The following is a 54,514-nucleotide window of genomic DNA, read 5'->3' on the forward strand; positions in this document are numbered from 1 at the left end:
TGGCGCTGGACTAAACAAAGGCCCCCTTTTAGGGGGCTCACACAAAGCCACCTTCTTTAGAAGGTGGTAATTTACTTTAATGGCTACCAAGCGAAGAGGAACGTATGGGGTTTGGAATATTCCCGATTATTTTTCACTCAGCGCTTGCAACCTAAAGTGTGATCTGTATAATGCAGCGCACTGGTTAAGCCAGTTGTGAACCAATGAGCAGTGAGGAGCGAGCAAATCTAAGGATTTGCGAGGTAATGTATACTCAGCTTATGTTCGCGGTTAATACAATTAGCTATCTTTTCTTCGGAAAAACTATCCTCAAAGGTGACTTTGGCATATAGGGATAGTTAATCGAAAATTAACTGACAATGCGTCCTAATCTTGGATGCTACGGTTTCACATAAATCAATCGGCATTCTCTCGTCTTGACGAGTTTGAGTGGCGATATTGTTTGTGTAATTTATTAAATTTGGAGCTCTGTCTCATGCAGAACCAACGTATCCGTATCCGCCTAAAAGCTTTCGATTACAAACTAATCGATGCTTCTACAGCGGAAATCGTTGAAACAGCTAAGCGCACTGGCGCACAGGTTCGTGGTCCAATCCCACTGCCAACTCGTAAAGAGCGTTTCACAGTTCTTATCTCTCCACACGTTAACAAGAAAGCACGTGACCAGTACGAAATCCGTACTCACAAGCGTCTAATCGACATCGTTGAGCCAACAGACAAGACTGTTGATGCTCTAATGCGTCTAGACCTTGCTGCGGGCGTTGACGTTCAAATTAGCCTAGGTTAAGGGAGATTAGAAGTATGATTGGTCTAATCGGTCGTAAAGTGGGCATGACCCGCGTATTTACTGAAGAAGGCGTTTCTATCCCAGTAACAGTTGTTGAGGTTGAAGCTAACCGTGTTTCTCAAGTGAAAACTCTTGAAACTGACGGCTACGCAGCAATCCAGGTTACAGCTGGTTCTAAGAAAGCTAACCGTGTAAACAAAGCTGAAGCAGGTCACTTTGCTAAAGCTGGCGTTGAAGCTGGTCGCGGTCTTTGGGAATTCCGTTTAGAAAACGGCGAAGAGTTCGAAGTTGGTTCAGAACTAACTGTTGAACTATTCAACGAAACTAAGAAAGTAGACGTTACTGGTACATCTAAGGGTAAAGGTTTCCAAGGCGCTGTTAAGCGTTGGAACTTCCGTACTCAAGATATGACTCACGGTAACTCATTGTCTCACCGTGCTCCTGGTTCTATCGGTCAATGTCAGACTCCAGGTCGCGTATTTAAAGGCAAGAAAATGGCAGGTCACATGGGTGCTGAGCGTGTAACGACTCAAAACCTAGAGATCGTACGTGTTGACGCTGAGCGCAACCTGCTTCTTATTAAAGGTGCAGTCCCAGGCGCAACTGGCGGCAACGTGATCGTTAAACCAGCTGTTAAAGCATAACGTCTCAGGAGTAAGTAATGGAACTAATGGTTAAAGGTGCCGATGCACTAACTGTTTCCGAAACTACTTTCGGACGTGAGTTTAACGAAGCTCTTGTACACCAAGTAGTTGTTGCGTACGCAGCAGGTGCTCGTCAAGGTACTCGTGCTCAAAAAACACGTTCAGAAGTTTCTGGCGGTGGCGCTAAGCCATGGCGTCAAAAAGGTACTGGCCGTGCGCGTGCTGGTACAATCCGTAGCCCAATCTGGCGTACAGGTGGTGTTACTTTTGCTGCGAAACCACAAGATCACAGCCAAAAAGTAAACAAAAAAATGTACCGTGGTGCTATGAAGAGCATTCTTTCTGAGCTTGTTCGTCAAGAGCGTCTAATCGTTGTTGATAACTTCTCAGTTGAAGCACCAAAGACTAAAGAGCTAGTTGCTAAGCTTAAAGAGCTTGAGCTAACTGACGCTCTAATCGTGACTAGCGAAGTAGATGAGAATCTATTCCTAGCTGCTCGTAACCTATACAAAGTTGACGCACGTGATGTTGCTGGTATCGATCCAGTATCTCTAATCGCGTTTGACAAAGTTGTAATGACTGCAGAAGCAGTTAAGCAAGTAGAGGAAATGCTAGCATGATCACTGAAGAGCGTATCCTAAAAGTTCTACGTGCACCGCACATCTCTGAAAAAGCAACTATGGCAGCTGAGAAAGCGAACACTATCGTTTTCAAAGTAGCTAAAGATGCGACTAAAAAAGAGATCAAAGCAGCTGTAGAAAAGCTATTTGAAGTTGAAGTTAAGTCTGTAAATACTCTTATCACTAAGGGTAAGACCAAACGTCAAGGTCTACGCCAAGGTCGCCGCAGCGACGTTAAGAAAGCGTACGTTACTTTGAAAGAAGGTCAAGATCTTGACTTCGTTGGCGGCGCGGAATAACAGGAGTAGTTAAAAATGGCTATTGTTAAATGTAAGCCGACTTCCCCTGGTCGTCGTCACGTTGTTAAAGTTGTTAACGCTGACCTACACAAGGGCAAGCCATACGCACCTCTTCTAGAGAAAAACTCTAAGAACGGTGGTCGTAACAACAAGGGTCGTATCACAGTACGTCACATCGGCGGTGGTCACAAGCATCACTACCGTGTAGTTGACTTCAAACGTACTAAAGATGGTATTCCAGCGACAGTTGAGCGTCTTGAATACGATCCAAACCGTAGCGCAAACATTGCTCTAGTTCTTTACAAAGACGGTGAGCGTCGCTACATCCTAGCACCTAAAGGTGTTGTAGCTGGTGATGTTATTCAGTCTGGTGTTGATGCACCAATCAAAGCTGGTAACACTCTACCAATGCGTAATATCCCAGTAGGTTCAACTGTACATAACGTTGAACTTAAGCCTGGTAAAGGTGGTCAGCTAGCTCGTTCGGCTGGTGCTTACGCTCAAATCGTTGCTCGCGACGGTGCGTACGTAACTATCCGTCTACGTTCTGGCGAGATGCGCAAAGTTCTTTCTGAAGGCCGTGCAACAATCGGTGAAGTTGGTAACTCTGAGCACATGCTACGTGAACTTGGTAAAGCAGGTGCATCACGTCATCGCGGTATCCGTCCAACGGTTCGTGGTGTTGTAATGAACCCGATTGACCACCCACATGGTGGTGGTGAAGGCCGTACTTCTGGTGGTCGTCACCCAGTATCTCCTTGGGGTATGCCTACTAAAGGCTTCAAGACTCGTAAGAACAAACGCACTGACAAGTACATCGTACGTCGTCGTAACAAGTAATCTATATAAAGAGGAATCGCCATGCCACGTTCTCTCAAGAAAGGTCCTTTTATTGACCTACACTTGCTGAAGAAGGTAGAGAAAGCGGTGGAAAGCGGAGACAAAAAGCCTATTAAGACTTGGTCCCGTCGTTCAATGATCATCCCTACGATGATCGGTTTGACCATCGCTGTCCATAATGGTCGTCAGCACGTACCAGTATTTGTAACTGATGAAATGATCGGTCACAAACTGGGTGAATTCGCACCAACACGCACTTACCGCGGTCACGCTGCGGATAAGAAAGCTAAGAAGCGCTAAGGAGTAGATAATGGAAGCAATTGCTAAACATAACTTTGCTCGCATTTCGCCTCAGAAAGCTCGCTTAGTTGCGGATCTAATCCGTGGTAAATCTGTTGACCAAGCTCTAGAAATCCTAACGTTCAGCAACAAAAAAGCTGCTGCACTAGTTAAGAAAGTTCTAGAGTCTGCTATCGCTAACGCGGAGCACAACGAAGGTGCAGATATTGACGATCTGAATGTCGCAAAAATCTTTGTAGATGAAGGCCCAACCATGAAGCGTATTATGCCTCGTGCTAAAGGTCGTGCGGATCGTATCTTGAAGCGTTCAAGCCACATCACTGTTGTTGTAGCAGATCGCTAGAGACTAGGAGAGTAAGCAATGGGTCAAAAAGTACATCCAAATGGTATTCGTCTAGGCATCGTTAAGCCTTGGAATGCTACATGGTTTGCTAACACCAAAGATTTCGCTGACAACCTAGACGGCGACTTCAAGGTACGTCAGTTCCTTACAAGTGAACTGAAAAAAGCGTCTCTATCACGTATCGTTATCGAGCGTCCTGCTAAGAGCATCCGTGTGACTATTCACACTGCTCGTCCAGGCGTTGTTATCGGTAAGAAAGGTGAAGACGTTGAGAAGCTACGCGCAGCTGTAGCTAAAATTGCAGGTGTACCAGCGCAAATTAACATCGCTGAAGTACGTAAGCCTGAACTAGATGCGCAACTTGTTGGTGACAGCATCGCGTCTCAGCTAGAGCGTCGTGTTATGTTCCGTCGTGCTATGAAGCGCGCAGTACAAAACGCTATGCGCCTAGGCGCTAAAGGTATCAAAGTGGAAGTAAGCGGTCGTCTAGGCGGCGCTGAAATCGCACGTTCAGAGTGGTACCGTGAAGGCCGTGTGCCTCTACACACTCTACGTGCTGACATTGATTACGCAACTTCTTCGGCTCACACTCAATACGGTGTGATCGGCATTAAAACTTGGATCTTCAAAGGTGAAATCCTAGGTGGTATGCCAGCAGCTAACGCTGTAGAGCCTAAAGGCGACAAGCCTAAGAAGCAGCGTAAAGGCCGTAAGTAAGGAGTCGACAGATGCTACAACCTAAACGTACTAAGTTCCGTAAGGTTCAGACTGGTCGTAACCGTGGTCTAGCTAAAGGTACTGATGTAAGCTTCGGCGAATTCGGTCTTAAAGCTGTTGGCCGTGGTCGTCTAACTGCTCGTCAAATCGAAGCGGCACGTCGTGCAATGACACGTCACGTTAAGCGTCAAGGTAAAATCTGGATCCGTGTGTTCCCAGACAAACCAATCACAGAAAAACCACTTGAAGTTCGTCAAGGTAAGGGTAAAGGTAACGTTGAGTACTGGGTAGCCCAAATCCAACCTGGTAAGGTTATGTACGAAATGGGTGGTGTACCTGAAGAATTGGCACGTGAAGCGTTCCGTCTTGCGGCACGTAAACTGCCTTTCAAAACTACATTTGTAACTAAGCAGGTGATGTGATGAAAGCACAAGATCTACGCGAGAAAAGCGTTGAAGAGCTTAACGCTGAGCTAATGAATTTGCTACGCGAACAGTTCAACTTGCGCATGCAAGCTGCGACTGGTCAACTACAGCAAACTCATACTCTGAAAGCTGTACGCCGTGATATCGCACGTGTGAAAACTGTTTTGACTGAGAAGGCAGGCGCATAATGAGCGAAGTAAAACGTACTCAACAAGGTCGTGTTGTTAGCGACAAGATGGACAAGTCTATCACTGTTGCTATCGAACGTTTCGTAAAACACCCAATCTACGGTAAATACGTAAAACGTACGACTAAAGTACACGCACATGACGAGAACAACGAGTGTGGCCTAGGCGACACAGTTGAAATCGCAGAGTGTCGTCCACTGTCTAAGACTAAGTCTTGGACTTTGGTAAAAGTTCTAGAAAAGGCGAAGATTTAATCTCGTTAATTCTATGAAACTAAAGCGGCTCCAAAATATTTTTGGAGCCGTTTATTTTTTGACTACCCAATCACAAAAAAGGGTGGTACAATTCGCGTCCCTTTTAAAGAGGCAGCCCGACCCGTGATGGGTCTAGTTATTAATATTTAGCGGAGCACTAACATGATCCAAATGCAAAGTATGCTGGACGCAGCTGATAACTCAGGCGCACGCAGCGTAATGTGTATTAAGGTTCTGGGTGGCTCTCACCGCCGTTATGCACATATCGGTGACGTCATCAAAGTTACTGTGAAGGAAGCAATCCCTCGCGGTAAAGTTAAAAAAGGTGATGTTCTGAAGGCGGTGGTAGTGCGCACCCGTAAAGGCGTACGTCGTCCTGACGGTTCTGTCATTCGCTTCGACCGAAATGCTTGCGTATTGCTAAACGACAATACTGAGCAACCAATCGGTACACGTATCTTTGGTCCTGTGACACGCGAACTTCGTGGCGATAAGTTCATGAAGATCGTTTCACTGGCTCCAGAAGTTCTGTAAGGAGCACGTAGAAATGGCAGCTAAAATCCGTCGTAATGACGAAGTAATCGTTCTTGCTGGTAAAGACAAAGGCAAGAAAGGTAAAGTAACTAAGGTTCTAGCAACTGGTAAAGTTATCGTTGAAGGTATCAACCTAGTTAAGAAACATCAGAAACCTGTTCCAGCTATGGGTATCCAAGGCGGTATCGTAGAGCAAGAAGCAGCTATCGACGTTTCTAACGTGGCTATCTTTAACGCAGCTACTGGTAAAGCTGACCGTATCGGTTTCCGTTTTGAAGACGGCAAAAAAGTTCGTTTCTTCAAGTCTAACGGCGAAACCGTTTCTAACTAATAGAAGTAATTTGGAGTTCTACTATGGCGAAACTGCATGATTACTACAAGTCGTCTGTAGTCGCTGAACTGACCAAACAGTTCGGTTACACAAGCGTCATGCAAGTCCCTAGAATCGAGAAAATCACCCTAAACATGGGTGTTGGTGAAGCAATCAACGATAAGAAACTGCTAGAAAATGCAGCGTCTGATATGGCAACGATCTCTGGTCAAAAGCCACTTATCACAAAAGCGCGCAAATCTGTTGCAGGTTTCAAAATCCGTGAAGGCTACCCTATCGGTTGTAAAGTAACCTTGCGTGGCGAACGTATGTGGGATTTTCTTGAGCGTTTAATTAACATCGCTCTTCCACGTGTACGTGACTTCCGTGGTGTTAGCGCTAAGTCTTTTGACGGTCGCGGTAACTACAGCATGGGCGTTCGCGAGCAAATCATCTTCCCGGAAATCGACTTTGATAAAGTTGATCGAGTACGCGGTCTAGACATCACTATTACGACGTCTGCTGGTACTGATGAGGAAGGCCGTGCTCTGCTGGCTGCCTTTAACTTCCCATTCCGTAAGTAAGGTGAAGGGTTACTGTTATGGCTAAAAATTCAATGAAAGCACGTGAAGCAAAACGTGCGAAGCTAGTAGCTAAGTTCGCTGAAAAGCGTGCAGCGCTAAAAGCTATCATCAGCGATGTAAACGCATCTGAAGAAGATCGTTGGAACGCAGTTCTTACACTGCAATCTCTTCCACGTGATTCAAGTGCATCACGTCAGCGCAACCGTTGCAACCAAACTGGTCGTCCACACGGTTACCTACGTAAGTTCGGTCTAAGCCGTATTAAGGTTCGTGAAGCTTGCATGAAAGGCGAGATTCCGGGTCTTCGTAAGGCTAGCTGGTAATTGCCACTTAATCATTTGGAGTAAATCATATGAGCATGCAAGATCCGATTTCGGATATGCTGACCCGCGTTCGTAACGGTCAGGCAGCAAACAAAGTTGCTGTAAAAATGCCTTCTTCAAAGCTTAAAGTTGCAATTGCTGCACTACTAAAAGCTGAAGGTTACATCGTTGACTTCGCTGTTGAAGGCGAAGCAAAACCTGAGCTAGAAGTTACACTTAAGTACTTCCAAGCTAAACCAGTAATCGAGCAACTTAAACGTGTTTCTCGTCCAGGTCTACGTGTTTACAAGAAGAAAGATGAACTTCCTTCTGTAATGGGTGGTCTTGGTATTGCTATCGTTTCTACTTCCAAGGGTCTTATGTCAGACCGCGCTGCACGTAAAGCAGGTCTTGGTGGTGAAATCATCGCTTACGTAGCTTAATAAGGAGTAGACTATGTCTCGTGTTGCAAAAGCACCTGTCGCTATTCCAGCTGGCGTAGAGGTGAAACTAAACGGCCAAGAAATCACTGTAAAAGGTGCGAAAGGCGAACTAACTCGCGTTCTTAACAACGCAGTTGTAATCGCTCAGGAAGAAAATAACCTGACTTTCGGTCCTAAAGAAGGTGTTGCTAACGCATGGGCTCAAGCAGGTACTGCTCGCGCTCTAGTTAACAACATGGTTGTTGGTGTTACTGAAGGCTTTACTAAGAAGCTAACTCTTAAAGGTGTAGGTTACCGTGCTGCTATCAAAGGCAACGCTGTAGGTCTAACACTAGGCTTCTCACACCCAGTTGAGCACGAGTTGCCAGCGGGTATTAAAGCTGAATGTCCAAGCCAAACTGAAATCGTGATCACTGGTGCTGACAAGCAACTAGTTGGTCAAGTTGCGGCTGACATTCGTTCTTACCGTGAGCCTGAGCCATACAAAGGCAAAGGTGTTCGTTACGCAGATGAAAATGTGCGTACTAAAGAAGCTAAGAAGAAGTAAGGTAACACTATGGATAAGAAAGCATCTCGCATCCGTCGTGCTACACGTGCACGTCGTAAGATTGCAGAACTGGGTGCGACTCGCCTAGTTGTACACCGTACTCCTCGTCACGTGTACGCACAGGTTATCGCGGCTAACGGCTCTGAGGTTATCGCAGCAGCTTCTACTGTAGAAAAAGCGATCCGTGAGCAAGTGAAATACACTGGTAACGTTGATGCAGCTAAAGCAGTGGGTAAAGCTATTGCTGAGCGCGCTCTAGAGAAGGGCGTAACTGCAGTTGCATTTGATCGTTCTGGTTTCCAATACCACGGTCGAGTAGCGGCGCTAGCAGAATCTGCTCGCGAAGCTGGTCTGAAATTCTAAGGTAGGGTTGGAAGATGGCTAAAGAACAACAAGTTCAAGCGAATGATTTGCAAGAAAAGCTAATCGCAGTTAACCGTGTTTCTAAAACGGTTAAAGGTGGTCGAATCATGAGCTTCACTGCACTAACAGTAGTTGGTGACGGTAACGGTCGTGTAGGTTTCGGTTACGGCAAAGCTCGTGAAGTACCTGCAGCGATTCAAAAAGCAATGGAAAAAGCGCGTCGTAACATGACTACGATCGCTCTAAACGAAGGCACTCTTCACCACCCAGTGAAAGGTCGCCATTCGGGCTCTAAAGTTTACATGCAGCCTGCTGCAGAAGGTACTGGTGTTATCGCAGGTGGTGCGATGCGTGCAGTACTAGAAGTTGCTGGTGTACACAACGTACTATCTAAAGCGTACGGTTCTACGAACCCTATCAACATCGTTCGTGCAACGATCGATGCACTAGGTAGCATGAAGTCACCAGAAATGGTTGCTGCTAAACGTGGTCTAACTGTTGAATCTATTTCGGAGTAAGAACACCATGGCAACTATTAAAGTAACTCAAACTAAAAGCTCAATTGGTCGTCTGCCAAAGCACAAAGCTACTTTGCGCGGTCTAGGTCTTCGTAAAATCAACCACACAGTAGAACTTGAAGATACTCCGTGTATTCGCGGTATGATCAACAAGGTTTACTACATGGTTAAAGTTGAGGAGTAATCAGAATGCGTTTGAATACTCTAGCACCGGCTGCTGGCGCGAAAACTTCTGCGAAGCGAGTAGGTCGTGGTATCGGTTCAGGCCTAGGTAAAACTGGTGGCCGTGGTCACAAAGGTCAAAAATCACGTTCTGGCGGCAGTGTTCGTCCAGGTTTCGAAGGCGGTCAGATGCCTCTGAAACAACGTCTACCAAAATTCGGTTTCACTTCTCGTAAGAGCCTAGTGTCTGCTGAAGTTCGTCTAGCTGAGCTAGCGAAAGTTTCTGGTGACGTAGTTGATCTAAACAGTCTTAAAGCTGCTAACATCATCACTAAGAACATCGAATTTGTAAAAGTTGTTCTTTCTGGTGAAATCAACAAAGCAGTGACTGTTAAAGGTCTACGTGTGACTAAAGGCGCTAAAGCTGCAATCGAAGCTGCAGGCGGTAAAATCGAGGAATAATCTCGAGGAACGAGGTACAGATGGCTAAGAAACCAGGACAAGATTTTCGTAGTGCTCAGAGCGGCTTAAGTGAACTAAAGTCGCGCTTGTTATTCGTAATTGGTGCACTTTTAGTATTCCGAGCCGGCTCTTTTGTGCCGATTCCTGGTATTGACGCTGCTGTACTTGCCGATTTGTTCGAACAGCAAAAAGGTACCATCGTTGAAATGTTTAACATGTTCTCCGGTGGTGCTCTTGAGCGTGCATCTATATTAGCATTGGGCATCATGCCGTATATTTCGGCATCTATTGTTGTCCAATTGCTAACTGTAGTTCATCCAGCGTTAGCTGAACTCAAAAAAGAGGGTGAAGCAGGCCGTCGTAAGATAAGCCAATACACACGCTACGGCACGCTTGTACTTGCAACCTTCCAAGCTATAGGTATTGCAACTGGCCTACCAAACATGGTCGACAATCTGGTTGTTATCAACCAAACCATGTTTACGCTAATTGCTACCGTAAGTTTAGTAACCGGTACCATGTTCTTGATGTGGTTAGGTGAACAAATTACAGAGCGCGGAATTGGTAACGGTATTTCGATACTGATTTTTGCAGGTATTGTTGCTGGATTGCCTTCTGCAATCGGTCAAACAATCGAGCAAGCGCGTCAAGGTGAATTGCATGTACTTCTTCTGTTGCTAATCGCGGTATTAGCTTTTGCAGTAATTTACTTCGTTGTTTTCATGGAACGTGGTCAACGCCGAATCGTCGTTAACTATGCGAAACGTCAACAAGGTCGTAAAGTATTTGCTGCGCAAAGCTCGCATTTGCCTCTTAAAATTAACATGGCAGGTGTAATTCCAGCGATTTTTGCATCAAGTATTATCTTGTTCCCAGGAACATTGGCTCAGTGGTTTGGTCAAAACGGTGAGAGCAGCGCGTTCGGTTGGTTAACTGACGTGTCTTTGGCTCTTAGCCCAGGTCAACCGTTGTATGTAATGCTTTATGCAGCAGCAATTATCTTCTTCTGTTTCTTCTACACGGCGTTGGTTTTCAACCCGCGTGAAACAGCAGATAACTTGAAGAAGTCTGGTGCATTCGTACCCGGTATCCGCCCAGGTGAGCAGACAGCGAAATACATTGATAAAGTAATGACACGTTTAACCCTTGCTGGTGCACTGTACATTACCTTTATCTGTCTGATTCCCGAGTTCATGATGGTCGCGTGGAACGTACGTTTCTACTTCGGCGGTACATCGCTACTAATCGTAGTTGTTGTAATTATGGACTTTATGGCACAGGTACAGACTCATCTGATGTCTCAACAGTATGATTCTGTGTTGAAGAAAGCGAATCTGAAAGGCTACGGCCGTTAATCCGGCGGTAGACTCAGTTTCATTTACGGAGTTTAGCAATGAAAGTTCGTGCTTCCGTTAAAAAAATCTGCCGTAACTGTAAAGTAATCAAGCGTAACGGTGTCGTTCGCGTGATTTGCAGTGAGCCAAAGCACAAACAGCGCCAAGGCTAATTAGCAGAAATTTTTACTTGAAAATGAAGGTTGGGTCGAGTATATTCCTCGGCCTACCTTTTGCGTGCAAAAGAAGTAGTATTCCGCAGCGTATCCATAACGGGCTTTGCTGCGGCTAATTCTTTTATAGAAACACTTAGGAGTGAATAATGGCCCGTATAGCAGGCATTAACATTCCTGATCAGAAACATGCAGTAATCGCTCTAACAGCGATCTACGGCATCGGTAAAACTCGCTCTCAAGCTATCCTAGCTGAAGTGGGTATTGCTGAAAATGTTAAGATCAGTGAACTAACTGAAGAGCAGATCGATCAACTGCGTGATGGTGTAGCTAAGTACACTGTAGAAGGTGATCTACGTCGTGAAGTATCTATGAACATCAAGCGTCTTATGGACCTTGGCTGTTACCGTGGTCTTCGTCATCGTCGCAGTCTACCACTACGTGGACAGCGTACTAAAACCAACGCTCGCACCCGTAAGGGTCCGCGTAAGCCGATCAAGAAATAATCGGGAAGGTAGAGTACAATGGCTAAACAACCAACTCGCGCTCGTAAGCGCGTACGCAAGCAAGTTGCAGATGGCGTTGCGCACATCCATGCTTCTTTCAATAACACAATCGTAACCATTACTGACCGTCAAGGTAACGCTCTTGCATGGGCTACTGCAGGTGGTTCTGGTTTCCGTGGTTCTCGTAAGTCTACTCCGTTCGCTGCACAGGTTGCTGCTGAGCGTTGTGCTGAAATGGCTAAAGAATACGGCCTAAAGAACTTGGAAGTTATGGTTAAGGGTCCTGGTCCAGGTCGCGAATCTACTGTTCGTGCACTAAACGCCGCTGGTTTCCGCATCACAAACATCGTTGATGCTACACCAATCCCTCATAACGGTTGTCGTCCACCTAAGAAACGTCGCGTATAACGTTTCTAGGACAATTGGAGAAGAATCATGGCAAGATATTTGGGTCCTAAGCTGAAGCTTAGCCGTCGTGAAGGCACTGACTTATTCCTTAAGTCTGGTGTTCGCGCGATCGATACCAAGTGTAAAATTGATAACGCACCAGGTGTACACGGCGCTCGTCGCGGTCGTCTATCTGAGTATGGCGTTCAGCTTCGTGAGAAGCAAAAAGTACGTCGTATGTACGGCGTTCTAGAAAAACAATTCCGTAACTACTACAAAGAAGCTGCTCGCCTAAAAGGCAACACTGGTGAAAACCTACTTCAGCTTCTTGAAGGTCGTCTTGATAACGTAGTTTACCGCATGGGCTTTGGCGCAACTCGCGCAGAAGCACGTCAGCTAGTTAGCCACAAAGCTATCCTAGTAAACGGTAAAGTTGTAAACGTTCCTTCTTTCAAAGTAGCGGCTAATGACGTTGTTTCTATTCGCGAGAAAGCTAAACAGCAAGCTCGTATCAAAGCAGCTCTAGAAGTTGCTGAACAACGTGAAAAACCAACTTGGATTGAAGTAGATGGTGGCAAGATGGAAGGTACATTCAAGCGTATGCCTGAGCGTTCTGATCTATCAGCTGACATCAACGAACAATTGATCGTCGAGCTTTACTCTAAGTAAGGTTTAAACTAAAGAGAGGACACAATGCAGGGTTCTGTAACAGAATTTCTTAAGCCACGTCTAGTTGACATCGAACAAATCAGCTCGACTCACGCAAAAGTAACTCTTGAGCCATTAGAGCGTGGCTTTGGTCATACTCTGGGTAATGCACTTCGCCGCATCCTTCTATCTTCTATGCCAGGTTGTGCTGTAACAGAAGTAGAAATTGAAGGCGTACTTCATGAGTACAGCACGAAAGAAGGCGTTCAAGAAGATATTCTTGAAATTCTTCTAAACCTTAAAGGTTTGGCTGTGCGCGTTGCCGAAGGCAAAGATGAAGTGTTCATTACTTTGAACAAATCAGGCTCGGGCCCTGTGGTTGCAGGTGACATCACCCATGATGGTGATGTAGAGATCGCTAACCCTGAACACGTAATTTGTCACCTAACGGATGACAACGCTGAGATCGCAATGCGTATCAAAGTTGAACGTGGTCGTGGTTATGTTCCAGCTTCTGCGCGTATCCATAACGAAGAAGACGAGCGTCCTATCGGTCGCCTACTAGTAGATGCTACTTACAGCCCAGTAGACAAAATTGCCTACGCTGTAGAGGCAGCTCGTGTAGAACAGCGTACTGATCTAGACAAGCTTGTTATCGATATGGAAACAAACGGTACTCTAGAACCTGAGGAAGCAATCCGTCGTGCAGCTACAATCCTAGCTGAACAATTGGATGCATTCGTAGATCTTCGTGATGTACGAGTTCCTGAGGAGAAGGAAGAGAAGCCAGAATTCGATCCGATCCTACTGCGTCCTGTAGACGATCTTGAACTAACAGTTCGCTCTGCTAACTGTTTGAAAGCAGAAGCGATTCACTACATCGGTGATCTAGTACAACGTACTGAGGTTGAGCTACTTAAAACGCCTAACCTTGGTAAAAAATCTCTTACTGAGATTAAAGACGTACTTGCGTCACGTGGTCTGTCTCTGGGCATGCGCCTAGAAAACTGGCCACCTGCATCAATCGCTGAAGATTAATCGATACTAGTTAGAAGGATTAGGTCATGCGCCATCGTAAGAGTGGTCGTCAACTCAACCGCAACAGCTCACATCGCAAAGCGATGTTCAGCAACATGGCTAGCTCTCTAGTACGTCATGAAGTTATCAAGACTACTTTGCCAAAAGCAAAAGAGCTACGTCGCGTAGTTGAGCCTTTGATTACACTAGCTAAGACTGACAGTGTTGCTAACCGTCGTCTAGCATTTGCACGTACTCGTGACAACGAAGTAGTTGCAAAACTATTTAACGAACTAGGTCCACGTTTTGCTGCTCGTCAGGGCGGTTACACTCGTATCCTAAAAGCTGGCTTCCGTGCTGGTGATAAAGCTCCAATGGCTTACATTGAGCTTGTAGATCGCCCAGCTGCTGAAGAAGCTGCTGAGTAATCAGTTCGTAAGAACGAGAAAGCCGAGCATTAGCTCGGCTTTTTTGTATCTGTAATTCAGTAAACCTTTATATCCAGCCTGCATTTATTTCAACCCATGCAGACTGGCAATTTAAAAAGTGATTATCACTTGCGCTTATTTACTAGTATTCCACAACCCGCCCAACGAACTTAGAAGCCCTTCGCTAGCGCCTTGCTTGTTCAAGTAATCCAAGATTACTGGAGCAAACTGACTGATCATAGATGGGTCTAAACCTAACGTATCGAATGCACTCTTTACTGCACTGATATTCTCAATATTTCCTAGTAAGCTTTGTGCTCCTTGCAAGTTTGAAAGTCCAGGAATCAAAGACTGTAATTCACTACTATTTTCTTGCGAAAGCTGGCTTTGAGCCAAAGCGAGTAGCGCACCACTGCCTCCGGCTGCTTGCTCAGTGGATACTGGTAATTGGCTAGTTAGCATGTCTGTTAATGGAGATGACTCGGTGTTCAAGCTGCTGCCGACCATGTCCATCAGACCACTTTCTTTACTTTTTTGAGTGACTGAATCTAAGAATGCGTGCGCACTACCAATGTTGATTGATAGGAGTGCTAGAGTTAGGAGTGTTTTACGCATAGTACCTCCAAAGGTTGAGCGTTTTTTAAAAGTGATTTTATTTTTAAAGGCTATCAGAGTGAAAGGTTCAGAGGTGAGAAAGTCTATTCAGTTTAGACAAAAAAACGGCGCTAGTGCGCCGTTTTATTTAATCATAATTGAAAATGGTTTCAATTAGATAATATCTAATAGTTCTACTTCGAAAACTAAAGCTGCAAATGGAGGGATAGCCGCACCAGCGCCACGCTCACCGTACGCAAGATCTTGTGGTACGTATAGCTTCCACTTAGAGCCAACAGGCATTAGTTGTAGTGCCTCTACCCAACCTTTGATCACACCTGTAACAGGGAATTCAGCAGGTTGACCGCGAGATACAGAGCTATCGAATACAGTACCGTCAGTTAGCTCACCGTGGTAGTGAACGCGAACTGAGCTTTCTGCTGTAGGAACTGCACCAGTACCTTCAGAAATGATTTCGTACTGAAGACCAGAGTCTAGAACGTTAACTTCAGGTCGTAGAGCGTTGTCTTTTAGGAACGCTTCGCCTTCTGCTGCCGCAATTTTTGCTGCTTCTTGGCGAGCTGTTTCTGCACGAGTGTGAAGTTCTTGTAGTGCTTTGTTGATTTCATCAATTTCGATTGATGGCATGTCACCAGTTAGTGCTGTTGCAATACCTGCTGCGATAGCATCAACGCTAAGACCTTCAAGACCAGAGCCTGCAAGTTGCTGACCCATTTGCAGACCAATGCCGTAGCTTGCTTTTTGTTCTGCAGTTTCAAATTTAATTTCAGACATGAATGTCGCTCTTATTAGGAGTGATAAAGTAACAGGATATCAGTTTCGAGCTTAGGTTTAAATGATTGCGACTGAATGCTTAATTGAGGCGGCCAGGTTGTGACTTATCTCTTACTCCAAGTGAAATTTCTGCTAATTTAATCCCAATTCCATTTTAGTTTGGTGAAAAACATATACTCTCCGCGTCGGTATTTTTATACTGGCCGTAGAAGTATTAAGGGACTCATTACAATGAATCGTCGCAGAAAGAAAAAGCAGCAAGTCGACTATGTCGAATTGGTTAAACAAAAATTCGCTGCTATCGACTGGAAGCAGCCGTTCAACAAAGAGCAATGGTTGGAGCGTATACAGCCTGTTAAGCAGTTTTGGTTGCGTCTGCCTAAATTTCATCAGCGTGCTTTGATGGTCTTGGTGCCATTGATTCTGGTACTCCTTGTTATTCCTTTGCCGAATAAAACAGACCAGCCAGTTGAGCAGACTGAGGTCGATCATCAACGCGTAGCGATTGAGCTGAACGCGCAGAGTTTAAGTCAGCAGAGAACCTCTCAGAACTCTGGACCGAAATCTGAAGACTGGAAAGAGTACACGGTTAAAAATGGTGATACATTAGCGCAGGTTTTCAGAAGTAATCAGCTCTCTATGGCGGATCTTAGCGCTCTAGTCAAAATAGAAGGCAGTGATAAGCCGCTAAGCCAAATAAAGCAGGGACAATTGATTCGCTTTAAGCTTAGTGACGAAGGTGAGTTAGATATGCTACAGCTGGAAAAAAGCGGGCGGTCCGTTATGTTTTTCCGTTTATCGGATGGGACCTTTGGACGTAACAAGTAAACGCTTCAAATGAAAAGACGCGAAGATATCGCGTCTTTTTAGTTAGTTTTTCATAGCGATTAGTTTTCATAGTAACCAATCGAGTTGAAGCTTATAGCGCTACGGATTCTTTCCGCATATCCACATGAGGGATACCATCTTCAAGATAGCACTCTGAGATAACCTTGAATCCATGACTCGCATAAAACTGGATGAGATGCTCTTGAGCTCCTATATCAATCGTCTGTCCTGGCCACAATATTTCACACTGTGTTAATGCCTCTTCCAGCAACTTATGTCCCAGACCATCACCACGCGCAGTTTGTTTGGTGACGACTCGACCAATACTCACATTGTCATACGTAGTGCCTGCGGGCAGTAATCTTGCGCAAGCAACCAGTTCATCACCGTGATAGCCTATTAGATGATAAACGCCTTCCAGCGTGTCCTTACCATCAAGTTCAGGGTAAGGGCAGGTTTGTTCAACAACGAATACATCCACACGCAATTTCATCATTTCATACAGCTGCGTGGTTGTTAGCTGAGCAAAGGGCAAAGTAATCCAAGTGAGCATGTTGTTATCCGTAATGAGAATAGAGTGACTGACTTTACTTTGTTTTGAGCTCATACTCATTAACAAAGGTTAATTAGCACTGGTTTTCCCACCAAATCTGGTGATAATGTGCCCTCTTTCCATCTCACCTGAGGATATCCCCGTGAGCAAACAAACATTCGATCAAGTTGGGCTTAACCCAGCGTTACTCGCCACACTTGATTCCCTGAACTATACCCACATGACGCCAATTCAAGCTTTGAGCTTGCCTGCAATCCTAAAACATCGTGATGTCATCGGGCAGGGTAAAACGGGCTCAGGTAAAACCGCTGCATTTGGTTTAGGGGTTTTATCGAACCTCAACGTCAAACGCTTTCGTGTCCAGTCATTAGTATTGTGTCCAACACGTGAGCTTGCAGATCAAGTAGCGAAGGAAATTCGTACTTTAGGTCGCGGCATTCATAATATTAAAGTGCTTACTCTCTGCGGTGGGATGCCTATGGGGCCACAAATTGGTTCGTTAGAGCATGGTGCGCATATCCTAGTTGGTACTCCTGGTCGTATTTTGGATCACCTTGAAAAAGGCCGAATTGATCTTAGCGAACTGAATACCTTGGTGCTAGATGAAGCTGATCGCATGTTGGACATGGGTTTCCAAGACGCATTAGATGCAATCATCGATGCAGCGCCAAAGCAGCGTCAAACTCTACTTTTCAGTGCTACTTTTCCAGAAAAAATTGAGCAAATTGCGCAGCGTATAATGCAGACACCGGAAGTGATTAAGGTGGAATCGACGCATGATACTTCAAGCATTGCGCAGTACTTCTATAAAGTTGAAGGCTCGGAAGCGCGTGATGAAGCATTGGCGAATTTGCTGCTGACTCACCAACCAGAGTCCGCGGTGGTTTTTTGTAATACCAAAAAAGAAGTGCAAAGTGTCGCAGATGAGTTGCATCACAAAGGATTCAGCGTTATCGATATCCATGGGGACTTAGAGCAGCGTGAACGCGACCAAGCATTGGTGCAGTTTGCTAACAAGAGTGTGTCTATCCTTGTTGCAACAGACGTTGCGGCGCGTGGTTTGGACGTTGATAATCTTGATGCTGTCTTTAACTTTGAGCTATCGCGCGATCCTGAGGTTCATGTGCACCGTATTGGTCGTACAGGTCGTGCGGGTAGTAAAGGTTTAGCGTTCAGCTTTTTTGGTGAGAAAGACGGTTTACGTGTAGCTCGTATTGAAGAATACCTAGAGATGGACGTGGTACCAGCAACATTGCCTGCCAAATCAAATCAGCAGCCATACCAAGCGAAAATGGTTACGATTAATATTGATGGCGGTAAGAAACAGAAAGTACGACCGGGTGATATCTTAGGTTGTTTGACAGGAAAAAATGGTATTCCAGGCTCTCAAGTCGGAAAGATCCACCTATTCCCTGTGCGCGCTTATGTTGCCGTCGAAAAATCTGTGGCTAAAAAGGCTCTACAAACCATTAGTAACGGCAAGATGAAAGGGCGCCAGTTCCGGGCGCGAATTCTTAAATAGCTCAAATAGCAGAGAAAAAGCTCTTCGTTTGAAGAGCTTTTTTCTTTTTTGAGTTTATTTGAGAGTGTGATCTTTGGTTAAGCGTGCTTTGATTCGACTCAAACTGATTGGCGTAATGCCCAGGTAGGCCGCAATTTGACTATCGGTAATACGTTGCTTTAAATCTGGGTAATGAGCGCAAAATAATTGATATCGTTCCTCTGGAGAGTAGAGCAACATAAAGCGTTCTTTATTCTCTTTATTAACCAGTTGGTTTTCGAGTAGCTTTAAGTAAATGGCGTGCTTTTCTGCTCGCCAGTGATGCAACGTTTCAATTGGCAAGCAAAATAGCTGACAAGCGCTCAGCGTTTCCAATAAGTAAGGCGAAGGTTGGTCCTTTATTATGCTCTCAAACCCGATAACCCAGTCCTTCTCCCAATAAAATTCTTTACTGAATTCTTTGCCGTGCTCAGTGAGATAGCTTGCGTGACATAACCCCTCAATGATGAAGTAAAGGTGTGAGCTCAACTCTCCTTGGTGATTAAGAATGTGGCGTGTAGGCAGTTCGAGCAACTCACCATTTTCAATAAGTTGGTTTGCTTCTGTCTCTAAAAAGCCATGATTGACTAAGTCTGAAAAAAGATCGCTGTGCATGTGATAACTCGGAAACGGTTTTCTTTATTTTAACGGGTTTTATTGATAACAAAAAAGCGGCTCATGAGAGCCGCTTAGTGTTGCTGTCAAATCAACCTTATTTATTCAGATCGATTTGATAAATTGCGAAACCAATGTCGTCTGTTGACACGCGTTTCATTGGGTATTGTCCTTTCTCTTTGATGAACTGCGCCGCTTTATCGCTAGGGGAGGTTTCGAAACGAATATCTAGCTTGTTATCGGACTTAATCGGTGCGAAAGACCAGTTGTTGTCAGCGCTTGGTGTCACTTCTCCTTTTTCTTCACTCACGCGAGAAATATAAGTGGCGACGACAGAGCGGTTTTCATCTGGTGCGTCAAACGCAATGAAATCTGGGCCTGTACCAGGGAAAGTATTGCTATAAGCACGGTAGTTATTGGTTGCGATGATGAAATCTTGCTTCGGATTGAAAGGCTTACCGTTGAACGTCAGGTTCACAATACGCTGAGAATCTGGATTAATCACTTTACAATCCGCATCGTACTTCGGCGGTTGGGTAACGTCGATTTGGTAGTTAACCCCATCAATAACATCGAAGTTGTAAGTACGGAAATTATCCCAATCAATCAAAGATTGCGGTTTAGGATTGTTGATGTCGATGTGGTTGAATTGACCCGCACTGCACTCTAGCCATTCGCGAACTTCTTTACCTTTCACTTTCATCGCAACCAAGGTGTTTGGGTATAAGTAAAGATCGGCCGCATTACGAAAGGTGAGCTGACCGGATTCTACTTCTGTAAAGTTATTCGGATCGTTCTTACGACCGCCGACTTTAAATGGTGCTGCCGCACTCAGTACTGGAATGTCAGAAAGGTCTGGGTCGCCTTGAATAAAGCGTTCTACGTAGTCTTTCTGAGCAAGGTTAACGATTTGAATGGTGGGGTCGTCCTGCACTAATGCCAAGAAGCTGTACATGACATCATTTGCTTTGCCGATTGGTTGGTTTACAAATTCACGAGTGCCTTTGTGATCTTCTTCTAACGCTTTCACAATATCTTCATCGGCTTTAGCTAATGACTTCTTATTTACTTTATCGAAGATAGGGCGTGCTTCTGCTTGGCCTTCGATGACTTGCCATCTGCCGTCTTTCTCTTTCAGCATCAAATCCATCACACCTACGTGACTTCCCCAGCGACCCGGCATCACGGACGTTACACCATTGATGGTCCCTTTATCTATATCAACACCAGGTAGGTTTGCGAAGTCTTTCCCTGGGAAGACTGCGTGAGAGTGGCCAAAAGCAATTGCATCAATACCTTCAACTTCTGTGAGGTAGTAAACAGAGTTTTCAGCGCCTAGCTTGTATGGATCAGTAGAAATGCCCGAGTGTGGAATCGCCACAATCACGTCTGCGCCTTCTTTCTTCATTTGAGGAATCAGTTTCTCTGCTGTTTCCTTAATGTCTTTAGCAAAGACTTTGCCTTCTAAGTTCTTCTTATCCCACACCATAATTTGTGGTGGTACAAAGCCGATGTAACCCACTTTTATTTGATGCGCTTCGCCGTTTGTGTCTGTAAATGTGTGAGTTTTGATGAGGTAAGGCTTGAAGTAATGCTCACCGGTTTGTTTATCAAATACGTTTGCATTGATGTAAGGGAAGTTTGCCCCCTTCAACGTCGTTTGTAGGAAATCTAAGCCATAGTTGAACTCATGATTGCCAATGTTGCCCACATCGTAGTCTAGCTTGTTCATCGCTTTGTAGACTGGGTGCACGTCGCCGGGATTAATCCCCTTTGCCGCCATGTAATCGCCCATTGGGCTGCCCTGAATTAAATCGCCGTTATCTACTAGTACCGTGTTTTCTGCCTCAGACTTAGCCTGTTTCACTATTGTCGCAGCGCGACTTAAACCGATTTGCTGTGATGGTTGGTCTTTGTAGTAATCGTAATCCATCACGTTGGTGTGAATGTCGGTAGTTTCGATAATACGAAGCTTGATGGTATCGGCCATTGCTGGGCCTGCAAGCGTTAGCATGCCACTTAATACTGCGAGGGAAATAGGATGAACTGCCACTTTCATTTGGTGCTCCAATTCAATGATAAGGGGAAATCGTACTACGTAATGTATCAAACACAGATGCAACTCGATGATAAAGATACAGAAAACTGTGAACATTAATCAGTTTACTGAACCTTATTCATATTAACCGCCGACTTTTTCACGCTTTTGAATGAGACCAAACAAAAACTTCTTAGCAGATTTTTGAATAAAAAATGAAATTTTAGAATTTCAGGTAATATAAACGCCCCGCCATAATGCTTGCATAACGATATCAATGGACGATGAGCAAGCACATGGCAACGAACGATTCAGTCACTTCTTTTCCTAAACCAAAGCCCCGGTTAGTTTCTGACAACCCAGTCGCTGGTGTTACTCGTTTTGCAAAGCAATCGCTACAGCCTGGTGAAGTCGCCTTAGTAGGTGCAGGACCAGGCGATCCTGAACTTCTGACGGTGAAAGCACTGAACTGCTTGCAGCAAGCTGATGTGGTTTTGTACGACTACTTGGTGTCTGAAGAAATCATGGCATTGATTCCAAGCGATACGATTTTGGTGTGCGTTGGGAAGCGAGCTGGGCATCACAGTGTGCCGCAGGAGAAGACGAATCAGCTTTTGGTGGATTTTGCCAAGCAGGGCTACAAAGTAGTGCGCATTAAAGGTGGGGATCCGTTTGTATTCGGTCGTGGTGGTGAAGAGTTAGAAGTGCTTGCTGATGCCGGCGTTCGTTTTCAAGTTGTCCCTGGCATTACCGCAGCAGCTGGCGCAACCGCTTATGCTGGTATTCCACTGACTCATCGTGATTATGCGCAATCGGCCATCTTTGTGACTGGCCACTTGAAAGAAGAAAGTGATGAGATGGATTGGTCCACTTTGGCGCGTGGGAATCAGACTTTAGTGATCTACATGGGGCTGATGAAATCACACTATATTCAGAATCAACTCATTAAGCATGGTCGTTCAGCGTCGACTCCGATTGCCATTATTGAGCGTGGCACGCAGATTCAACAAAAAGTATTTACGGGAGAACTCTCCCAACTCTCTGATTTATCGAAGGAAGCACAGTCGCCATCTTTGATTGTTGTCGGAGAGGTAGTGCGACTGTCTCAAAAGTTAGACTGGTTTTTGTCTAGTACTGAATTCAACAAAAGTGCTATTGCCAACTCCATATAATTTCAGACCAAAGATTAGAGACGTAATGCGCCTTCAAGCTTAAAAAGGAAATACAAAACATGGACCAACAACGTTTAACTCACCTTAAACAACTCGAAGCGGAGAGTATCCACATCATCCGTGAAGTTGCGGCTGAGTTTGATAACCCAGTCATGATGTATTCGATTGGTAAAGACTCATCAGTGATGCTGCACCTTGCGCGTAAAGCTTTTTACCCAGGTAAGATTCCATTTCCATTGCTGCATGTTGACACCGATTGGAAGTTCCGCGAGATGATTGAATTTCGTGATCGCACCGCGGCCAAATACGGTTTTGAGCTTTTGGTACATAAGAATCCAGAAGGTCTAGCCATGGGCTGTAGCCCGTTTGTTCATGGTTCTTCTAAGCACACTGACATCATGAAGACTCAAGGCTTAAAACAAGCGCTGAACAAGTACGGTTTTGATGCTGCCTTTGGTGGTGCGCGCCGCGACGAAGAGAAATCACGGGCGAAAGAGCGCGTGTATTCATTCCGCGATAAGAACCATACATGGGACCCTAAAAACCAACGTCCTGAGCTATGGAAGACGTACAACGGTCAGGTTAATAAGGGTGAGAGCATTCGTGTATTCCCACTGTCTAACTGGACTGAGCTTGATATCTGGCAATACATCTATTTAGAAAACATCGAGATCGTGCCGCTTTACCTCGCGGACAAACGCCCAGTTGTTGAACGCGATGGCATGCTGATCATGGTGGATGATGATCGTATGGAGCTTCAACCGGGTGAAGTGATTGAAGAGAAGAGCGTGCGCTTCCGTACCCTTGGTTGTTATCCATTGACCGGGGCCATCGAGTCTGAAGCAAACACTTTAACTGGCATTATCGAAGAGATGCTGGTGGCAACGTCGAGTGAGCGCCAAGGCCGAGCGATCGACCACGATCAGTCAGGATCGATGGAGCTTAAGAAACGTCAAGGTTACTTCTAAAGGATCTAAGGAAAGATAATGAACAGTGCAGTTGAAGCTCAATTAGCCGAGCTTGGTATCGAAGGCTATTTAACACAACACCAGTACAAGTCGTTACTTAGATTCTTGACTTGTGGCTCGGTGGATGACGGTAAAAGTACATTAATCGGTCGCTTACTCCATGACTCAAAACAAATTTATGAAGATCAGCTAGCGGCAGTGCATTCAGACAGCCAACGTGTGGGTACCACGGGTGAAAAGCCCGACCTTGCGTTGTTGGTCGATGGCTTACAAGCTGAGCGCGAGCAGGGGATCACGATTGATGTGGCTTACCGCTATTTCTCGACGCAGAAACGTAAATTCATCATTGCAGATACTCCTGGACACGAGCAGTACACACGTAACATGGCTACAGGTGCATCGACTTGTGACTTAGCTGTGATTCTGGTTGATGCACGTAAGGGCATTCTCGATCAAACTCGTCGTCACTCTTTCATTTCCAACCTGTTGGGTTTGAAGCACTTTGTTGTGGCGATCAACAAGATGGACTTAGTGGATTACTCACAAGAGCGCTTTGAAGAGATCCGCGATGAGTATCTGAAGTTCTCTGAGAATCTGACTGGGGATATTGATATTCAAATCATCCCGATCTCAGCGCTTGAAGGGGACAATGTGGTGGATAAAGGCCAAAACCTGACTTGGTTTAAAGGCCCATCATTGCTTGAGCTTCTTGAAACGGTCGATGTGGATCAAGAAAAAGGCGCGGGTGAATTCCGCTTCCCTGTGCAATACGTTAATCGTCCTAACCTCGATTTCCGTGGTTTTGCGGGGACCATTTCTTCTGGTTCGATCAAAGTCGGTGATGCCATTAAAGCATTGCCATCGGGTAAAACGTCAACAGTGGCACGTATTGTGACCTTTGATGGTGATATCGAAGAAGCTCGTGCCGGATTAGCTGTCACTCTGACGCTAAGCGATGAGATCGATATTAGCCGTGGCGATTTGATTGTTCTAGATAATGCTCAAGTGGAAACCACAAACCATTTGCTTGCCGATGTGGTGTGGATGACAGAGCAACCCCTGCAACCGGGTCGTGACTATGACATCAAAATCGCAGGTAAGAAAACCGTAGGTCATGTTGAAGCGATTCGTCATCAATATGACATTAATAATCTCTCGACTCATAGCTCGGCAGAGCTGCCATTGAATGGTATTGGTTTGTGTGAATGGTCTCTTAATGAGTCCGTCGCGCTGGACAATTATCAAGACTGTGCAGATACCGGTGGCTTTATCATTATCGATCGTCTGACAAACGTGACGGTTGGTGCCGGCATGGTTAAAGAGAGCCTCGCCGTGGTTGAGCGCGATTTGACGGACATCTCTGCGTTTGAAGTTGAGCTTAATGCGCTTGTCCGTAAACACTTCCCACACTGGGAAGCAAAAGACGTCAGCCAGTTTCTGAAAAAGTAACTGGCTTACCCAAGTACGATAATTTCAGGCTCTGTCTGCTGTTGTACTTGGGGCGTCGCTACCTAACTGAATTGCGAAATGTCGTTAGGTATTCTCCTAATACCAGAATGCTTCGGTGGAGCCCAAGAAAACCGAGCATTCTGATGTTCTTTTCGCTTGCGCTGATTTTTGTCTGTTTACTCGTTTGTCGGTGTTTCATGGATAAATGAGTCGTTGTTGTGCCCTTTGGGGCTATTTGGTAAGGAAAGGCTATGTGGGAACAAGGGTTTGTGTTAGCGATTTTGCTTGGCATTATCACTTGCTTGCTTGTCACGAAAATTAAGCCTAGTTATGTCTTTGCGGGTGCCGCTTTTATTGCATTCATGGCTGGGATGATGGATTCAGCCACTATCGCATCCAATTTTACCAACTCTTCATTGTTAACCCTGGTTCTATTGATTCTTGCATCCTGTGCTCTAGAAAAAACACTGCTGATCAGTTGGGTGAGCCGAAGTATCTCTGAGGGCCAGTTAGGCAGCGTGATTGCTAAGCTCGGCGTATCGACAGCCTTGCTCTCTTCATTTACGAATAATACCGCTGTGGTTGTTTCATTGATTGGGGCGATTAAGCGTAATCAGCAGCATGCACCTTCGAAATTACTTATCCCCTTGTCTTACGCCGCCATTTTTGGTGGCACATTAACTTTGATTGGTACGTCGACTAACTTAATCATCAACAGCTTTGTCGAAGACGCAGGCTTACCGAGCCTGAGCTTTTTTACACCTACGATGATAGGTTTGGCTGTGCTGGTGGGAGGGATGCTGATTCTTATTCCACTGAGCTACTTGCTACCGAATTATGATGATCAAAACCAAGAAGATTTACCTTACTTTCTTGAGTCTCGCGTTGAGCCTGGCTCACCGCTAGTTGGGCGTACGATCAGCGAGAATAATTTACGTGCGCTGCGCAAACTGTTTCTTGCAGAAGTGGTGCGCGATGGTGTTACTGTTTCTTCTGTGGGACCGGATTTTGTGCTCAACGCAAAAGACCGCCTGTTATTTTGTGGCGATGTTGAGAGCGTCGCGACCCTGCAAGAAATTCCGGGCCTCAAGTTGTTTGGTCAGCAGCACTTAAATGGGCAAAACTTTATCGAAGTTGTGGTGAGCTCGTCGGCGACATTTTGCTACAAAACCCTCAAAGAGAGCCGATTCCGCGACCGATTCGATGCCGTTGTTGTGGCGATTCGCCGAGGCCACGAACGCCTAGAAGGTGGCTTGGGTAGTATTACCTTAGCGCCAGGAGACACGTTAGTTCTGGTTCCAGGAAAGCGTTTTGAGTCTGAACGCCGAGCTCATCGTAAAGAGTTTGTTTTAGTGCATGACTTGGACTCTAGCGCTCGGCTTGATACGAATAAGTCTTCTATTGTATTACTGGGCTTTGCAGCCGTAATTGGATGCGCTCTATTAGAGTTAGTACCGATTATTAAAGGTCTAGCTGCGTACCTTATCGCGCTTATTGCGTTTGGTATTGTGCAGATTTCAGAACTGCGCCGCCGTTTTCCGATCGATATCGTCGTGATTGTCGGTTCCGCTTTGTCTATTGCTCAACTGATGATCTCTTCTGGATTGTCAGAAAGAATGGGAGTGATGTTTATTGAAGCGTTTAATGGCTGGGGAGTATTTGGTGCCTTGGTGGCGACTTATATCATGACATTGGTACTCACTGAATTGGTGACAAACAATGCCGCGGCTGCGCTTTCTTTTCCTATCGGCTATAGCATGGCGGTGGGTTATGGCGTGGATCCGATGCCATTCATCATGGCGGTTTTGTTCGGCGCGAGTGCGAGCTTTATCTCTCCCTACGGTTACCAAACTAACCTGCTGGTGTACAGCGTAGGAAATTACAAATTGACCGACTACGTGAGAATTGGAGTGCCAATTTCGATTGTGTACTCTGTATTAGTACTTACTTTGATCCCGGTCTTTTTCCCGTTTTAATTCCGATATTTACAAGGATACGTTATGACTGCCGAAACGACGGTAAAAGATGAAAACATTGTTTGGCACCAGCATTCGGTTGATAAACAGTTTCGTGCTGAATTAAAGAAGCAAAAACCTGCCGTATTGTGGTTCACTGGTTTATCTGGAGCGGGTAAATCAACCGTAGCAGGGGCGTTGGAAAATCGCCTTGCAGCATTGGGTTACCACACCTATTTATTGGATGGTGACAATGTACGGCATGGTTTGTGTAGCGATTTAGGTTTTTCTGAACAGGACCGTCGCGAGAACATTCGTCGCATTGGTGAACTGGCGAAGTTGATGGCAGATGCGGGTTTAATTGTTCTGTCGGCGTTTATTTCACCGCATCGTGCAGAGCGGAAGTTAGTGCGCGATTTATTGCCAGAAGGCGAGTTTATCGAAGTGTATGTCAATGCATCTCTAGAGGTTTGCGAAGGTCGAGATCCTAAGGGTTTATACCGTAAAGCCCGTGCGGGAGAGATTCCTAATTTCACTGGTATTGATTCGGAATATCAAGCGCCAGAGAAGCCTGAAATCGATTTGCCCGCGGGAGAAAAGAGTGTCGATGAGCTGGTGGATTTGTGCTTAATCGATCTTAAACAACGCGGTGTGATCCGATAAAAAAGCATTTAGATCATAGGTGACCTAAAGCTCTTTGAGCAGCTTGAGAAGTATTTGGATCATAGGTGATCAAATGCTTCTCAAGCTGGCTAGACGGTATGATGAACCGTACTTTTAGCTTCACTATGGACACTAAACCTATGATTTAACAGTGCAAGCATCTGATCGTAGTATTCGGCATGTGGTTTGTTTCCGAGTAAGGTACAGAGCTCATTACCTGTCGGTGTGAAGCGGTAATATAAAAGGCGGACACCTTTACTGTTTACGTTCAGTGACAAGTTTTTACCTTGGTAGGTGAGGACCAACGGTGTCTCGATACTAATTTCGCCAGATTCAAGTTCGGCACTGTGCAGCAGCCCTAATTCAATTAAGAGCAACAAGCTTGAATACGGCAGTTGAAAACTTCCCATATTTAGGCTGTTAGCGACGTCTCGCTTGCCGAAGCTAAATATGCCTCCTTGGGCTTTGTAACCAATCAGCAGTTTTCTGCTGTGATCCCCTCCAAAACTGCACGCTAAAGAGGCGGCTCTTTGCAGAGTTTGTGCTTCCTTTGGTGACATATCCTTGAGGGTTTTCAACGCTTTCATGGATGTTGAACCCGGATTGGTCACTTCACGCTTCATCACTTGAGCCCATAGCTTTTGCATCGCGCTGTTATGGATGTCTTGAGCCATCTCAAAAAATCGATGCAACCAATCTTGGTCTGGCTCTCCCGCTGTCTCATCTCGGCATGAACTGTGCGCTAATTTTAAAATCTGTTCTAAGTTTTTTTGTCGCTGTTCTTGGCGTCGTTGCTCTCGCAATTGGGCTCTTTCAAACGCAGATTTGGCTGGCGGTTCGGTTTGCAGTAAGGCGTCAAGACCGTGTATTTGGGCTATGGTTTTTACCTTACTAGCACTGTCTTTTATGTAGCCTTGTTTCTTTTCTTGTTGCGTATTTTTTTTTGTGTCTGACTGATGTTCGATGACAACAGGTTGCTTTGTCGGGTCTGCCATTCGTTTTCCTACCAAGAACTGCGCGGTTCGCACGTTTAAATTTACACCTTATCTGACCAAGCGACCAGACAGGAGTTCTCAGTTTTTGAACGAATAGGGCTATTCAAAATGATAATGAGTTGTTAAAATTGTTATCGTTATTTTGGAGGGGCTATGAAGTTCTCAGAAGCAGGTAAACTCAAAAAGCACCTGTCGATAGCGTTTCTTTTGGTTATTTATGTGGGCGTGTTAGCGTATTTATCTCGTTATATCGTGTAGCACAAAGCTAAAAAAGGCGCCAGTGTGACGCCTTAGGTGTAGCGAGGCTTATCGACGACTTAAATTACATATCGTCGTAGGCTTCTATTTCTGATCCCTCAATAACGTAAGCCGTTTCTGCCAGTTCGTGGTTTATCGTCTCGGTTTTCAACGTTCCAACCACATATATAACATCCCACAACTCTTGAACAGGCGCGCCTTTCGGAAACTTCACGTAAATGATCTGGTTTGGAGGCGGTGGTGGCACGTGAATACAAGCTCCAAAATATGGCACCAATAAAAATTCGGTGACGGTATCGGCATCACCTTCAAGTGGGATAACAAACCCCGGAATTTTAACTTGGCTTCCGTTCAGTTCTGGTCGAACGTTACCAATCTTGGACTGCTGGGCTGCGCCACCACTGTGATCAGATGCGGGCATGCCTATACTGTCGAACAATTTACGCTCTTTTTCTGGAACAAGGTCAATCCAGTCAAGCTTCAATGGTTCTTCGCTGGCCATAACAGGCGCTGTGAATGCGACGACCAGCAAGCAACTTGCGAGTATTTTTTTCCACATTTTATTAAATCCTTATTGTCATTCCGTCACTCAGTGACTGTCGGTAGGCGCGGAGTGCGGGAATGAAACCAATCACAATACCAGCGCATTGTACGAAACCTAATAGCATCCACTCATAATTAGATAAGATGCTTAAGGTGAGATGTATTCCATAGTGCTGTTGGATGATCGGCTGCGCGATAGCAAGAATGGCATACAGCCCAGTAACGCCAGTAATAATACCAGCAGCAGTAAGCAAGCTGGCTTCACTAATTAAGAGTGAGAAAACATGACGAGGCCTTGCTCCCATGGCACGCAAAATCGCCATTTCACGGCGGCGTTCCTGTAGGCTAGTTAATAGACTGCTTAACATACCTAACAACCCTGCTATCACGACAAAACCAGATACTGCCATTAGGGCTTGCTCTGCAACCGACATCATTCCCCATAACTCATGCAACGCAACGCCGGGCATAATGGCGCTGAGCGGCTCTTGGGGGTAGGTGTTAATTTGTCTTTGCAGGGCGAAAGTTTGAATACGAGATTTCAAACCAACGAGCATAGCGGTAATTTGTTTGGGCTGAAAGTCTCTGTTTTTGAGATCTTGTGCCTTGGGTGTCGGGCCCAAACGCGCACCACTTTCCCATCCGACGTGAATGGCTTCGATGGCTTCCAATGATACATGGACAGTTTTGTCGACTGGTGTTCCTGTAGGTGCAAGGATACCGACAACTTTAAATGGCAGATTGTCATGACGGCTAAAGCCAACGTCGCTAATGCCGTGGGCAATGATGATTTCGCTACCGATATCATAACCAAGTTGTTTAGCGACATCAGAACCTAGCACGGTTTCAAATAAACCATTGAATTCTCTGCCCTTGCTAAATGTTAGTGGTTGCTTACTTCCAAACTTGTAATGCTCAAAGTAACTGTGATTGGTTCCCATAACTCGGAAGCCTTTATGCGAGTCGCCAAGCGAGATTGGAATAGCCCAATCGACTGAACGATGATTGGCAAACTCTTGGTAGCTTTTCCAATCGATGTTGTTGGTCGCATTACCAATACGAAACACAGAATAGAGCAATAGGTTCACTTGCCCAGAGCGTCCACCAATAATGAGGTCAGTGCCTGAAATTGTATTGGCGAAGCTATCCTTGGCTTGAGTTCGGATACGCTCGACGCCCAATAGGAGTACCACTGAAATCGCAACGGTCATGATGGTTAGAATTGCCGTCGCTTTGCGGTTCATCAAGCTTTTCCAGGCGAGCTTTACAACAGCACTCATGATATGGCTCCTAGGCTAGATACTTGATTAATGTCGGGTAGATTGAGCGTGCGATCGAATAAGGGTTCGAGTGTTGGGTCGTGGCTAACGAATACCAGTGTGGCATTAGCTTGATTCGCTTGCTCCATAAGGAGCTCAATAAATGCTTTACGATTGTCATAGTCTAAAGCTGAGGTTGGTTCGTCAGCGATCACTAACTCTGGATGTCCTATCAGAGCTCGAGCCGCAGCCACACGTTGTTGTTGACCAATACTCAATTCAGAGACAGGGCGTGTATGAAGCTCGTTTGGCAAGTGCAGTCGTTCTAGTAGGGCCTGAGCCTGTTCATTTAACGTTTGAGATGAGGCACCTAAATGGGCACGGTCACGTCGTATTTTACTGAACTGACATGGCAATAATACGTTTTCAAGTACGTTAAGGTACGGCAATAAATTGAACTGTTGAAAGATGTAGCCAATATGATTGGCGCGAAAGCGGTCTCTCTGACTGGCACTTAAACTAGCAAGGTCAGTATCGAGTACAGATAGAGAGCCTGAAGTTAATGTGTTAATCCCCGTCAACAAAGCGAGCAAGGTCGATTTACCGCAGCCACTTGGACCTTTGATAAACACATGCTCGCCTTGTGTAATGTGTAATTTGGGAATGTGGATGGTTGGGTTGGTTGAACCGGGCCAGAAAAATTGGGCATCCTCTAGCTCGACAACATTTGGTGTGGTTTCAGTCATATTAAATCACCAAAGCTGTGGCGTGTAAGTGGGTACTTACACGCCACTCGTGTTATTTGATTACGATTTGGGTGTTATCTTTGCTTAATTTAATTGCTGATTGCATGGTATCAGTGAATATATTGACGCTGATGGACTCTGTAGTTGGGAATTGGTTAAACCAATCGGTTTGGATTTGGCTAAGCTGATTAACTTGTTCGCAATTGAAGCGATATTGCACCGAAAATTCACCGTGACTGCCATGATCGTGCGCCTCATCATGATCGTCATGGTGGTCATGTTTATCATTATGATCATGATGTTCGTGCCCTTCATGATCGTGATGTGCATGGTCATCATGGTCGTGCTCACTATGATCATGTTCCTCATGAGTTTCGCTTAGGTTGTGGCTCACGTAAGCTTCTTCAATATTACAATCAGCTTGTGAGTTAATAGCGAACAATGCGTTGCTGTCTTCGAGTGTAGCGACGGCTTGTTTAAGCGCTTGCTCTTGTTGTACGTTTTCTGGAGCATGTTCGAAACCCACAACATCAGCTCCAGGAGCTGTGATCTCTACTAACAGATCTTTGCCATCTTGGGCGATATTAAACTCGACGTGACCATGCACATGAGCACCATGCTGGCGGTATTCGTTTGCATTCGCTGCTGTCGATAAAGTGAGGCCAATAGCAAGGGCTAAAACGTGTTTTGATGACATTGTATTTTTCCTAATTTTACTGGCATTAACCAAAGGCGGTATTGCTCAGATTCGAGTTTCACTAAGTTATTGTTCCCTGACACACTAGGTGCGGGAATGAACTCAATAATTTTGAGTGTGGAATAGTTTGGAAATTAAGCAAAATAAGGAGGGGCACGAGCAGCGCCAAGAACTTCTTCGCGGTACACGAGATGCAAAAAAACATGATGATGCTGGGCGCGCGTAAAAGTCGGTGTAGAGAGGGTAGGTTGTACCTTTGCTATACCGTGCTGAACACCAGAAAATAATTGGCAATGATGATGGGTATGATGGTCGGGCGTCAGATCGACTTGATGAAGTACAACCGCAAAGTTCCAAGCGATCAGCAACGCAACACTGAAAAATAAAGCAGTGCGATACCAATATCTTAGTATTTTTTGCTGGTGGTGGTACATCTGAGCTCCTCTTACCGACTGTTATAATATAACACCCATAATGAATAAAAGTTCACTCTTTTGTTGGCTAGCAGAAAAATTTAACTCAACACATACGTGCCGAAAAATATTGGTAATACTCTCTGATGGAAGTGTCGCACTTATAAAGAGCAGAGTTATCACTGCCCATGCTTCTAATCAAATTCATATAGCTCCTTACAACAGGAACAAGGAGCCATTCAATGAAGCTAGATGTTCTGTTTAATAAGCTCAATGACTTTTGTTATCTCATCTTGCTCAAGTGCGCCCTCTTTGACAAACAGAACTTTGCCCGTTTTGTCTTGAACAATAATGGCCGAGCTTTCTTCTTTCAGGTCCCAAGTATTAGCAACTACGCCATTTTCATCAAGAACCATGGATGACCAAGGAAACTCTTTTTTGCTGTCTTGAGCTGAAGACTTCACGAAAGAGCCTGTCCCCCAAATTGCATCATCTTGGTTGATGATAGTCGTCGTCTGGTAGCTTTCTTGTGGAAAATTTGCCGCTGTTATTGCCGACATTAAAGGGGCATTCATCTCTTTTGAACTGCTACGGCCTGCGATGGCTTGAATAACACGAACTTTGCCTTGCATATGTTGAGTTGCCCAGGGTTGGTATGCAACGCCTTCGCCTTGTAAAACAATCTCGCCGTAAGCGGCAACATTGACAGGAGGAACGCTTTTACCCACTGACAAGTTGTGTGCAAAGGTCAAGCTTGGCGTTAAGGCCAGTAGTAGAGGTAGGAGAGTCTTAGTTTTCATATTGTTATATTCCGTACGAGGTTTGGAAGCTTCCAGTATATATCCAGATCTTAGAAATTTGTAGGACCGTTGATAACATTTATTTAACGTATGGAGTGGTGTAATCTTGCGTTATATTTAGAATTTGCTAAAATGATTTCCGTCGCAAATTGCGCATTAAGATTGCAGAGGAAAAATAAGCAATCCGTGTTTTCTCAAAGGAATTGAGGTGAGTTATGCTACGTGAGTTTGCTGTATATCGACCATTACAAGTGGCCCGTTTTGTTAAAACGTTGTTCAAAGGTCAATTTTTTATTGTTGGGGTTGGCTGTTTTCAGTTCGACAATGGCAAAGTGTTACTACCTGACGTCAACGATCATAAAAGGCTCACCATCTTTAAAGAAGTCAACCAAGTGATAGCATCATTATCGGCTTAGTTAGCTTGGTACCCACTTAGATTTAGAAAAGAGCGACCATATCGGTCGCTCTTTTTGTTGCTGGTTAGGTTTATCCTTGGAGGCTTGGTGGGAAGCAAACTCCCGTTCCTCCGATGCCACAGTAACCATCAGGGTTTTTCGCCAAATATTGCTGGTGGTAGGTTTCCGCAAAGTAATACGGACCTGCTGGTTGTATTTCGGTGGTGATGTTCGCGCGCTGCTCTTCTTGCAGTGCTTGCTGATACAAGAGTTTCGATTTCTCTGCGCTCTCGAGTTGCTCCGTCGAATAAGTGTAAATTGCAGAACGATATTGAGTACCTAAGTCGTTACCTTGACGCATTCCCTGAGTTGGGTCGTGTTTTTCCCAAAAAACAGCCAGTAGCTTTTCTAATGAGATGACGCGTTCATCGAAAACGACTCGTACGACTTCTGTATGACCCGTTTTACCCGTACAGACTTCTTCATAGGTGGGATTGGGTGTGTACCCCCCAGCGTAACCGACCGAAGTAGATACAACGCCGTCGAGTTGCCAAAATACGCGCTCAGCGCCCCAAAAACAGCCCATTCCGAGCAAAATCTGCTGTTGGTGTGACGCAAGAGGCGCCTTTAGGTTAGATTTATTTACAAAATGATGATCGTCAATCTGCATTGGTTGATCTCTACCTGGCAAGGCATCTTCTATACTGATCAATGTTTGTTTATTGAGCATGGTATTTGTCCTTCAATACGTGTCTTAAATTTGCGAACTTTTTCATTTCGTCTGTATCTGATGCTGTGATGACATAGACCGCGTTAAACCTATTAATATTACAGACTTAGAATCTAATTGGCGTTATCATTATTTACGTTTACTTAACCTCATTCAGCCATAAAAGCATGATAAAAAAAGCTCTCCCCACCATTGTTGGCCTGTTTGCCTTTTCTCATGGTGCCTATGCCGATGTTTCTTTGACTTTGAAAGGCATTGATGGCGCTTTAGAAGAGAATGTCAGTGCGTATCTATCATCTATTCCAGAGAAGGATTACTCCACTTCTCTGCGTTTTCAAGCGAGATTAGATCAAAGTATCACTGAAGCGCTTAACGCGCTTGGGTATTATCATGCAAAAATTTCATACTCTATTCCTGAAGCGAATGATGAGTTAATTGTGCTCATCAAGCCGGGCTTGCCAGTGAAAGTGAAAGTCATGGATGTGGTCATCACTGGAGAGGCTAAAGACGATGAAGAGTTTGCAAAACTTATTGAGCGCTCTCCGCTAAAAGTTGGTCAAGTTTTGAATCAAGGCCAATACGACAACCTTAAGTCAGGCATTCGTAACTTGGCGCTTCAGCGTGGTTACTTCAACGGTGAGTTTACGCTAAGTCGATTAGAGGTTATCCCTGATCTGAACGAAGCTAATGTCCGTTTGCACTACAGCAGTGGAATACGTTTCAATTTTGGCGACGTTTCTTTTATTGGCAACCACATCTGGGAAGACCGTGTCGCATCACTACAGCCTTTTAAAGAAGGGGACCCATACAACGTTTCGAAGCTGGGCGAGTTTAATCAGAAGCTATCAAATACGGAGTGGTTTTCCTCAGTTTTTGTTGAGCCTGAATTGGATAGGCTTGATGATGGCCGAGACTTGCCAATTAAAGTGTCTTTATCTCCTGCTTCCAAGAATCAGATTGAGACGGGTATTGGTTACTCAACGGATGTCGGCGTTCGAGGAACGTTGAAGTGGAAGAAACCTTGGGTGAGCTCCCGAGGACACAGTTTCAACACCGCTTTATCCCTATCTAAGCCAGAGCAAACCGTGACTGCTTCTTACAAAATTCCTTTAGAAGATGTCGCTAACGATTATTATCAAGTTCAATATGGGCTTAAAAACCTAGACAACCGTGACACACAGAGTATCGAGTCTAACCTTGCAGTGGAACGTCATTGGTTAGCAGGCGGTGGTTGGCATAATACCGTTTATGTTCGTCATTTGTACGAGAGCTTTACGCAAGGTTTACAAGATGATGAATTCAACTTCGTACTTCCAGGTGCGACATTTTCTCGGACTAGGGTTCGAGGGGGCAATATGCCAATGTGGGGAGACAAGCAAAGCATCACTATTGAGTATGGTGATACCGCTATGCTTTCTGAAACTAGAGTGCTCCGCTTAATTGGCTCGACTTCTTGGATTCGTGGTATTGGAGAGAATCATCGTGGTTTGTTCCGCTTAGAAGGTGGTGCGAATATTACCGATGAACTTGAAAAGCTATCACCGTCGCTGCGTTTCTTCGCAGGTGGTGACAATAATATTCGTGGTTACGGCTATGAATCTATTTCACCTGTGGATGAGAGTGGTGCTTTGACGGGTGGTAAATACATTGTTAGCAGTACATTAGAATACCAATATCGTGTTTATGGAAACTGGTGGGCTGCAACGTTTTACGATATTGGTGATGCGTTTAATGAAACACCAGATTGGAAATCAGGTGCTGGTGTTGGTATCCGCTGGGCGTCTCCGGTGGGCCCTGTTAGTTTTGATTTTGCATGGGGGTTGGATGCAAAACCAGAACGAGAGTTTCGTATCCACTTCTCATTGGGGCCTGAGCTATGATCAAAATGATGTTTAAGTGGACCAAATGGCTGTCGCTCAGTTTGATTGGTCTATTGCTGTTGCTCATCATTATTGTCGCGACAGTTTTGTTTACCCACCCAGGCCTCAAATTTGCCTTGTGGGGAGCTGAAAAAGCATTACCACAATTGCAGATTGAAACAGTGCAGGGTTCATTGTTTCCTCGCTTCGAACTGCATAACGTCAGTTTTGTCGATGAGTCTTTGAATATCGACGCCAAAGTCGAGCGTTTAGCTTTGGCAGTGAACTTCCGCTGTTTCTTTGACCCTAAGGTCTGTGTCGATGAGTTAAGACTGCAGGGGCTTGACTTTAAGATGCCAGAGCTACCGCCAGCAAGCGAGGAGCAAGAGGAAACACCACCACTGCGTTCTATCAGTACGCCAGTGCCAATTTTTGTTAATAAAGTCAGCTTTAATGACATCAATGTCAATGTGCTGGGCAATCAAATTGATTGGCAAACATTCTCGACCGCTTTGTCGATGCAGGGTGATCGTTTGGTGATCGCACCTACCGCGTTGAAAGACATTAATGTTGCGCTCGCACCAAGTGAAGCGGCCCCAGAAGCGGTTGTTGAAGAGCCGAAAGAAGCCGATGCTACGCCGCAAGATATTGTGTTACCCGAAGTATGGATTCCGCTGACGGTGGAAGCGCGTCGTCTTGATATTCACAATTTCAAACTGGCAGGTGAAACGCCAGTGATCGTCAATCATCTTGGTTTGGTTGCAAGAGCAGGCGGTGAGCGTGTTGATGTCAAAACGTTAGAGCTCGACATGCCAGAAGTGGAAGGCAAGTTGAGCACACAAGTGACGCTTTCTTCTGATTACCCTATCAAAGCGCAACTGGACGCGTTAGTGAAGCAAGCGGATGCGAAGGGACAAAAACTGTCGCTTTCGGTCTCGGGTTCGGTTGGTGATTTGTCACTAAATGCTACGCTTTCTGAGCTTGTACAAGCGGAGATCAAAGGTGATATTCAACCGCTTAAAACGCAGTTACCGTTTGATGTCGCGATTAAAAATGTACAGGCGCAATGGCCGCTATTTGGACAAAGCGATTACCAGGTTTCTGTACCAAGCTTGGCGGCAAAAGGCTCACTTGATGGCTACGAAGTCGCATTAGAAACCAAAGCGTCAGGCAAAGATATTCCCGCCGTTGATGTCGCACTAAACGGCAAAGGTACGTTAGAGCAAATTGACCTCGAAAGCCTTGTAGTGAAAACCTTAGGGGGCGAACTCTCTGGGAAAGTCATGGCCAATTGGGCCGCGCCAATCAACTGGCAAGCTGACTTAAACCTGAAGAACATTCAACCAGGATTGCAGTGGAAAGAAGCCGAAGGGGATATTAGCGGTAATCTTTCGACTTCGGGGTCGTTAACAGAACAAGGCGGTTGGCAAGTCAGTTTGCCTAAGTTAGACATTGACGGCATTTTGCGAGGTTATCCGCTGAATGTTGAAGGGCAACTTGAAGCGTCTGATAAGAACGGCAAAGGCGAAGACATCCAACTTACCACTCAGGGTTTAGCGCTTTCTCATGGCCCGAACCAACTGAGTGCAAAGGGTAAGATCGATAAGCAAATTCTGATGGATGTTGAGGTTAACTTCCCTGATTTTGCAAAAAGTGTTCCGGACCTTGCAGGTAAAATGCAAGGTAAAGTCGCACTACGTGGTAGCTTGAAAGAACCAGACATCAATCTTGATCTCGCTTTAAATCAGATAAACTGGCAGCAACAGGCGAACGTAGAAACGATCACCTTAAAGGGTGATGTGAAGCCTCTGCCAGCACCAAAAGCGAACATAAGCCTAATTGCGAACAACATTACCTATGACGACATAAAAGTTGATAGTGCTGACCTTGAAGTCTCTGGGGATGAAAAACTGCATCAACTGACACTCGATGTAGTGTCTGACCTGGTGTCGACCAGTTTAGAAATTGAAGGGACATTCCAGCAGAAACCAGAAATGATTTGGGATGGGGCGCTGCGCCGCTTGACGCTGAGCTCGCAACAAGGCCCGTGGGCGTTGCAAAAATCGACCGCGGTGAAGGTCAATATCGACAAACAGATCGCGAACGTTCAAGCGCATTGTTGGTTGCAAGCGGAGTCGAGCGTATGTCTAACCGAAGACATTAGTGTTGGTAAGAGTGGCCAGGCGAAGCTAGCCATCAATGATTTTGATTTTTACCAAATCAAGCAATTCCTGCCGCCAGAAACCAAGCTGCAAGGCTCGGTTAATGCACAGGTTTTTGCTAAATGGGCACCAGAGAAAAAGCCCGAAGTAACCTTAAGTGTCAATATGCCAAAAGGCCAAGTTGAACAAGCACTTGAGCAGCCAATTAAAGTCGGTTGGGAAAGCTTCAACTTTAAAGCGGCATTAGCGAAAGACAAGCTTGATGCCGAGTGGCTATTTGATGTGAAAGATAACGGTGACTTGTCTGGTAAGGTTTCTTTACTGAATGTCTCGTCTGAAAAGCCCACTATTGATGGTAAGGTTTCACTCTCTACGTTCCACTTGGACTTCTTGGCACCGTTGATTGGTGAGTACAGCTTGTTTAAAGCAAACATGAATACTGACCTAGCGATATCAGGTGACGTTATGCATCCGAAGGTGAACGGTCAGTTCTTGATTGACCAAATGAAGCTACAGGGTGAAGTCACACCGATAGATATAAACTCAGGACAGGTCGTCATCAACTTTAAAGGTCATCAAGCGGACTTGGATGCTGGAATTTTAACCCCGGATGGTGAGTTGAACGTTACCGGTTATGCCGACTGGCAGGACTTACAGAACTGGCGCACTAAAGCGCGTGTATTTGCTAAAGAGCTCAATGTTGATTTGCCTCCAATGGTAAAAATCAAAGTTGAGCCTGACATGACAATAGATGTGACTCCTCAGCTTGCGAAAATTGAGGGTGATATTAATTTGCCATGGGGCAGAATTGTCGTCGAAGAGCTTCCACCAAGTGCGGTAGGCGTATCGAGTGATACCGTTATTCTCGATAAAAACTTGCAGCCAGTGGACGATGTGGCTGCGATGCCGTTTGATGTGGAAACGAACATCAACATTAAAATTGGTGATGACTTCCAACTTGCCGCTTTTGGTTTAAAAGGTGGGTTGAAAGGGAACCTAAACGTGACACAAAAAGACAAAGGTCCTTTCATCGTTGGTGAAGTGAATGTTGTCGACGGTTCTTATCGTTCGTTTGGTCAGGACTTATTGATTAAAGAAGGTAAGATTCTGATGAATGGTCCACCAGATCAACCTTACTTGTCTATCAAAGCGATTCGTAATCCAGACAATACCCAAGATGATGTCATTGCGGGGGTACAAGTGTCGGGCCCAGCATCTGATCCGAGTATAGAAATTTTCTCAGAGCCCGCGATGAACCAAGCCAATGCACTTTCTTATCTACTTCGTGGTCAAGATATTGATGGTGAAGCTGGTGGTAATGCAATGACGACTACCTTAATTGGTTTAAGCTTGGCGAAGAGTGGGCGTGTGGTTGGTGAAATCGGTGAAGCCTTTGGCGTACAGGATTTACAGCTGGACACTGCTGGGTCGGGCGATGACTCGCAAGTGACGGTGAGTGGTTATATTCTGCCAGGTTTGCAGGTGAAATATGGTGTCGGCATCTTTAACTCCCTAGGTGAGTTCACTGTGCGTTACCGATTGATGCAAGACTTGTATTTAGAAGCGGTATCTGGTGTAGATAGCGCCGTTGACCTACTCTATCAGTTTGAGTTCGATTAAAGTGCTTTAACCTAAGCATACACAGTCATGACTAAGGAGTGGTTATGCAGCATTTGATTTTTGTCTACGGCACGTTACGCAAGGGAGAGTACAACCATCAGTATTTGCGCTCGGCGCAGTTTCTTGGTTTACATGAAACGGATGCTCAATTTGCAATGTATGACTTAGGCCCTTATCCAGCGTTGTCTGATGGGCAACGCTCGATTCAAGGTGAAGTGTATCTGATTGATGATGAAACCTTATCCGAGCTAGATAGGTTAGAAGATGTGCCAGTGGAATATCGCCGAGAGAGCATCGTTACGCCGTTTGGCCAAGCTTGGATCTACTTATATCAAGATACTGAGCAATTAACCGAAGAAATCGCTTCCGGAGATTGGTGTCAAAAGGTGTGAGCTATACTGACATTATCAATAGCAACGAGCTAAACACTAAGGAGTCACGATGAAAACATTCGTAATTGGATCAATGGCGTTGCTTCTTGCTGCATGCGCACAAACAACACTACCGACTTCGAATAATGTGACCGATTGGCAAGTGTTTGGTAAGCAGTCAGCTTTAGATGGATTACGGGAGTTATCTGAGGAGCGAATTGCGAAGCTGGATGATGTTAACCATGCGACGGCAGAACTGATAATGGCTTATCAAGCGGGTTACCAGCAAGGCAAGCAAGAGTATTGCGAGCAAAGTGCTTATATGCTCGGTGTTATCGGGCGGCCGTATTTTGGCATTTGTGATGATGTTGACCCCTTCTTTCAACATGACTACGACGCTGGACGAATGTCTTCAGCAGGCGCACCTATCTAGTTGACACAGGTAAGATGAAAGCAAAAGAGCTGCCCTAGAGCAGCTCTTTTTAATTTTGTATCAGCAGTGATGCTTATTTTTTCTGAGCTCGCTCGTAAGATTCTAGGATTTCAGCTTTGGCGGCAGCAACATCTGCCCAACCATCCACTTTCACCCATTTGCCTGCTTCAAGCTCTTTGTAACGCTCAAAGAATTGCGTGATCTGCGCTTTCAGTAGTTCTGGGATATCGTCCACATCTTGGATGTGCTCGTACTCTTTCGAGATTTTTGAGTGGGGAACCGCAAACACTTTTGCATCTTCACCCGATTCATCTGTCATCTTCAAAACGCCAACAGGACGGCAGCGAATGACTGAACCTGGCATGAGTGGGTATGGTGTTGGTACCAATACGTCGACTGGGTCGCCATCAAGAGACAGGGTATTGTTCACGTAGCCATAGTTGCATGGGTAGAACATTGGTGCAGACATGAAACGGTCGACAAATACAGCACCAGAGTCTTTATCTACTTCGTACTTGATTGGATCTGCATTTGCAGGAATTTCGATCACGACATAGATATCTTCAGGCAGCGACTTGCCTGCTGGTACATGGTTTAAGCTCATTAGAATATTCCTTTTCATTAACGATGAGTCACACAAAAGCGGCTTCATCTGATGATAAATTCGCGTTTCACTTTAGCGACAAAAACGCGGCAGGTAAACACCTGCCGCGTTGGACAAAGGTCTGAAATTATTCTTCGTCGCGGTGCAGTTCAAGGAACTCTTCAACTTTGCGAACCATGTTCTTCGAACCCACAAAGAAAGGTACACGCTGGTGCAACTCAGTAGGCTTGATGTCCATAATGCGATTCACGCCGTCCGATGCAATGCCCCCAGCTTGCTCAATGAGGAATGCCATAGGGTTACATTCGTAAAGCAGGCGTAGCTTGCCTTGTGGGTGGCTTTGTGTGCTTGGGTAAAGGTAGATACCACCTTTCAGTAGGTTGCGGTGGAAATCAGCAACCAGCGAGCCAATGTAGCGAGAAGTGTATGGGCGACCGTCTTCTGGCACGTTTTCTTGGCAGTACTTGATGTACTTCTTCACCCCTTGAGGGAAACGAATGTAATTACCTTCGTTGATGGAGTAGATCTTACCATCATCAGGAATCATCATGTTTTCATGAGAAAGACAGAAGCTGCCGATAGATGGGTCGTAAGTAAAGCCGTTTACGCCGTTACCAGTTGTGTATACCAACATGGTGGAGGAGCCGTAAATCACGTAGCCCGCAGCCACTTGCTTGTGACCAGGTTGTAGGAAGTCTTCTTCAGTTGGTGGAGTACCGATTGGAGAAACACGACGGTAAATCGAGAAGATAGTACCAACAGAGACGTTCACATCGATGTTAGAAGAACCATCAAGTGGGTCCATCAGTACTACATATTTGGCGTTTTGGTTGAGTTCTTTATTGAACGCAACTGCTTCGTCTTCTTCTTCACTGGCAACGCCACACACTTGATCACGAGCTTCAAGCGCGGCTTTGAACTTATCGTTCGCGTAAACATCGAGCTTTTGCTGATCTTCACCTTGGACATTTTCCGTGCCTACAGCACCAGTGATATCACCGAGACCCGCTGCGTTGATTTCGCGGTTAACGATTTTTGCAGCTAAACGAATGGAGGCTAAAAGGGATGATAGATCACCGCTAGCGTGGGGGAAATCCGCTTGTTTTTCGACAATGAACTCGCCTAGGGTGCGCAGTCCTGACATGGTTAATCCTTACATTTTCATTTCATTGGGGGTAGTGCGCAAGTGAGCATCTCTTTATGGATGTTAAACGATTGCGCTGGATGTAAGTTTAAGTCGCAGATCTTTTTAATGGTAATGAAGTAACTGTTTGAGATCTCAATTTATTTGTAGACTTGTTTGAGGGATTCATCAGTAAGCAAGAGGTTGTACAGTCTGTGTTCAACCTTGTCATATTTGTGAAAGGGACTGCAAGAAGAAGGCTAAAGTCACTCGCTTTTCAGGCGGTAATCGCGATAATGAAAGCATTAAAAAACGCATTACAAGGTTTAGCTTATGCACATTCATATCTTGGGTATCTGTGGCACATTTATGGGCGGCGCAGCGATTCTAGCGCGCCAATTAGGACATAAAGTCACTGGTTCTGATGCCAACGTTTATCCGCCAATGAGCACACTGCTTGAGTCTCAAGGTATTGAAATTATTGAAGGCTTTGACCCGTCTCAACTCGACCCTCAACCAGATCTTGTGGTGATTGGTAATGCGATGAGCCGTGGTAACCCTTGTGTCGAGCATGTGCTCAACACTAACATGCGTTACACCTCTGGCCCGCAGTGGCTCAACGAGTTTTTGCTGCATGATCGTTGGGTATTGGCGGTATCGGGTACACATGGGAAAACGACCACGTCGAGCATGCTTGCTTGGATACTTGAAGATTGTGGTTATCAACCGGGTTTCTTAGTCGGTGGGGTACTCGGTAACTTCGGAGTGTCTGCTCGTTTGGGTGAAAGTATGTTTTTTGTCGTTGAAGCGGACGAATATGACAGTGCTTTTTTCGATAAGCGTTCTAAGTTTGTGCATTACCATCCTCGCACTTTAATCATGAATAACCTTGAGTTCGATCATGCTGATATCTTCGATGATCTAGAAGCGATCAAACGCCAATTCCATCATTTAGTGCGAACTGTACCGGGCAATGGATTGATCTTAGCGCCGAGGCAGGATCAAGCGTTAGCGGATGTATTAGAGCGTGGTTGCTGGACAGAAAAGCAGTTTTCAGGTGTTGATGGTGACTGGCAAGCGCACAAATTAGTGCTTGATGGCTCAAAATTTGACGTTGCGTTGCAAGGCGAGAAGGTTGGTACCATCGAATGGAATTTGGTGGGTGACCACAATGTGGATAATGCGCTGATGGCAATCGCTGCTGCACGACATGTTGGAGTCACTCCGGATCTTGCTTGCCAAGCATTAGGGCGTTTCATCAATACCAAGCGCCGTTTAGAGCTGAAAGGTGAAGAACAAGGTGTGACGGTTTACGATGATTTTGCGCATCACCCAACGGCAATTGAACTTACAGTCGGTGGTTTGCGTAACAAGGTAGGTGAAAAACGCATCCTTGCTGTGTTAGAGCCGCGTTCTGCCACCATGAAGCGTGGCGTACACAAAAACACACTTGCAGAGTCACTACACAGTGCAGATGAAGTCTTCTTGTTCCAGCCAGATAATATCGAGTGGTCTGTGCAAGACATTGCCGACCAATGCACACAGCCAGCGTTTGTCGATGCGGATATAGATAACTTTGTAGCCAAGATCGTCGAACGTGCGCGACCAGGTGACCAAATTCTAGTCATGAGCAACGGTGGCTTTGGTGGTATTCACGGAAAACTTCTTGAGCAGTTAAAACAAAAAGCCTGATTGATATGCAAAACAAAACACAACCCTCTCATAAAAAAGCCATCACGTTGGCATTAACGGGTGCTTCTGGTGCTCCCTACGGCCTTCGTCTTTTAGAATGCTTGGTTGCGGCGGATTATCATGTCTACGTTCTGATTTCTTCGGCGGCTCGTGTTGTGATGGCAACCGAGCATAATCTTAAGCTACCAAGTGGCCCAGAAGCGGCGCAGCAAGCATTAGTAGAGCACCTGAACTGCAATCCAAATAACATCACCGTTTGCGGTAAAGACGATTGGTTCTCGCCGGTTGCGTCTGGTTCTGCTGCACCCAAGCAAATGGTGGTTTGCCCATGTTCTGCGGGAAGCGTTGCAGCGATTGCGCATGGTATGTCAGATAACTTGATCGAGCGGGCCGCTGATGTGGTAATGAAAGAGCGCGGGCAGCTGTTGCTCGTGGTTCGCGAAACACCATTTTCAACGCTACATCTGGAGAACATGCACAAACTGTCGCAAATGGGCGTCACCATCATGCCAGCAGCTCCAGGCTTCTATCATCAGCCAAAGAGTATTGAAGACTTAGTGGATTTTATGGTGGCGAGAATTCTTGACCACTTAGGTATTGAGCAAGGTTTGGTGCCTCGTTGGGGTTATGACCAGCGCTCGTGAGCTGATTGTGTAACCACTCAAATACCTTTACAATCCATCCAACTCATCGGGGAGCAAACCCATTTAGCATTGAGTCAATCAATGCATTGGGGCGCTGAGACCTAAGTGTTTAACTAGGGACCCGTATTACCTGAACCAGATAATGCTGGCGTAGGAATTGAGTCTGGATATTGGAAGTCCTTAATAGCCGCCTCAAACCCTGTGCCGCTCAACTTATTTCTCTGAAATACTCATGGAGAGCGAGCAGTGAAACCCACTCTAAATCTGATTGCCTTAGCTGCAATCACCTCTACTTCAGCGTTTGCCGCTGAAAACACATTAACCATCTATACCTACGACTCTTTTGCCGCAGATTGGGGGCCGGGTCCTAAAATCGAGCAAGCTTTTGAAGCAAAATGTGGCTGTGACGTTAACTTCGTAGCGTTGGACGATGGTGTGTCGATTCTGAATCGTCTTCGTCTTGAAGGCGGTAATAGCAAAGCGGACATCGTATTAGGTTTGGATAACAATCTGATGGCAGAAGCGAAGAAAACCGGTCTGCTTGCCGAGCACAATGTAGATACGTCCAATACAGTGTTACCAAACGGTTGGAGCGACACGACGTTTGTACCGTACGATTACGGCTACTTCGCGTTTGTGTACAACAAAGAGAAAATGACTAATCCGCCGAAAAGCATGAAAGAGCTGGTGGAAACGCGCGACGATCTGAAAGTGATTTACCAAGATCCGCGGACTTCAACGCCGGGCCAAGGCTTGATGCTATGGATGAAATCTATTTATGGCGACGATGTGACGCAAGCGTGGCAGAAGCTAGCGAGCAAAACCGTAACGGTCACGAAAGGTTGGTCTGAAGCGTATTCCATGTTCCTCAATGGTGAGTCCGATTTAGTGCTTTCTTACACCTCCTCACCTGCGTACCACTTAATTGCGGAAAACGATTCGAAGTTTGCGACGGCGAATTTTGCTGAAGGCCACTACATGCAAGTTGAAGTCGCCGCCAAAGTGAAAGGGGCAAAAAATTCAGAACTTGCTGATCAATTTATGAGTTTCATTTTAAGTGATGAGTTCCAATCGGCGATGCCAACGGGTAACTGGATGTACCCAGTCACTGACGTTGAGTTACCTAAAGGTTTTGAAACTTTGAGTGTTCCAAGCAAGTCGTTGAGCTTTAGTGCTGATGAAGTGGCAAAAATGCGTAAGTCTTGGATTCGCGAATGGCAAAGCGCATTGACGTTTTAGCTGACGTTTCCACCCTCATCTGAATGAGATAGGTTTTACCTTTGAATTCTGTTCCAAAAATAGGTTTAGGGGTCGCGATGATCATCGCGACCTTTGTTATTTCTGCCCTAGGTGCTTTGATTGTTCAAGCCCCTTCACTTGATGTGTCTGTGGTATGGGGCGACCCGTACTATCAACATGTCACCAAGTTCAGTTTCTACCAAGCGTTTCTTTCCACATTGCTCAGTGTTGGCTTTGCCATTCCAGTAGCGCACGCACTTTCGCGTCGCCAATTTATTGGTAAATCATTACTGCTTAAGCTGTTTGCATCGACACTGGTTTTGCCGGTTTTGGTTGGTGTTTTTGGGCTGTTAGCGATTTATGGCAACAGTGGTTTGTTGGCGCAGTGGTTGCAAAGTTTCGACACTAAACTGCCATTCTCTATTTACGGTTTGAACGGCATTTTACTCGCCCATGTGTTCTTTAATTTACCTTACGCGGCACGATTGCTTCTGCAAGCCTTGGAGTCTATTCCTGCCGAGCAGCATAAGCTTTGCGCGCATCTTGGGATGAGCCATTGGGATAAGTTTCGCTGGGTAGAATGGCCGCGTTTAAGGCAGCAGCTTCCCCACGTTTGTGGGTTGGTGTTTATGTTGTGCTTTACCAGTTTTGCCACTGTAATGGCGTTGGGGGGCGGGCCAAAATCCACCACCATTGAATTGGCCATTTACCAAGCGATTAAGTTTGATTTTGATTTACAAGCTGGGGCGTTATTGGCGCTGTGGCAGATGCTGTTATGTGGACTGCTTGCTATTGGAGTGCAGAAGTTAACAAGGCCTGTTTCTATCAGTGCTGGAAGCACATCGGTACAGCAATATTTAACGAAGGATCATGGGTGGTCAAAAGCTTGGGATAGCTTTTGGATCATAGGTGCCTTTTTACTGGTAATACCGCCGTTATTGATGGTGTTACTGAGTGGCATCAACCAACAAGTTTGGACAGTATTAACCGATGAGCGTTTTTGGTTTGCGCTATTGAACTCCCTCAAAGTCGCCTGTGTCGCTAGCGTGCTTGCGGTCGCTGCAGGGGTGTCCATACTATTGACCAGTCGCCGTTGGCGGTTGCAGTACAAAAACACGCGAGCCGATCAGATAGAGTTAATCGGCACCATTATTTTGGTGACTCCAGGTCTGGTGATTAGCACCGGTTTATTCTTACTACTGCGCGCATTTACCGATGTTTTTAGCTTGGCATTTTTTGTCGTGATTTTGGTGAACGGTTTGATGGCTTTGCCTTACGTGATCAAAACGCTAGCGCAGCCAATGCTGCACATTGAACAACAGTATCAGTATGTATGTGCCAGCTTAGGCATGCGTGGCTGGCAACGGTTTAAAGTGGTGGAGTGGCAGGCGCTACGCAAGCCGTTTGCACATGCGTTTGCGATCAGCTTTATGTTTGCAATAGGGGATTTAAGTGCCATCGCACTGTTTGGTGGACAAGAGTTTCGTACCTTACCTCTGTATTTGTTCCAGTTGCTTGGCAGTTATCAGATGGACGCAGCTGCGGTGGTATCGGTGACCCTATTGTTGTTGAGTGTGGGCTGTTTTGCCTTGATTGAGAAAGTATTGAAAACGAAGGAGAGAGCGTAATGTTAGTGTTGGATGATGTGCAGTACACCTACCAACGTGAACTGTTTCGTTTTGACTTAACGATTGAGCAAGGACAGATTGTATCGCTGATGGGACCAAGTGGGGCAGGGAAGTCAACCTTGCTGGCGTTGGTGGCAGGATTCATCCATCCTGACCGTGGTGATATTTGTGTTGATGGTGAGTCCATTGTGCGTAAAGAGCCTTATCTGCGTCCGTTCTCTATGTTGTTCCAAGAGCACAATTTGTTTGCTCACTTATCGGTGCGTGACAACATCGGTTTGGGCTTACACCCAGGGCTAAAGCTTACGGTGGACCAAAATCGTCAGATTGAACAAGCCGCGCAGCAAGTTGGTGTTGCAGAGTACCTCGACCGTTTGCCAGAGCATCTTTCTGGTGGCCAGCGTCAACGTGTTGCCTTAGCGCGTTGTTTTGTTCAGCCTCATCCCATGTGGCTATTGGATGAGCCGTTCTCGGCGCTTGATCCGGTGTTGCGTGAAGAGATGCTGAGCTTGGTAAAAAAACTCGCAGCAGAGCGGGGAATAACCGTATTGATGGTCACGCACCATTTAAGCGATGCCAAAGCGATTGCCAGCCACTTTGTGTTTGTGGCAGATGGTAAAGTGGAAGCCGCGGGTGATATGTCTGCATTGAGTGAACAGCATGCTAGTGAGAAGCTTGCGGCATTTATCCGAGCAGCATGCTAGTGCCTGATAGTTGCTAGGTTATGCTTCTCCGCAACACAAACCATGCCGAGGTCCAAATTCAAATTGAGATCTTAAGCTCATGATATGGTCAATCATTGCTTGTACACGCCGTGGGCGGTTTGCTCCAGGACGATAGACTAAATAAATAGGCATTGGTACCGTGTGCCATTGCGGTAACACTCTGACTAAGGTGCCACTTTCTAGCTCTTGCGTCATGTTCTGCACAGGTAAGTTAGCGATGCCTAGTCCTTTAAGTGCGCCTTTCAATATTGCTTCTACAGTTGTACTTGAGAAGTTACTGGTTATTGAAACATTGACGGTATTATCGTGTGAGATCAGCGTCCAAGGCCCTATTTCTGAAACATATTGATACCTCAAACAGTTGTGTTTTGTCAGGTCTTCTGGCGTTTCAGGTACGCCGAACTCAGCTAAATACTCAGGGCTAGCAGCCAGGACTCGAGTCGTATAGCCTAATTTTTTTGCGATCAATCGATCATCAACTATCTGACCGACTCGAATTGCCATATCAAAGCCGTGTGAAAACAGATCAACAAAATCGTTCGATGCTTCTAACGCAATTTGTACTTTTGGCCATTGTTTTAAAAATGGCAAAAAGATGTGTTCCGCCATATACGCATCCAACGCTGGTGGCGCGGAAATACGCAGCCGGCCTTGGATCTGTTGTTCCATCTCCAGTACGTCATGGCCAATTGAGTGGAATTCCTCAACTAAGCTTGCAGCACGCTCTAAAACCATTTGGCCAGCTTCGGTGATCACTAACTTTCGGGTTGTGCGCTCTAGGAGTTTGGCTTCAAAGTGTTGTTCGAGTTTGGTTATGGCTTTACTAACAGTAGATTTCGGTAGGTTTAACTCCAGCGCGCACTTGGTTAAGCTCAGTAGTCGACAGCTTGTGACAAAGATAGAAAGCGTTCTAAAGTCAATTGTTTCTAAATTGCGAACAATCACTTTCAATTATCCATATTGTTTCAATATTAATCTGATTATAGTCTGGCACCTCATCCTTAGCCATCAAGTTATTGTCATTTGAGGTAAACAACATGTCCAACTCTGTAGACTTATTTTCTCCTATCGAACTCGGTCAATTAGCATTAGATAACCGTGCTATTATGGCGCCTTTAACGAGAGCTCGTGCTGGCGCAGACCATATTCCTAATGACCTTATGGTTGAATACTACGCTCAACGTGCGAGTGCCGGACTTATCATTGCTGAATGCACCATGGTGATGGAAGGTACGTCTGCTTTTATGGCAGAACCGGGCATTTACAACGAAGAGCAAATCGCAGCTTGGAAAAAGGTAACGGATGCGGTTCATGAGAGAGGCGGTAAGTTTGTACTGCAAATTTGGCATGCGGGACGAGCTTGTCATCCTGATCTGAATGAAGGAAAAACACCTGTAGCGGCGAGCGCATTGGCCATTCGTGATGAATTAGTCCATACCCCTTCGGGTAAGCAAGCATATACGGTACCACGAGCACTCGAAGTGGATGAGATAGCTTCCATTGTTGCGGCGTTTAAACAAGGTGCAGAAAACGCCAAGAAAGCCGGCTTTGATGGGGTCGAGATACATGGCGCCAATGGTTATCTTATTGATAACTTCCTTCGTGACGGCTCAAATTTACGTACCGATGAATACGGTGGCTCGGTTGAAAATCGTGCTCGATTTTTACTTGAGATAGTGAAAGAAGTCGTTGAGGTGTGGGGACCCGGAAGAGTCGGTCTGCGTACATCTCCGCTAAATGGATTTAATGACATGAAAGACAGTGATCCAGTTGGTTTGGTGCGTTACTTAGCAGAGCAACTTAATTCTTTCGATCTTGCTTATTGGCACGTGATGCGTGCGGATCTGAAAGGCGTACAAAAAGCAGATGTTCTCAAGCCAGCACGCGAAAACTATCAAGGTCACTTAATGGCGAACGTGGGCTACAGTGCACAAGAAGCGGCAACAGCAATTGCAGAAAACAAAGTTGATGTGGTCGCATTTGGCGTTCCCTTTATCGCAAACCCAGATTTAGTTGAGCGATTTAAGAAAAATGCACCTCTTAATGAGGCGAAACCAGAACACTTTTATTTGGGGGGAGCAGAAGGTTATACCGATTACCCAGTGATGGCATAACCCTTACTTGTTTCATATAAAAAGGACGCTAATGTTAGCGTCCTTTTTCGTTTCTGTATTTACTTAGCCTTGCGGTTTTACGACCATCACATTGATTGGAGAATATTCCACAACCTTACTCGCGACAGAGCCAAGCATTACTTTATTGATTTTAGAGCGCTTGTGGCTTGGCATAATGATGAGATCAGCGCCTAAACGTTCTGCATAATCAAGAATGGTCGCGTAGGCCTTGCCTTCAGCAACATGCACTTGGTAAACCACATCTTCAGCAATATGCTCATTAGCGAAAGTTTTTAGTTGCTGCTTCACGTCTTGCTTCATTTTGGCCGCAGCATCTTTCGGAAAGTATGTGGCAACCATCGACATGTGAATACCAGGTAGTACCGTCAGAAGATGGATTTGAGCATTTGCTTGCTTTGCCTGCCAAACCGCTAGTTCAACCGCTCGGTCTGAAAAGCCTTGGTCATTTAGATCAACCGGAACAAGAATTTGTTTGTACATTCAATGTCTCTCATTAAGGCCCCTTTATCCTCGGGGCCAAATCGGTTATGCGCTCAATTGTTCCTTACGAGCACGACGTTTTTGGTTCATTGCAAGCACCAGCAAAATCATTAAGCATGGTACAAACACCCACTCTTTCATCGGACGGTCTGCATCCTGGATAACCCACTTGATTTCCCAATCAAAGTCGATACCTGCGGACTCTGCTGGACTACCAAATTCAACCATATCGACAATCATTTTGTTGTCACTTTCGGTCAGCATCAGACCCATAGATGAAATACGTGCGTCTGCTGTTGTCGCACTGTCTTCGAATGGAAGACGAACCGTTTTCTCAATGTAGTCGCCCTCAAGGTTTTCACCGGCAACACGTAACTCCAATGATTCTCCTACATTTAGTGTTTCCGTGATTTGAGCTACCTCAACGCCAGGAGAAAGAACTTTCGCTGGGTACAGCATGTCCCACCAAAAACCTGGACGGAAAAACGAAAATGTCAGTACTAATAATAGGACTGTTTCCCACCACTTGTTACGCGTGAACCACCACCCTTGAGTTGCCGCAGAGAAAATCAGCATTGCAATGATCGATGAGATGACCGTGAGTGCCAAATGCCACCAAGAGTCGATCCCCATTAACAATAGCTGGGTATTGAACACAAACATGAACGGCAAAATAGCGGTTCGAATATCGTAAGTAAAACCTTGGATACCAGTACGAATTGGATCTGATTTCGCAATTGCTGCTGCTGCAAAAGCCGCAAGACCTACAGGTGGGGTATCGTCGGCCAAAATACCAAAGTAGAAAACGAACAAGTGCACCGCTATCAACGGAATAATCAAGCCATGCGCTGCGCCGAGCGTAACAATAACCGGCGCCATTAGCGTAGAGACCACGATGTAGTTCGCCGTTGTTGGCAAACCCATCCCCAGAACCAAGCTAATGATGGCGGTAAACAGCAGCATAAGAATGATGCTGCCACCAGAGATAAACTCGACGAAGTCGGTCATCACTAGGCCGATACCCGTTAGTGTAACAACACCAACAACGGTGCCCGCTGCCGCGGTTGCAACGCCGATACCGATCATATTGCGCGCACCAGAAACTAAGCTCTCGGCAAGATCGACAAAGCCATCTTTGGTTTGCTGAAGCATGTCACCTTGCTTTGACAGCAGTGCAATCAACGGACGTTGAGTCAGCAAAATGAAAATCATGAACACCGTTGCCCAGAATGCCGAAAGGCCAGGTGAGAAACGTTCGACAGTCAAACACCAAACTAATACGACGATAGGGAGTAGGTAGTGCAAGCCTGACTTAACGGTTGGGCCAGGATCAGGTACTTCTGTTAATTCTGCATCAATCTCAATTGCGCCATCTTGCACGTTATTTGCTGAGACTTTCACCAGCCCAACGTACGCGATTAATAGTGCGACGGTAACAATTGGTGTCGCGGCATCACCAAAGACGTCCTTTGTCCAACCCACTCCGTAGTAAACCAATGCGCTGATCACACACAATCCTAAGATTGTACCAGTAAAGGACAGCAGACTTTGTACTAGTGTTGGGTTGTGGCGACGAGGAAGGCCTGTCATGCCTGCTTTGCACGCTTCAAGGTGAACAATGTAAATTAAAGCAATATAAGAGATTAGCGCTGGAAGTAGGGCGGCTTTAATCACCTCAACGTAGGAGATACCGACGTATTCCACCATCAAAAATGCTGCTGCACCCATGATTGGCGGTGTTAACTGACCATTGGTTGAAGCCGCTACCTCTACCGCACCCGCTTTTGTGCCGGGAAAGCCAACACGCTTCATCAGTGGAATGGTAAAGGTGCCAGTTGTTACTACGTTTGCGATTGAAGAGCCAGAAACCAGACCAGATAAACCTGATGCAACAACGGCCGCTTTAGCTGGACCACCTTTCATATGGCCAAGTAACGAGAAGGCAACTTTAATGAAGTAAGCACCAGCACCAGCGCGTTCCAGCATTGCTCCAAACAATACAAACAAGAAGACAAAAGAGGTAGAAACACCTAGCGCAACCCCAAATACGCCTTCTGTTGTTAGCCACAAGTGAGACATGGCCTTGTTCAAGCTTGCCCCTTTGTGTGCGATAACGTCAGGCATGTAAGGGCCTGCAAAGGTGTAAGTAAGGAAAACAGCAGCCACGACCATCAATGGTGGACCAAGAGCTCGGCGTGTTGCTTCTAAAAGGAGGATCATACCGATAACAGCAACAACGATATCAACCGTTGTCGGTGCGCCTGAGCGTCCTGCTAGCTCGGTATAAAAAAGGTATATATAGGCTGCTGAAAAGCTGCCAGCCAACGCGAGTATCCAATCAACAAGAGGGATATGATCGCGAGGAGAATTCTTCATCGCTGGATAAGCAGTGAAAGCCAAAAAGATCGCGAAAGTAAGGTGGATAGATCGCGCTTCCGTGTCGTTCAGTACGCCAAAATTGAAAATAAATGGTAACGGGGATGCGTACCATAATTGAAATAGTGACCAACACAGAGGAACAAACCAAAGGATTCGTCCTTGCATTCCCGAAGGGCTACGTGCACCTGTGTCTGCCTGAGCCACCATTTCTTGCACATCTTGTGACGGAGCTTGATTCGTCGCCATGTACTTTTTCCTTATTATTGATGGTCCTGTCTGATTTTTATCGAGAACCACACTTCGCCTCTATCAGTGTAGTGAATGGAGCGAAGTTTGCTTTCGAGTATTTTGCTGCCTGAACTCAAAGTGTTGATTGTTGGATACTCTGTTAGGCGGCGTTTAAGTTTTCTTGGGTATGAGCTCGCAGTTTTCAGAAGAAAACTGGCGAATGAAGCATACAGTTAGAACGTGCTACAACCTGTATGCTCAAACAGGCAGAAAATATTCTTTCCTGCCTGTATGTAGAGTCTGAGGAAATTACTTAATTAGACCCATTTCTTTGTAGTATTTTTCTGCACCTGGGTGAAGAGGAATAGAAAGACCAGCTTTCACCATGTCTTCTTTCTTCAAGTTTGCGAATGCAGGGTGTAGACGCTTGAAGGTATCAAAGTTTTCAAACACAGCTTTTGCCACGTTGTAAGCGACATCGTCTGAAACATCAGAGGTCGTTACCATTGTTGCTGCAACACCAAAGCTGTTTACGTCTTTGTCTGTACCGCGGTACATACCAGCCGGTACTGAGCTAAAGGCGTAGTATGGGTTGTCGGCAACAATTTTATCGATTTTAGGGCCTGTTGCTGAAACTAGCTTCGCATCACATGATGTGGTTGCTTCTTTGATTGAACCGTTCGGGTGGCCGACCATGTAAATGAAGGCGTCAATTTTGTTATCACAAAGTGCCTGAGAGCGTTCAGAGCCTTTTAGCTCAGACGCCAATTTGAAGCTGTCGTTTGTCCAACCCATCGCTTCCATGACAACGCCCATTGTTGCACGGTCACCAGAGCCTGGGTTACCGATGTTTACGCGCTTACCTTTCAGGTCTTCAACGTTTTCAATACCTGAATCTGCACGCGCAATGATGTTGAAAGGTTCTGTATGAAGAGAGAACATTGCGCGTAGCTTCTTGTACGGGCCTTGTTCTTCAAACTTGCTCGTACCGTTGTAGCCGTGGTACTGCCAATCCGATTGCACGATACCAAAATCTAATTCGCCTGCACGG

The 54,514-nt window shown here is 45.6% G+C and carries 65 protein-coding genes and 1 riboswitch; of the genes, 46 read left to right on the forward strand and 19 right to left on the reverse strand.

The window, feature by feature from the left end; all coding sequences use genetic code 11:
• The first annotated feature begins 475 nt into the window (after positions 1 to 475).
• The 28 genes from rpsJ (at position 476) to rplQ (ending at position 14,135) form a co-directional block, all read left to right on the forward strand.
• On the forward strand, positions 476 to 787 hold the full coding sequence (rpsJ, locus tag R7Q47_RS19125) for a 30S ribosomal protein S10 (RefSeq protein ID WP_004410492.1): 312 nt from the start codon (positions 476 to 478) through the stop codon (positions 785 to 787).
• 14 nt (positions 788 to 801) lie between these two features.
• Entirely contained in the window at positions 802 to 1,431 is a 630-nt protein-coding gene (gene rplC / locus R7Q47_RS19130; protein ID WP_005379555.1) for a 50S ribosomal protein L3, read from the forward strand.
• 17 nt (positions 1,432 to 1,448) lie between these two features.
• Positions 1,449 to 2,051, forward strand: a complete 603-nt coding sequence (gene rplD, locus R7Q47_RS19135) for a 50S ribosomal protein L4 (RefSeq protein ID WP_005379556.1) — start codon at positions 1,449 to 1,451, stop codon at positions 2,049 to 2,051.
• On the forward strand, positions 2,048 to 2,350 hold the full coding sequence (gene rplW, locus R7Q47_RS19140) for a 50S ribosomal protein L23 (protein WP_004398471.1): 303 nt from the start codon (positions 2,048 to 2,050) through the stop codon (positions 2,348 to 2,350). The genes rplD and rplW overlap by 4 nt, the downstream gene beginning before the upstream one ends.
• 15 nt (positions 2,351 to 2,365) lie before the next feature.
• Positions 2,366 to 3,190 carry a 50S ribosomal protein L2 gene (rplB, locus tag R7Q47_RS19145; RefSeq protein ID WP_005383168.1) on the forward strand — a complete coding sequence of 275 codons (825 nt, stop codon included), beginning with the start codon at positions 2,366 to 2,368 and terminating at the stop codon, positions 3,188 to 3,190.
• 21 nt (positions 3,191 to 3,211) lie between these two features.
• Positions 3,212 to 3,490, forward strand: a complete 279-nt coding sequence (rpsS, locus tag R7Q47_RS19150) for a 30S ribosomal protein S19 (RefSeq protein ID WP_004394525.1) — start codon at positions 3,212 to 3,214, stop codon at positions 3,488 to 3,490.
• A 10-nt stretch (positions 3,491 to 3,500) separates the two neighbouring features.
• Positions 3,501 to 3,833, forward strand: coding sequence for a 50S ribosomal protein L22 (gene rplV / locus R7Q47_RS19155; protein ID WP_005383164.1), 333 nt, complete (start codon positions 3,501 to 3,503; stop codon positions 3,831 to 3,833).
• An 18-nt stretch (positions 3,834 to 3,851) separates the two neighbouring features.
• Positions 3,852 to 4,550, forward strand: a complete 699-nt coding sequence (gene rpsC, locus R7Q47_RS19160) for a 30S ribosomal protein S3 (RefSeq protein WP_005383161.1) — start codon at positions 3,852 to 3,854, stop codon at positions 4,548 to 4,550.
• An 11-nt stretch (positions 4,551 to 4,561) separates the two neighbouring features.
• A complete protein-coding gene (rplP, locus tag R7Q47_RS19165) occupies positions 4,562 to 4,972 on the forward strand; it encodes a 50S ribosomal protein L16 (RefSeq protein ID WP_005379577.1) in 411 nt (136 codons plus the stop codon).
• The gene (gene rpmC / locus R7Q47_RS19170; RefSeq protein WP_005379576.1) at positions 4,972 to 5,163 is read left to right on the forward strand and encodes a 50S ribosomal protein L29; all 192 of its coding nucleotides are present in this window, start codon (positions 4,972 to 4,974) and stop codon (positions 5,161 to 5,163) included. The genes rplP and rpmC overlap by 1 nt, the downstream gene beginning before the upstream one ends.
• Positions 5,163 to 5,417, forward strand: coding sequence for a 30S ribosomal protein S17 (gene rpsQ / locus R7Q47_RS19175; RefSeq protein ID WP_005379575.1), 255 nt, complete (start codon positions 5,163 to 5,165; stop codon positions 5,415 to 5,417). Before rpmC ends, rpsQ begins: the two co-directional genes overlap by 1 nt.
• Before the next feature lie 162 nt (positions 5,418 to 5,579).
• A complete protein-coding gene (gene rplN, locus R7Q47_RS19180) occupies positions 5,580 to 5,951 on the forward strand; it encodes a 50S ribosomal protein L14 (protein WP_004410450.1) in 372 nt (123 codons plus the stop codon).
• 13 nt (positions 5,952 to 5,964) lie between these two features.
• Positions 5,965 to 6,282: a 50S ribosomal protein L24 gene (gene rplX, locus R7Q47_RS19185; RefSeq protein ID WP_005379574.1), complete on the forward strand. Its 318-nt coding sequence runs from the start codon at positions 5,965 to 5,967 to the stop codon at positions 6,280 to 6,282.
• Between the two features lie 23 nt (positions 6,283 to 6,305).
• On the forward strand, positions 6,306 to 6,845 hold the full coding sequence (gene rplE / locus R7Q47_RS19190) for a 50S ribosomal protein L5 (protein WP_005379573.1): 540 nt from the start codon (positions 6,306 to 6,308) through the stop codon (positions 6,843 to 6,845).
• Between the two features lie 17 nt (positions 6,846 to 6,862).
• Positions 6,863 to 7,168, forward strand: coding sequence for a 30S ribosomal protein S14 (gene rpsN, locus R7Q47_RS19195; protein ID WP_004410442.1), 306 nt, complete (start codon positions 6,863 to 6,865; stop codon positions 7,166 to 7,168).
• A 29-nt stretch (positions 7,169 to 7,197) separates the two neighbouring features.
• Positions 7,198 to 7,590 (forward strand): 30S ribosomal protein S8, encoded by a 393-nt coding sequence (gene rpsH / locus R7Q47_RS19200; RefSeq protein ID WP_005379572.1) that lies wholly within the window; start codon positions 7,198 to 7,200, stop codon positions 7,588 to 7,590.
• Positions 7,591 to 7,603: 13 nt separating this feature from the next.
• The gene (gene rplF / locus R7Q47_RS19205) at positions 7,604 to 8,137 is read left to right on the forward strand and encodes a 50S ribosomal protein L6 (RefSeq protein ID WP_005379570.1); all 534 of its coding nucleotides are present in this window, start codon (positions 7,604 to 7,606) and stop codon (positions 8,135 to 8,137) included.
• 9 nt (positions 8,138 to 8,146) lie between these two features.
• The gene (gene rplR, locus R7Q47_RS19210) at positions 8,147 to 8,500 is read left to right on the forward strand and encodes a 50S ribosomal protein L18 (protein ID WP_005379568.1); all 354 of its coding nucleotides are present in this window, start codon (positions 8,147 to 8,149) and stop codon (positions 8,498 to 8,500) included.
• Positions 8,501 to 8,514: 14 nt separating this feature from the next.
• Positions 8,515 to 9,018 (forward strand): 30S ribosomal protein S5, encoded by a 504-nt coding sequence (rpsE, locus tag R7Q47_RS19215; RefSeq protein ID WP_004745894.1) that lies wholly within the window; start codon positions 8,515 to 8,517, stop codon positions 9,016 to 9,018.
• A gap of 7 nt (positions 9,019 to 9,025) precedes the next feature.
• The gene (gene rpmD / locus R7Q47_RS19220; RefSeq protein ID WP_005379565.1) at positions 9,026 to 9,202 is read left to right on the forward strand and encodes a 50S ribosomal protein L30; all 177 of its coding nucleotides are present in this window, start codon (positions 9,026 to 9,028) and stop codon (positions 9,200 to 9,202) included.
• A gap of 5 nt (positions 9,203 to 9,207) precedes the next feature.
• A complete protein-coding gene (gene rplO / locus R7Q47_RS19225) occupies positions 9,208 to 9,642 on the forward strand; it encodes a 50S ribosomal protein L15 (protein ID WP_005383155.1) in 435 nt (144 codons plus the stop codon).
• A gap of 20 nt (positions 9,643 to 9,662) precedes the next feature.
• Positions 9,663 to 10,997 (forward strand): preprotein translocase subunit SecY, encoded by a 1,335-nt coding sequence (secY, locus tag R7Q47_RS19230; RefSeq protein WP_005379562.1) that lies wholly within the window; start codon positions 9,663 to 9,665, stop codon positions 10,995 to 10,997.
• Positions 10,998 to 11,035: 38 nt separating this feature from the next.
• Positions 11,036 to 11,149, forward strand: coding sequence for a 50S ribosomal protein L36 (gene rpmJ / locus R7Q47_RS19235; RefSeq protein ID WP_000868186.1), 114 nt, complete (start codon positions 11,036 to 11,038; stop codon positions 11,147 to 11,149).
• 149 nt (positions 11,150 to 11,298) lie between these two features.
• A complete protein-coding gene (rpsM, locus tag R7Q47_RS19240) occupies positions 11,299 to 11,655 on the forward strand; it encodes a 30S ribosomal protein S13 (RefSeq protein ID WP_005383154.1) in 357 nt (118 codons plus the stop codon).
• Between the two features lie 18 nt (positions 11,656 to 11,673).
• Positions 11,674 to 12,063, forward strand: a complete 390-nt coding sequence (rpsK, locus tag R7Q47_RS19245) for a 30S ribosomal protein S11 (RefSeq protein ID WP_001118870.1) — start codon at positions 11,674 to 11,676, stop codon at positions 12,061 to 12,063.
• A gap of 27 nt (positions 12,064 to 12,090) precedes the next feature.
• A complete protein-coding gene (gene rpsD, locus R7Q47_RS19250; protein WP_005383146.1) occupies positions 12,091 to 12,711 on the forward strand; it encodes a 30S ribosomal protein S4 in 621 nt (206 codons plus the stop codon).
• 24 nt (positions 12,712 to 12,735) lie between these two features.
• Positions 12,736 to 13,728, forward strand: coding sequence for a DNA-directed RNA polymerase subunit alpha (locus R7Q47_RS19255; protein WP_005383143.1), 993 nt, complete (start codon positions 12,736 to 12,738; stop codon positions 13,726 to 13,728).
• 26 nt (positions 13,729 to 13,754) lie between these two features.
• A complete protein-coding gene (gene rplQ, locus R7Q47_RS19260; RefSeq protein ID WP_005383141.1) occupies positions 13,755 to 14,135 on the forward strand; it encodes a 50S ribosomal protein L17 in 381 nt (126 codons plus the stop codon).
• A gap of 135 nt (positions 14,136 to 14,270) precedes the next feature.
• On the opposite strand, the gene R7Q47_RS19265 is transcribed toward rplQ, so the two are convergent.
• Both R7Q47_RS19265 and R7Q47_RS19270 read right to left on the reverse strand, forming a co-directional pair.
• Positions 14,271 to 14,750 (reverse strand): DUF2780 domain-containing protein, encoded by a 480-nt coding sequence (locus R7Q47_RS19265; RefSeq protein WP_017820297.1) that lies wholly within the window; start codon positions 14,748 to 14,750, stop codon positions 14,271 to 14,273.
• Positions 14,751 to 14,903: 153 nt separating this feature from the next.
• Entirely contained in the window at positions 14,904 to 15,524 is a 621-nt protein-coding gene (locus tag R7Q47_RS19270) for an FKBP-type peptidyl-prolyl cis-trans isomerase (protein ID WP_005383137.1), read from the reverse strand.
• Positions 15,525 to 15,755: 231 nt separating this feature from the next.
• Between R7Q47_RS19270 and R7Q47_RS19275 the strand changes: the two genes are divergently transcribed.
• Positions 15,756 to 16,352 (forward strand): LysM-like peptidoglycan-binding domain-containing protein, encoded by a 597-nt coding sequence (locus R7Q47_RS19275; protein WP_017820296.1) that lies wholly within the window; start codon positions 15,756 to 15,758, stop codon positions 16,350 to 16,352.
• 91 nt (positions 16,353 to 16,443) lie between these two features.
• Here the strand turns inward: R7Q47_RS19275 and R7Q47_RS19280 are convergent, their stop codons facing one another.
• Positions 16,444 to 16,905, reverse strand: coding sequence for a GNAT family N-acetyltransferase (locus R7Q47_RS19280; protein WP_213877241.1), 462 nt, complete (start codon positions 16,903 to 16,905; stop codon positions 16,444 to 16,446).
• Positions 16,906 to 17,047: 142 nt separating this feature from the next.
• Between R7Q47_RS19280 and dbpA the strand changes: the two genes are divergently transcribed.
• The gene (gene dbpA / locus R7Q47_RS19285; RefSeq protein WP_005379583.1) at positions 17,048 to 18,427 is read left to right on the forward strand and encodes an ATP-dependent RNA helicase DbpA; all 1,380 of its coding nucleotides are present in this window, start codon (positions 17,048 to 17,050) and stop codon (positions 18,425 to 18,427) included.
• Between the two features lie 54 nt (positions 18,428 to 18,481).
• Here the strand turns inward: dbpA and R7Q47_RS19290 are convergent, their stop codons facing one another.
• Both R7Q47_RS19290 and cpdB read right to left on the reverse strand, forming a co-directional pair.
• A complete protein-coding gene (locus tag R7Q47_RS19290) occupies positions 18,482 to 19,060 on the reverse strand; it encodes a Crp/Fnr family transcriptional regulator (protein ID WP_033906009.1) in 579 nt (192 codons plus the stop codon).
• Positions 19,061 to 19,157: 97 nt separating this feature from the next.
• Entirely contained in the window at positions 19,158 to 21,119 is a 1,962-nt protein-coding gene (cpdB, locus tag R7Q47_RS19295) for a 2',3'-cyclic-nucleotide 2'-phosphodiesterase (RefSeq protein WP_064376656.1), read from the reverse strand.
• Between the two features lie 275 nt (positions 21,120 to 21,394).
• Here cpdB and cobA point away from each other — a divergent pair, with 275 nt between their 5' ends.
• The 5 genes from cobA (at position 21,395) to cysC (ending at position 27,305) form a co-directional block, all read left to right on the forward strand.
• A complete protein-coding gene (gene cobA, locus R7Q47_RS19300) occupies positions 21,395 to 22,270 on the forward strand; it encodes a uroporphyrinogen-III C-methyltransferase (protein ID WP_031780800.1) in 876 nt (291 codons plus the stop codon).
• A gap of 59 nt (positions 22,271 to 22,329) precedes the next feature.
• The gene (gene cysD / locus R7Q47_RS19305; protein WP_005379592.1) at positions 22,330 to 23,238 is read left to right on the forward strand and encodes a sulfate adenylyltransferase subunit CysD; all 909 of its coding nucleotides are present in this window, start codon (positions 22,330 to 22,332) and stop codon (positions 23,236 to 23,238) included.
• Between the two features lie 18 nt (positions 23,239 to 23,256).
• Positions 23,257 to 24,687 (forward strand): sulfate adenylyltransferase subunit CysN, encoded by a 1,431-nt coding sequence (gene cysN, locus R7Q47_RS19310; protein WP_017633444.1) that lies wholly within the window; start codon positions 23,257 to 23,259, stop codon positions 24,685 to 24,687.
• A gap of 251 nt (positions 24,688 to 24,938) precedes the next feature.
• Positions 24,939 to 26,663 (forward strand): SLC13 family permease, encoded by a 1,725-nt coding sequence (locus R7Q47_RS19315; RefSeq protein ID WP_005379596.1) that lies wholly within the window; start codon positions 24,939 to 24,941, stop codon positions 26,661 to 26,663.
• 24 nt (positions 26,664 to 26,687) lie between these two features.
• The gene (gene cysC / locus R7Q47_RS19320) at positions 26,688 to 27,305 is read left to right on the forward strand and encodes an adenylyl-sulfate kinase (protein ID WP_085569688.1); all 618 of its coding nucleotides are present in this window, start codon (positions 26,688 to 26,690) and stop codon (positions 27,303 to 27,305) included.
• An 89-nt stretch (positions 27,306 to 27,394) separates the two neighbouring features.
• Here the strand turns inward: cysC and R7Q47_RS19325 are convergent, their stop codons facing one another.
• The 7 genes from R7Q47_RS19325 to R7Q47_RS19355 all read right to left on the reverse strand — a co-directional run bounded on the left by R7Q47_RS19325 (position 27,395) and on the right by R7Q47_RS19355 (position 33,016).
• Entirely contained in the window at positions 27,395 to 28,300 is a 906-nt protein-coding gene (locus R7Q47_RS19325; protein ID WP_005379599.1) for a TIGR03899 family protein, read from the reverse strand.
• A 322-nt stretch (positions 28,301 to 28,622) separates the two neighbouring features.
• Positions 28,623 to 29,117: a DUF3299 domain-containing protein gene (locus tag R7Q47_RS19330; protein ID WP_005379600.1), complete on the reverse strand. Its 495-nt coding sequence runs from the start codon at positions 29,115 to 29,117 to the stop codon at positions 28,623 to 28,625.
• A gap of 4 nt (positions 29,118 to 29,121) precedes the next feature.
• A complete protein-coding gene (locus R7Q47_RS19335) occupies positions 29,122 to 30,381 on the reverse strand; it encodes an ABC transporter permease (RefSeq protein ID WP_248487296.1) in 1,260 nt (419 codons plus the stop codon).
• Positions 30,378 to 31,106 (reverse strand): ABC transporter ATP-binding protein, encoded by a 729-nt coding sequence (locus R7Q47_RS19340; protein WP_005379603.1) that lies wholly within the window; start codon positions 31,104 to 31,106, stop codon positions 30,378 to 30,380. Before R7Q47_RS19340 ends, R7Q47_RS19335 begins: the two co-directional genes overlap by 4 nt.
• Positions 31,107 to 31,158: 52 nt before the next feature.
• The gene (zrgA, locus tag R7Q47_RS19345) at positions 31,159 to 31,803 is read right to left on the reverse strand and encodes a zinc uptake protein ZrgA (protein ID WP_318089331.1); all 645 of its coding nucleotides are present in this window, start codon (positions 31,801 to 31,803) and stop codon (positions 31,159 to 31,161) included.
• A 134-nt stretch (positions 31,804 to 31,937) separates the two neighbouring features.
• A complete protein-coding gene (locus R7Q47_RS19350; RefSeq protein ID WP_080773738.1) occupies positions 31,938 to 32,237 on the reverse strand; it encodes a DUF2607 family protein in 300 nt (99 codons plus the stop codon).
• Between the two features lie 227 nt (positions 32,238 to 32,464).
• Positions 32,465 to 33,016 (reverse strand): YtfJ family protein, encoded by a 552-nt coding sequence (locus tag R7Q47_RS19355; protein WP_005383122.1) that lies wholly within the window; start codon positions 33,014 to 33,016, stop codon positions 32,465 to 32,467.
• Between the two features lie 215 nt (positions 33,017 to 33,231).
• On the opposite strand from R7Q47_RS19355, the gene R7Q47_RS19360 reads away from it, so the two are divergent.
• A complete protein-coding gene (locus tag R7Q47_RS19360; RefSeq protein WP_005379612.1) occupies positions 33,232 to 33,432 on the forward strand; it encodes a DUF1107 domain-containing protein in 201 nt (66 codons plus the stop codon).
• A 70-nt stretch (positions 33,433 to 33,502) separates the two neighbouring features.
• Here the strand turns inward: R7Q47_RS19360 and msrA are convergent, their stop codons facing one another.
• Complete coding sequence (gene msrA / locus R7Q47_RS19365; RefSeq protein ID WP_005379620.1) at positions 33,503 to 34,141, reverse strand: peptide-methionine (S)-S-oxide reductase MsrA; 639 nt, start codon at positions 34,139 to 34,141, stop codon at positions 33,503 to 33,505.
• A 167-nt stretch (positions 34,142 to 34,308) separates the two neighbouring features.
• Here msrA and R7Q47_RS19370 point away from each other — a divergent pair, with 167 nt between their 5' ends.
• From R7Q47_RS19370 to R7Q47_RS19385, 4 genes are read left to right on the forward strand one after another with little or no spacing between them, the layout of a single operon-like run.
• Positions 34,309 to 36,021 carry an autotransporter assembly complex protein TamA gene (locus tag R7Q47_RS19370; RefSeq protein ID WP_136976962.1) on the forward strand — a complete coding sequence of 571 codons (1,713 nt, stop codon included), beginning with the start codon at positions 34,309 to 34,311 and terminating at the stop codon, positions 36,019 to 36,021.
• Positions 36,018 to 39,782, forward strand: coding sequence for a translocation/assembly module TamB domain-containing protein (locus tag R7Q47_RS19375; protein WP_318089332.1), 3,765 nt, complete (start codon positions 36,018 to 36,020; stop codon positions 39,780 to 39,782). Before R7Q47_RS19370 ends, R7Q47_RS19375 begins: the two co-directional genes overlap by 4 nt.
• 44 nt (positions 39,783 to 39,826) lie before the next feature.
• Positions 39,827 to 40,174: a gamma-glutamylcyclotransferase gene (locus tag R7Q47_RS19380; RefSeq protein WP_033906019.1), complete on the forward strand. Its 348-nt coding sequence runs from the start codon at positions 39,827 to 39,829 to the stop codon at positions 40,172 to 40,174.
• 49 nt (positions 40,175 to 40,223) lie between these two features.
• Complete coding sequence (locus R7Q47_RS19385) at positions 40,224 to 40,586, forward strand: DUF2799 domain-containing protein (protein ID WP_005379633.1); 363 nt, start codon at positions 40,224 to 40,226, stop codon at positions 40,584 to 40,586.
• 73 nt (positions 40,587 to 40,659) lie between these two features.
• On the opposite strand, the gene ppa is transcribed toward R7Q47_RS19385, so the two are convergent.
• Entirely contained in the window at positions 40,660 to 41,190 is a 531-nt protein-coding gene (gene ppa, locus R7Q47_RS19390; RefSeq protein ID WP_005379635.1) for an inorganic diphosphatase, read from the reverse strand.
• A 127-nt stretch (positions 41,191 to 41,317) separates the two neighbouring features.
• Positions 41,318 to 42,334, reverse strand: a complete 1,017-nt coding sequence (gene fbp, locus R7Q47_RS19395) for a class 1 fructose-bisphosphatase (protein ID WP_005383114.1) — start codon at positions 42,332 to 42,334, stop codon at positions 41,318 to 41,320.
• Between the two features lie 312 nt (positions 42,335 to 42,646).
• Here fbp and mpl point away from each other — a divergent pair, with 312 nt between their 5' ends.
• The 5 genes from mpl (at position 42,647) to thiQ (ending at position 48,220) form a co-directional block, all read left to right on the forward strand.
• Complete coding sequence (gene mpl, locus R7Q47_RS19400) at positions 42,647 to 44,005, forward strand: UDP-N-acetylmuramate:L-alanyl-gamma-D-glutamyl-meso-diaminopimelate ligase (protein WP_318089333.1); 1,359 nt, start codon at positions 42,647 to 42,649, stop codon at positions 44,003 to 44,005.
• Positions 44,006 to 44,010: 5 nt separating this feature from the next.
• Positions 44,011 to 44,649, forward strand: coding sequence for a flavin prenyltransferase UbiX (locus R7Q47_RS19405; RefSeq protein ID WP_025768362.1), 639 nt, complete (start codon positions 44,011 to 44,013; stop codon positions 44,647 to 44,649).
• 37 nt (positions 44,650 to 44,686) lie between these two features.
• A riboswitch (TPP riboswitch) is annotated at positions 44,687 to 44,823 on the forward strand.
• 72 nt (positions 44,824 to 44,895) lie between these two features.
• Entirely contained in the window at positions 44,896 to 45,888 is a 993-nt protein-coding gene (gene thiB, locus R7Q47_RS19410; protein ID WP_136976964.1) for a thiamine ABC transporter substrate binding subunit, read from the forward strand.
• Between the two features lie 41 nt (positions 45,889 to 45,929).
• Positions 45,930 to 47,516, forward strand: a complete 1,587-nt coding sequence (thiP, locus tag R7Q47_RS19415; protein ID WP_136976965.1) for a thiamine/thiamine pyrophosphate ABC transporter permease ThiP — start codon at positions 45,930 to 45,932, stop codon at positions 47,514 to 47,516.
• Positions 47,516 to 48,220 (forward strand): thiamine ABC transporter ATP-binding protein, encoded by a 705-nt coding sequence (gene thiQ, locus R7Q47_RS19420; RefSeq protein ID WP_005379648.1) that lies wholly within the window; start codon positions 47,516 to 47,518, stop codon positions 48,218 to 48,220. The genes thiP and thiQ overlap by 1 nt, the downstream gene beginning before the upstream one ends.
• 18 nt (positions 48,221 to 48,238) lie before the next feature.
• Here thiQ and R7Q47_RS19425 read toward each other — a convergent pair whose 3' ends face one another.
• Positions 48,239 to 49,186: a LysR family transcriptional regulator gene (locus R7Q47_RS19425; RefSeq protein WP_042522435.1), complete on the reverse strand. Its 948-nt coding sequence runs from the start codon at positions 49,184 to 49,186 to the stop codon at positions 48,239 to 48,241.
• A gap of 92 nt (positions 49,187 to 49,278) precedes the next feature.
• On the opposite strand from R7Q47_RS19425, the gene R7Q47_RS19430 reads away from it, so the two are divergent.
• Positions 49,279 to 50,355 (forward strand): alkene reductase, encoded by a 1,077-nt coding sequence (locus R7Q47_RS19430; RefSeq protein ID WP_318089334.1) that lies wholly within the window; start codon positions 49,279 to 49,281, stop codon positions 50,353 to 50,355.
• A gap of 63 nt (positions 50,356 to 50,418) precedes the next feature.
• On the opposite strand, the gene R7Q47_RS19435 is transcribed toward R7Q47_RS19430, so the two are convergent.
• The 3 genes from R7Q47_RS19435 to R7Q47_RS19445 form a co-directional block, all read right to left on the reverse strand.
• Positions 50,419 to 50,856, reverse strand: coding sequence for a universal stress protein (locus tag R7Q47_RS19435; protein ID WP_005379654.1), 438 nt, complete (start codon positions 50,854 to 50,856; stop codon positions 50,419 to 50,421).
• Positions 50,857 to 50,901: 45 nt separating this feature from the next.
• Positions 50,902 to 53,481 carry a TRAP transporter permease gene (locus tag R7Q47_RS19440; RefSeq protein WP_318089336.1) on the reverse strand — a complete coding sequence of 860 codons (2,580 nt, stop codon included), beginning with the start codon at positions 53,479 to 53,481 and terminating at the stop codon, positions 50,902 to 50,904.
• Positions 53,482 to 53,772: 291 nt separating this feature from the next.
• Positions 53,773 to 54,514, reverse strand: a 742-nt coding sequence (locus R7Q47_RS19445) for a TAXI family TRAP transporter solute-binding subunit (RefSeq protein ID WP_318089337.1), incomplete at its 5' end; no start/stop codon positions are given.

The organism is Vibrio sp. Vb0349, from assembly GCF_033338975.1.

Coding starts and splice junctions, on each gene's coding strand:
- cysC (WP_085569688.1), top strand. CDS start 26,688: ATGACTGCCGAAACGACGGTAAAAGATGAAAACATTGTTTGGCACCAG.
- R7Q47_RS19385 (WP_005379633.1), top strand. CDS start 40,224: ATGAAAACATTCGTAATTGGATCAATGGCGTTGCTTCTTGCTGCATGC.
- R7Q47_RS19430 (WP_318089334.1), top strand. CDS start 49,279: ATGTCCAACTCTGTAGACTTATTTTCTCCTATCGAACTCGGTCAATTA.
- R7Q47_RS19405 (WP_025768362.1), top strand. CDS start 44,011: ATGCAAAACAAAACACAACCCTCTCATAAAAAAGCCATCACGTTGGCA.
- R7Q47_RS19275 (WP_017820296.1), top strand. CDS start 15,756: ATGAATCGTCGCAGAAAGAAAAAGCAGCAAGTCGACTATGTCGAATTG.
- R7Q47_RS19355 (WP_005383122.1), bottom strand. CDS start 33,016: ATGAAAACTAAGACTCTCCTACCTCTACTACTGGCCTTAACGCCAAGC.
- cobA (WP_031780800.1), top strand. CDS start 21,395: ATGGCAACGAACGATTCAGTCACTTCTTTTCCTAAACCAAAGCCCCGG.
- rplO (WP_005383155.1), top strand. CDS start 9,208: ATGCGTTTGAATACTCTAGCACCGGCTGCTGGCGCGAAAACTTCTGCG.
- rpsS (WP_004394525.1), top strand. CDS start 3,212: ATGCCACGTTCTCTCAAGAAAGGTCCTTTTATTGACCTACACTTGCTG.
- rpmJ (WP_000868186.1), top strand. CDS start 11,036: ATGAAAGTTCGTGCTTCCGTTAAAAAAATCTGCCGTAACTGTAAAGTA.
- rpsN (WP_004410442.1), top strand. CDS start 6,863: ATGGCTAAAAATTCAATGAAAGCACGTGAAGCAAAACGTGCGAAGCTA.
- rpmC (WP_005379576.1), top strand. CDS start 4,972: ATGAAAGCACAAGATCTACGCGAGAAAAGCGTTGAAGAGCTTAACGCT.
- R7Q47_RS19440 (WP_318089336.1), bottom strand. CDS start 53,481: ATGGCGACGAATCAAGCTCCGTCACAAGATGTGCAAGAAATGGTGGCT.
- cysN (WP_017633444.1), top strand. CDS start 23,257: ATGAACAGTGCAGTTGAAGCTCAATTAGCCGAGCTTGGTATCGAAGGC.
- fbp (WP_005383114.1), bottom strand. CDS start 42,334: ATGTCAGGACTGCGCACCCTAGGCGAGTTCATTGTCGAAAAACAAGCG.
- zrgA (WP_318089331.1), bottom strand. CDS start 31,803: ATGTCATCAAAACACGTTTTAGCCCTTGCTATTGGCCTCACTTTATCG.
- rpsJ (WP_004410492.1), top strand. CDS start 476: ATGCAGAACCAACGTATCCGTATCCGCCTAAAAGCTTTCGATTACAAA.
- secY (WP_005379562.1), top strand. CDS start 9,663: ATGGCTAAGAAACCAGGACAAGATTTTCGTAGTGCTCAGAGCGGCTTA.
- rpsE (WP_004745894.1), top strand. CDS start 8,515: ATGGCTAAAGAACAACAAGTTCAAGCGAATGATTTGCAAGAAAAGCTA.
- cysD (WP_005379592.1), top strand. CDS start 22,330: ATGGACCAACAACGTTTAACTCACCTTAAACAACTCGAAGCGGAGAGT.
- rplP (WP_005379577.1), top strand. CDS start 4,562: ATGCTACAACCTAAACGTACTAAGTTCCGTAAGGTTCAGACTGGTCGT.
- rpsC (WP_005383161.1), top strand. CDS start 3,852: ATGGGTCAAAAAGTACATCCAAATGGTATTCGTCTAGGCATCGTTAAG.
- cpdB (WP_064376656.1), bottom strand. CDS start 21,119: ATGAAAGTGGCAGTTCATCCTATTTCCCTCGCAGTATTAAGTGGCATG.
- R7Q47_RS19360 (WP_005379612.1), top strand. CDS start 33,232: ATGCTACGTGAGTTTGCTGTATATCGACCATTACAAGTGGCCCGTTTT.
- rpsK (WP_001118870.1), top strand. CDS start 11,674: ATGGCTAAACAACCAACTCGCGCTCGTAAGCGCGTACGCAAGCAAGTT.
- rpsH (WP_005379572.1), top strand. CDS start 7,198: ATGAGCATGCAAGATCCGATTTCGGATATGCTGACCCGCGTTCGTAAC.
- rpsD (WP_005383146.1), top strand. CDS start 12,091: ATGGCAAGATATTTGGGTCCTAAGCTGAAGCTTAGCCGTCGTGAAGGC.
- R7Q47_RS19270 (WP_005383137.1), bottom strand. CDS start 15,524: ATGTCTGAAATTAAATTTGAAACTGCAGAACAAAAAGCAAGCTACGGC.
- thiQ (WP_005379648.1), top strand. CDS start 47,516: ATGTTAGTGTTGGATGATGTGCAGTACACCTACCAACGTGAACTGTTT.
- rplE (WP_005379573.1), top strand. CDS start 6,306: ATGGCGAAACTGCATGATTACTACAAGTCGTCTGTAGTCGCTGAACTG.
- R7Q47_RS19335 (WP_248487296.1), bottom strand. CDS start 30,381: ATGAGTGCTGTTGTAAAGCTCGCCTGGAAAAGCTTGATGAACCGCAAA.
- rplD (WP_005379556.1), top strand. CDS start 1,449: ATGGAACTAATGGTTAAAGGTGCCGATGCACTAACTGTTTCCGAAACT.
- R7Q47_RS19350 (WP_080773738.1), bottom strand. CDS start 32,237: ATGTACCACCACCAGCAAAAAATACTAAGATATTGGTATCGCACTGCT.
- rplC (WP_005379555.1), top strand. CDS start 802: ATGATTGGTCTAATCGGTCGTAAAGTGGGCATGACCCGCGTATTTACT.
- R7Q47_RS19255 (WP_005383143.1), top strand. CDS start 12,736: ATGCAGGGTTCTGTAACAGAATTTCTTAAGCCACGTCTAGTTGACATC.
- rpsQ (WP_005379575.1), top strand. CDS start 5,163: ATGAGCGAAGTAAAACGTACTCAACAAGGTCGTGTTGTTAGCGACAAG.
- R7Q47_RS19340 (WP_005379603.1), bottom strand. CDS start 31,106: ATGACTGAAACCACACCAAATGTTGTCGAGCTAGAGGATGCCCAATTT.
- ppa (WP_005379635.1), bottom strand. CDS start 41,190: ATGAGCTTAAACCATGTACCAGCAGGCAAGTCGCTGCCTGAAGATATC.
- msrA (WP_005379620.1), bottom strand. CDS start 34,141: ATGCTCAATAAACAAACATTGATCAGTATAGAAGATGCCTTGCCAGGT.
- R7Q47_RS19265 (WP_017820297.1), bottom strand. CDS start 14,750: ATGCGTAAAACACTCCTAACTCTAGCACTCCTATCAATCAACATTGGT.
- rpmD (WP_005379565.1), top strand. CDS start 9,026: ATGGCAACTATTAAAGTAACTCAAACTAAAAGCTCAATTGGTCGTCTG.
- rplR (WP_005379568.1), top strand. CDS start 8,147: ATGGATAAGAAAGCATCTCGCATCCGTCGTGCTACACGTGCACGTCGT.
- R7Q47_RS19280 (WP_213877241.1), bottom strand. CDS start 16,905: ATGCTCACTTGGATTACTTTGCCCTTTGCTCAGCTAACAACCACGCAG.
- R7Q47_RS19330 (WP_005379600.1), bottom strand. CDS start 29,117: ATGTGGAAAAAAATACTCGCAAGTTGCTTGCTGGTCGTCGCATTCACA.
- rpsM (WP_005383154.1), top strand. CDS start 11,299: ATGGCCCGTATAGCAGGCATTAACATTCCTGATCAGAAACATGCAGTA.
- rplV (WP_005383164.1), top strand. CDS start 3,501: ATGGAAGCAATTGCTAAACATAACTTTGCTCGCATTTCGCCTCAGAAA.
- rplX (WP_005379574.1), top strand. CDS start 5,965: ATGGCAGCTAAAATCCGTCGTAATGACGAAGTAATCGTTCTTGCTGGT.
- R7Q47_RS19370 (WP_136976962.1), top strand. CDS start 34,309: ATGATAAAAAAAGCTCTCCCCACCATTGTTGGCCTGTTTGCCTTTTCT.
- rplB (WP_005383168.1), top strand. CDS start 2,366: ATGGCTATTGTTAAATGTAAGCCGACTTCCCCTGGTCGTCGTCACGTT.
- R7Q47_RS19380 (WP_033906019.1), top strand. CDS start 39,827: ATGCAGCATTTGATTTTTGTCTACGGCACGTTACGCAAGGGAGAGTAC.
- rplN (WP_004410450.1), top strand. CDS start 5,580: ATGATCCAAATGCAAAGTATGCTGGACGCAGCTGATAACTCAGGCGCA.
- R7Q47_RS19290 (WP_033906009.1), bottom strand. CDS start 19,060: ATGCACAGCGATCTTTTTTCAGACTTAGTCAATCATGGCTTTTTAGAG.
- rplW (WP_004398471.1), top strand. CDS start 2,048: ATGATCACTGAAGAGCGTATCCTAAAAGTTCTACGTGCACCGCACATC.
- R7Q47_RS19325 (WP_005379599.1), bottom strand. CDS start 28,300: ATGGCAGACCCGACAAAGCAACCTGTTGTCATCGAACATCAGTCAGAC.
- rplF (WP_005379570.1), top strand. CDS start 7,604: ATGTCTCGTGTTGCAAAAGCACCTGTCGCTATTCCAGCTGGCGTAGAG.
- rplQ (WP_005383141.1), top strand. CDS start 13,755: ATGCGCCATCGTAAGAGTGGTCGTCAACTCAACCGCAACAGCTCACAT.
- R7Q47_RS19315 (WP_005379596.1), top strand. CDS start 24,939: ATGTGGGAACAAGGGTTTGTGTTAGCGATTTTGCTTGGCATTATCACT.
- R7Q47_RS19375 (WP_318089332.1), top strand. CDS start 36,018: ATGATCAAAATGATGTTTAAGTGGACCAAATGGCTGTCGCTCAGTTTG.
- mpl (WP_318089333.1), top strand. CDS start 42,647: ATGCACATTCATATCTTGGGTATCTGTGGCACATTTATGGGCGGCGCA.
- R7Q47_RS19435 (WP_005379654.1), bottom strand. CDS start 50,856: ATGTACAAACAAATTCTTGTTCCGGTTGATCTAAATGACCAAGGCTTT.